Here is a 57,671-nt window from a genome sequence, read left to right as displayed (position 1 = left end):
GATAAGCGGCATACCGTCAATTTATTGTGTTCGGATTGCATTGTCTTTGCTGTTTAGCTGAAATAGTTTAAATCTGGTTATGATAAGAAGTTTGTTTTTCGATATCGACGGCACATTGGTGAGTTTCAAAACCCACTGTATTCCGGAATCCACAGTCTGCGCAATTGCGGAGGCTCACAAAAAGGGCATCGGAGTATATATATCAACTGGCAGGCCTAAAAAAATCATCACAAACCTTGACCCAATAGAGGAATATATTGACGGATATATAACAGCCAACGGTGCTTTATGCTTTATAGACGACAAAGCAACCGGCAAGCGCGTTGAAATATGTTGCAACCCCATTCCAAGCCATGATGTGCAAACGCTTATGGCCGATGCCACACACCACGGATATCCATGTGTCGTAGTCGGTGAAAAAGACGTTGCCGTTTATAATCACGGAAGTGTTTTTGACCGTGTTTTCGTAGAGGGGCTCAAGGTCGGCAATATAGATTTGACAACAAACGCATCAGATATAGTCGTGAATCAGAGAATTTTACAGTTCTCACCATTTATTGACACAGACCACGAACATGATTTAATGCAAAGGATGAGCGGCTGTGTGTCCGGACGGTGGCACCCGGAATTTACGGACATTACCTCTCAGAAAGCCGACAAGGGCAAAGGACTCATTGCAATGGCAAGACATATCGGGCTTGACATATCGGAAACAATGGCTTTTGGCGATGGCGGCAACGATACGGCAATACTACGCACTGCCGGTATAGGTGTGGCGATGGGAAATGCCTGCGACAAGGCGATACAGGCCGCAGATTACATCACAACTTCCGTAGACGACAATGGTATTATGAACGCATTAACGCATTTCGGTGTAATATAGCAATACACTTGCCTAATATGTCTTTAGAATCATACAACCAAAACGGATTTGTGTGGCACATTACGTTCCGGACAGTATGCTATCTTCGAAAAACAGTCAAGGCATAAAGGATAGAATATGACCCTGTCCTCTTTGTCATATATCAGTTGTGATATTTTATCCTGTACCTTTTTTATTTGTGATGGGTTAAACATACATTCAAGGACACTGAGATTAACTCTTGTACCAAATCCTTTCAGTACTTTTATCACTTTCGCACGCCGTCGGCTGTCGGATATGTCGTATGCAACGACACAGAATATTTTCTTTGTATGCATAACTACCACTTGGCTATGTATGGTTTATAGTTTGTTCCGGAAGAAATAAACCCGGCAATCTCTCCCACCTGCTGTTTCATAATATCACAAAGCCGGCATTCCCTGCCACGATACACCTCATACCTGTTAAGTCTCTCGACAATGTTCCGTACAAGCAACTCTTTTGTCTTATCAGAAAGTCTGCCATTCTGTATTGTCAGAGGTTCTTTCTTTTGCACAAGTGAAACCACCACCCTGTCCACAACCTGCGACCTGAACAATTCTATGATGTCATAAACAAAAGTGGGTTTTCCTGACTGTGGCAGATGTATCACACTGTCCATCGGATTCAATTTTCTTTGTAACACCGTCTGCCATATACGCGAATAGAGAATGGAATAACCGTAATTAAGCAGACTGTTCACAATATCGGTGGCCCCTCTCCTTTCCCTATATAAAAATCCGACATCATCATCCGACACAAGAGTTTTTATATAATCCCAGTAAAGCAGGGCACCGGCAGCCTCCCACCCTATGATGGCAACATGATAGTCTTTATCGTTGTATTCCTGATGCTTATATTGACTTACATTATTTATTATACTCTCAAGCTTTGGCAAAACAACGTCATACTTTGCACAAAGTTCTTCCGATGTTGTCTTATGATACTTATGGAAATACTTTATCAGGTTCTTTTGATTCTTCAATTTCCCGTATATGATTCTTTTTGCAAGTAACGCCCGGACACATTGCGGCATCATGGCTTGTTTCTGCCAAAGAGAATTGGAAAGAAAAGAATTGGAAAGAATGCTGGCATAATGTTGTCCTGTATTCGTGAAAAAGTCTATCGGTATTTTATTCTGCATGCAATAGCCTATGGCATTACTTGATATGCTAATCCCATTACCTAATACGGTTATATGACGGAGGTTATTGCCCGGAGGTATTTCTGTCTGTTTCTTTCCATATACTTTCAACGATATTCCGCCTGCATCCACACCTATAAATGTTCCATAGGTGTTTATTATGATCTCCGTAGCCTCATTCTCTTTCTTCCTGTATTCTTTCTTCTTCTGTCTGATAACCTTTTTATTCTTTCTTTCATTCTCCACATTTATATTTGCAGAGCGTTCTGCAAGATAATGGGCTGTTAGATCACCTCTGACGCTGCTTTTGTGAAGTATGTTTTGCTCCGAATAAAAATCTATATCTTTCAATGCATTCTGAAGCGCCGTCTTATTGGGAATATCTTTCCATTTAACGGTAATTATTTGTTTCAGATGTGATATAAGCACATCATCAAGCATGACAAGACAGGACTGCGGCAACAATGGAGCGTAATAGTTCTTTATACCCTGAAGATATTTCAGTCCTGCATCATTGAAGGCATTGCTCTCCCATTCCAATTCTCTGATTCTACAAATAAGCTTTTCTTCTTTTTCCTTTGAAATAAATACTTTCCTATTGTCAATGCATACACCTAAAAACTCAAAGCCGTCCTTTATCTCCGAAACGACAGGAGGATTCAAACTGAGCTTAAGTCTTTTTTCCAAAAACTCCGTGCCTCCCTTAAGCAACAGTTCTGCCTTCTCCTTGCTTTCACAGCATATAATAAAATCATCTGCATATCTTACATACATCGGTGTTTTCGACAGTATAAACTGATCAAAGGAATGAAGATAAAAATTTGAAAGCAACGGTGAAAGCACACTACCCTGTGCTATTCCTTGGGAATTCTCTTTCCATTGACATCCTTTATTTACATTTCCCATCTGTACACAAAGCTTCACCAGTCTGAGAATCTCTTCGTCTGGTATGACAGAACGCAGTCTCGTGAACAGGATATCATGATTTATCGTATCAAAATAATTGTCTATGTCAAGACGGAGAACAAAAGGATATTTTTTGTTTTGACAGCAATGCCTGACAAACTTTATTGCCTTTGTGTGACCCTTATCAGGTCTGTATCCATAACTGTTTTTTACAAACAAACGCTCAAATCTGGGTTCTATCACAATCCTTATGGCCTGCTGTACAATCTTGTCTCTTACACATAATAATCCAAGTTTTCGCCGTTCGCTGTCTTTCTTTGGAATGCTTATGCGCAGATAGGGTTCCGGTTTCCATTCGCAGGCTTTCAACTCTGTTTGCAATATCTTTATATGGTCGCCTATTTCATCGTCAATATCTTTAATGGAAATACCGTCAATACCACCGGACGCTCCTTTTTGTCTTACCGTTTTCCATGCTTGCAGCAATGTTCCGGTCTTACATAATCTGTCAAATAAACTCTCCATATACGTATTATTCATTAATTAAACATCGGCCTAAAACATTCATCAACAAAGATAATGTTTTTTATTTTAAAAGCAGTGATTATTTTGATTTTTATCAGCAAATCAGCAGGACTGAAAGTATTCAGTCTTTTCTATAAAAGAAACAGAAATATTGACACTGTGGTTTCGTGCATTCCAAACGCCATTCATTGATGGAATCGGATACCCTACATTTTAGTCAATATCAGACAGGAAAGAACGACCGGATACCAACTGTTAAAAGTGTATTTGGCCTACATACACTGTGTATGTAGCCTAAAAACAGAGTGTATGTAGCCTAAATACACTCTGTTTTTAGCCCAAATACACTTTTAACATTTCCTGTTTATCATTTACATCCATGGCGGTTAATGTAAGTGGACATAGGAATCCTTTATCAAATCATCTAAACATTATTTTATGAACAGTCTCAGTACCGCTAACGCAGTAGACATAGGAATCCTTCGCTGAAACACTAGACTACATCAAACCTTAACGTCTCAGTACCGCTAACGCAGTAGACATAGGAATCTTAAATACTAAATTATGAAAAAAGCTATTATTTTTAGTCTCAGTACCGCTAACGCAGTAGACATAGGAATCAACGAATTAAAATTACTAAGAATTATGAATAAATGTCTCAGTACCGCTAACGCAGTAGACATAGGAATCTTAATCATTGCTTTGACAATGATCGTTTTACGTCTCAGTACCGCTAACGCAGTAGACATAGGAATCTAACTAATTATTGTTATTTATTTGTGTGTGTTTGTCTCAGTACCGCTAACGCAGTAGACATAGGAATCACAAAATATGTTTAACTCTCAATTAGAAAAAAAGTCTCAGTACCGCTAACGCAGTAGACATAGGAATCTTAATCATGTATACTATCATTCTGATTCTTGCTGTCTCAGTACCGCTAACGCAGTAGACATAGGAATCTAAAACAATTTAACAAAAACAATTATGAGAAAAGGTCTCAGTACCGCTAACGCAGTAGACATAGGAATCATTTATATTATTTTTGTTGTTGCTCTCGTCGTTGGTCTCAGTACCGCTAACGCAGTAGACATAGGAATCATGCGGAGCATCAAGAACCAAATCAGGTTCGTGTCTCAGTACCGCTAACGCAGTAGACATAGGAATCATCAAAATAAAAAAATGCCTATATGACAGAAAAAGTCTCAGTACCGCTAACGCAGTAGACATAGGAATCACAAGGACTATCGGCAAAGTCGCCGACAAATTCCCGTCTCAGTACCGCTAACGCAGTAGACATAGGAATCTTAAAAAAAAAAATAGAAAATGAAAAAGAAAAATGTCTCAGTACCGCTAACGCAGTAGACATAGGAATCTTTTATTAAATCAAAAAAAAAAAATTTTATGTCTCAGTACCGCTAACGCAGTAGACATAGGAATCAAACACAAAATACAAACTTATTATGAAGAAGACGTCTCAGTACCGCTAACGCAGTAGACATAGGAATCTGTATTTATGAAAAAAGTGGAATTTAAGAAATTCGTCTCAGTACCGCTAACGCAGTAGACATAGGAATCTACATATATGAAGAAGTTTTTTGCAATTATAGCCGTCTCAGTACCGCTAACGCAGTAGACATAGGAATCAAAAAATACTATTATATTTAATTAAAAAAACGTCTCAGTACCGCTAACGCAGTAGACATAGGAATCAACAAAAAAAATAAAAAAAAATGAAAAAAAATTGTCTCAGTACCGCTAACGCAGTAGACATAGGAATCTGTAATCAAACAACTAGTTAAAATGAAAAAAAGTCTCAGTACCGCTAACGCAGTAGACATAGGAATCTTAAAATCAGCTCGCAGTTCGGTCACGAAATCATGGGTCTCAGTACCGCTAACGCAGTAGACATAGGAATCAACAAGAAAATCAATAAGTTACATATTAACATATTGTCATATTTTCTTTGTTGTATTCACCAGATTCCCTTTTAAAATCAATGCTTTGATTCCCCTTGTTTTAAAACTTTCGCAAAAGTAAATATAAAAACTTACATATCCAAACAATTTAAAGTTAAAAAACATTTACCCCACTCATAATCAACATATTAGACATATATAACACCACGCAAATGTTTTAATGTAAAGCCCTGAATTTCCGATTTGCGAATATGCGGTGTCTTTATCCATATATAATACCCTGAAAATCAAAGAAATAGCATTTCCGTTACTTAATATTTTCGCAAATGTATCGCCATAGAACAGTTCTCAAAAGGTTTGCGAACCTTTACACTAAGGCACGTGTCAGACAAGAAAATGTTATATATCTGATTATCTGTCTATTACATAAAATTATAATTTTCGCAAATGTTTTGTGGGATATAGTAATTTTCCATTGAAACATATTGGCAATAAAATATCTTATTAGAACTGTCATAATCAAAGAAAGTATTTTAAATAAGTCAAAGAACACATGGCTGTTAGGCATATAGATAATGTATATATGCCTAACAGTTTCATATTATGTATTTAATCATCACGAAAATGCCCGTACCCTACATTTGTCTTCGCTCCTGCACCGACATACAACAGTATGCTCTTGAACATTTCCATCACTTCACAACGAGTCAGCGACATGCCTTCGGACAACGAAACAACATCTGGAATGATAAACGAAAACTTGAATGTCACTCCAGGACAAACTTTTAATATTTTAATAGGTACAGGGTTTTTCAAAGGATTCTTATGAGGGGTAATGTAATCCGTACCGATAAAATATCCATTATTGTTGTTGACAGCTGATATAAAAGTATCGAGAAATACAACGCCATTGTCTGTCTCGAACAAATTACCGCACAATTTCCGTATATTACCGCACAATTTCCGTATATCGGAATCATAAACTTTAATTCCGTTTTCACTCAATATCTCCTTGACAAAAGAAATACGTGTACTGTCATTGTCAGAATCAGGAAATATACTTCTCAACACGCCCTTTACAGAAGAGCCGGGAATATAAGGCAGTCCTGTTGAATAATCAAACATCATTCCTGTCTTTATATCATCCTTGCTTTTTATTCCATGAGAAAGCCCTGTCCCTATTACCAATCCAGGATATGTAGTGACAAGTGTAAAACTGCAATAACCATCCTCATTTTTAAAAACATCCGACATCTTTTCGGCAAAGCCTTCATAATGCTTGAACTTTGCCTCACATATCATTCTTATTTTCCTTTCAATCAGGTCATCAGATTTACAATAGCCATAATCACGATACAGATCTTTATAATATATCCAGCCCAAATTAGGCTTATTGGAATAAATCCCCATAACACAGTCAACCATATCCTTTTCATTTTCTAATTTGTCAAATAAACCTCTTTTATCACGCCTGCCGTCATCTGGCGTGTACACGCGTATTGCCAGTTTCAATGCAACAAGTGCCTTGCCTATATATCGGTTCCAGTCCGTTTTCCTGTCATCTATGAGATAATGCGTAAGCATGAATTTCTTTTCCTTATCTTTTATTATTTCCAGTTCCTGTAGCAAACATACTATTGCATATATCAGATATGCACGGTTGTTTTCTGCAGACGTTCCTGAAGCCTCGTTGTCATTTTCATAGATAGACAATGCAGGAAACAGTCCTGTCTGTATTATAGAAGCTCCCAAAGAAGATATGTATCCTTTAAATGCTTTCGGATAATTTCCTTCGTCATCCACGATTCCAAACCCAGACGTTTTCAAGGCATTATGGGCAGCCTTTACCCATTCCATGTCTATTCTCATACTTCACATTCCGATATTAATGACAACTTACAATATCCATAACCGACGGTAGCGTTGGCTCCGACCTGTATCAGCTTACCATCCGTATCTTCCTTAAAATTCTTTATACATTTAGATTCTTCTGCCAATACAAAGAAGCGAAGACGACTGAAACGCGGCAGAACCTGCTCATACCATAGATTCCTGTTATTATCCGACAGATTGTTACGGGCAATCACCGGCAGATGGTCGTTGTCACACAGGCGTTTAAACTCATCATCACTGAACAAGACCACAGGCCCGTCTATAAGTTCTCTTAGAAAGGACATTGTTTCTTCGTCAATGTTGCCTGTGAACATGGCCGGCCTACTGCAATCCTCGATGACACTATTGCCGTATTCTTTATCCAAAACTACCGGACCACGGCAGACATGGTCTGTCAGCTTCTTTATATCACAATTGCCGTTAGAAAATTCAAAGAGTCCGCATTTTGATATGTAGTCGTTTATTAGCATCGGGCATGTTCCCATAAGATACGGCACATTGTTGCATCTAACCGGCATGGCTATAAGATTGGCATCAAAAAAGCGCAGTTTTCCGCTTTCATGATTTTGGGTATCAGTAGGCTCGCTACCGAACAGTTCGCGGACATAGCCCTTATCCTTGTCCTTGAAATATTCACGAAGGGCACCTTTTATGCCTGAGGCGTTTATAACGGGAAAATTCGTTGCCGCATCACGCTGTATAAGATTGTCCACAACTCCGAAATTAACCTCTCCATTGCCAACCTGCATATTGGTTACGGCATCCAATTGATAAATATATGCTTTCATATAAGTTTTTTGTTTCTTGATATGTTAAATAAAAATGTTCAGTCCAATGTCTGTCAATGAAGTTTTGGCATTGTTTCTTATTCTGTTGAGCGTATCAGGATCCGCATAGATGACACTTCCTCTCGACTGAAGATGAAGCAGTTTTTCCTTTTTCTTGGGTTCCCCCAATGAGTGCCTGTCCTTTGCCACATTTATCATATAGCGGAACGGTTTGCTTTCTCCCCATATAAAGCGGCATTTGTTTCTTAAATCGTTCTCAAGAACAGCATCTCCCAAAAGCAGCAGACGGTTGTCTTCATGCAGGGCCGAGAACTTTTCATTCCAGTCCACACTGTTCTTCACTGTCATCAGGAACATGGAGCGGTTGCCGCCGAAAGGCACAATGTGACGTTTTGAAATGATGTCCATTATCTCCTTGTCACTTAGGAAATTGTTGTCCTTCAGCTCAACAGTGAAGGCAAAGCTCATCCTGGGATTTAAAAGAACGGTGGTCTGTTTGAAAAAAGCATCCTTCTCGTTTTTTTTCCGCCCGTTCTTTGTTATACCTATCTGGTTAGAGAAGGTGAACAGATCTTCTGTAGATTTGATTCCGTTTGTACCATACCAATACTTGTATGTATCATACTTCTTGCTGTCATATCCGTTGATTACAGGCAGACTGTCATTTGAGGCAGAATCTGAAAACGAACACCGGTTTTTGCCGTTAAATTCCACTTTCATTCCGTTGTCAAGAATCTTTGGCGTATAGGACACTTTCCCGTCTGCTTCATTGCGCTCAACTCGTATCATTTTGTCAAGAGGCATTGGCGTATAGAAATCATTTCCGTCTGTAATAAACACCGGTGATACACTTTTTATTATCCCGTAATCAGCATCCGCACCGAAATCGAATCCCTTCGGACCAATAAGCCGCGTTACCAGCTTTACATCATCTTGACTATAAGAAAGCAGACCTTTCCATCGCAATATGCAATAGCGCATCAGCCCCAATACGGCAGAGGCCTGCGGCATGACATTCGACTTTACCAAATAATTCTGTGCTGTTCCCGCTTCTCCAAAGGTAACCTCACCTCCGAAGAAATAGCTGCCCAAGGGCTTTAATTCTATTAGATATTTCATAGCTATAGTCTAATTCTTACTGATTATCAATTCTACATAGCGCAACAGAGCATGAAGCAGTTCTATTGATTTTCCCTTGTTGCCGTCAGGATAAGTGCATGAGGATATTATCATAAACTCATGGAATTTCTTTATAATTTCCGTATGGTCTGTGTGTGAATCATCATCAAATGTAGCCTTTATGTAATTCTCTAATTGCTGCTTACTATTTTCATTTGCCAACACATCCGATATCATATCCTTATGCAGCAGCAGATAGTGGCTGAAAGAATGGAGGAACAAACCGTTGTCTCCCGTATACCCGAAGAAAGACATTATTTCCAATGCCTTGTTGAAAACGTCCATATTCTCCTTTGCAAAGACCGAACCGACAGACTGGCCGCTATGCTTGCGCATGTTCCAGCATATACGGTTGCGCCCGCTGTCCTTGGCCTTGCCCAAAAGTTCTTCTGAAAGCTCCATGGCCTCCCGCATCGGATGCTTATAATAAGCTATAGACACACCGTAGGAAAGCGTGGGAACATCTAGGCCGTTCTGTTTCAGCATGTCCTTTATCTGTTCCATCTCATTATTGAAAGCCTCGTCTGTATCCTTAATCAACTGGAATACGGATGAAACGGGAGCAATGAACAGGATATCGTCGCCACCGGCATAGATCAGGCGGCCTCCGGCATTTTCCACAGACTCTCTTATTTTAATATTGAACGACAACAGTCTGCTACTGAGTTCTGTTCCGAGCTTGCTTATGGCCTTGCCTACATTGTCTCCGTCTGCCGAAATATATGCCACATATTTATATCTTGGCATAAGCTCTGAAACCTTACTGCTGTCCAACAGTAGATCTTCTATTGTTATGAGCTGTTTCTCCACAGCTTCGTTTGCAGACATCTCTATAAGTGTGTCAAAAATCCGCTCACCTTTTGCATTCCCAATTCCAAACGCATCTTTTATAAGCAGGCAGCTCTTGTTTATATTTTCAAAGTATTCGGCAAGATAATTATGCTCCTCCGTCACAGGATATATATCCATGCATTCCATGCCGGCAAGATATCCCTGACATTTGTCAACGGCATTCTCGTCCGGTTTCATATCGTTTATCTCACATATATATATCTTTATGGTCTCTTTAAGATATTGACATATATCCGCCTTGCCGTACTTTCCGTTTAGAGTAGCCGCAATGTCAATAGCCAGGGTATGGAACACCTCATCACGTTTCCTGAGCAGACCTTCATAGTCATCCTTCTCCGCAATGAAAACATACTGGTCAGGAAAACGCCCCACCCCGTCCTTTATGTCAAACATCTTATCTGAAAGAAGAGGCTTGAGAAACTTTCTTCCTGCCTTATAGACATCCGTTACAAGACTCTTTCCTATATAAGACATGAAATAGCTTGCAGCCCAAAATGATTTCATGCTTTTCGTGTAAGACATTATCCTGCCTATAGGGCCTAAGGTAATACCTATATATTGTTTTTTATTTTCCGACATACTTTACAAGTTTTCTAAAGTTTATATTTCCAGATTCCTTATCCTTACCGAATATTTCTAAAACAATATCTTTTATAAGATTCTCATTTCTCCTTTCTCTATCGAACACTCCTATTTTTTTTGTTTCATCTTTACAGTTCTCTATTATGAAATCAAAATATCTCTCCAATAAGAAGTCCGGATAAACATGCATATCCTCCATTGTCTTTTTCTTATTATTACATTCTGCTGTAATTCTGAACATTACAGTTTCTTTTTTTTCGTATGTTTTTATCCCGTCTATCTTTGAAAGATATAGATATATCATATATTTACCGTCCACATATACAGGGCGATACAATATTGGCGACTTAAAACGCCCTACACCACCTTTGACACAATCAATAGAGACAGATGTCCGATAGCTTCCCCATGACTGTATCCCGGAAAGGCCAAGCGCATCCCTAAACAAATACTTTGATTCCCTATAACTTTTCTCTTTTTCAAACTGCTTCTCACGCTCCTCCCTCATGCTTTCTCTTTGTTTGTATCTGCTTAATTTTTTATTATCTTCTTTCATGGAAAGATGTTTGTAAAGAGGATTGAACATCTGGAAGTTATAGCGTATAACAGGCTTGTCCCATGTTTGTCCAAGGCTTTTTGCATAGAAAAACATAAATGACTTGTAATAATTGTTGTTTTCATTTATGCCGCTCCGTATCATTTTATGAAAGTAATGAATATACCTGAACATTTCCGGATATTCGTCTTTGGCCATATTCTTTGTCTCAAAGCAATAGCATGCGCCTGACTCATCGAAAGTCTTTGACTTTGGATAGAATGCCCCGAATCCCTTGTCCTGACGCGTGCCGAATGTTGTCTGTGCAAAAAAAACGTTTAGATATCCCGATATTTCATCCAGCAAAGCTGTATCCAATGAAAACACCCGCATCTTTATTCCATTTGGATAAAATACCAGTTTTTTGGGATGCTCTGCCCTCACATTGCCGAAGAACAACGGATACAGATTCTTTTTCTTGGAATTTCTATACTTATCATTACGCTCTTCCTGACACGGCATCTTCTTTTTCTCCCCTATTGCCTCAAAACTCATTTTATAGTTGAACGGAGGCTCTACACCATCTTTCTTTCCGTTCTTTTCACGCATTTCGGCAATAAACCTGTCGAGTTTAGGCTTTACTTCCGTGGCACGCAAGCAACATCCCTGCTCGTCCGGCCGGAAATGCCACATTGGAGTCTGCTGCTCCAGTTCTATTGTTATACAGTTTTTCATATATAGTTTTTATTTATATTCAACACCAAAAGTACCCAAACCGAAATTTATGTCATTTCCGACTCCGAGTTCAGAGGCGAAACTGACAAGCGGAACAAAGCGTGAATCCACATTTCCATATACCATCGTACCGCAATAGCCGCACATCACATACACGTTACGGGCATCCATACGCGGAGTGCTGTGACGTTTCTCATAGCGGATATCGGCACTTAGAAGCATCGCATCGGATGCCGTACGTATGAAAGTCTCTATACGCTCCTTTATTTCCTTTGGATTCATGTCCTTCACATTGTCTGTATAAAGAATGTTCAGGGTGACAAGACGATACATTATCGAACGCACGAACTGATAGAAGGAAGGAAAACAATTCAGCTTACCCTGATATCCTTCATGATTTCTTTGTGACGGACGGTTTATAAGATTAACCGGAGTTTTAAACTCCAAAGCCAGTATCACATCATTCCTGTTGTCCGTTTCCAAATTAAACAGGGGCAATGTGCGTCCTCCCATACACTCTGTTATGCCTGTCAAGCAAGAAGGAACTGGCGGTGTTCCCCATCCCTCTGAAAACATAATCTTAAGAGCCTCTGCAAAAAGAGGGGCTTTTTCCGCACACTTTCCGATAAGTATCATGCCAAATGAATAGGTCTTATTTTTCTTTACCGTGAAACCACCCTTAAAAGGCAATGTGCTGCAATCAAACAGGAATCCTTTTGGAAAACCGCCTGCAAGATGCTTATACAGACTATGACTCCCGGGTAGAGGAAGAGTGTCGAGCCACTGGCGCAATGAAATCCCTGGTTCCACAAAGACATTCTCGGCAGAATATAAAAACCTGTTACGCAGCACCGCCCCGCTCCATGATGACACACTGATATCATCTGCCGGCTTAAAACAAACCTCAAATCTATGATAATACAATCCTTTTACCAACTCAAAAATTCCTTCCATCTGATTATCATGCTTTCCGGTTAATGTTAATATTAAGTTTGCGCAGCCTTTTATATTCAGACTTCACCTTGTCAAAGTCACTTACAGGCATTTTATTCGCCCTTGCCCATTGCACAAGCATCGAGTCATGAAAAAGCTGCAGCTCATCGTCTGCGATATCTGTATTCTCTGCAGACGGATTTTCTTTCTTTTCCTGTTTCTTCTCAAGTTCCTCTATACACTGCCGCATTTCGGAAACTGTTCTCTGCATGCTCTTTAAATCCCGTTGGAAGTTTTCGGCCTGCTTTTTATTTTCCTCTTCAATAGTTTCCATCTTTCTCTTGAAATGCAGATATCTATGATTTATATATGGCATAAATATAAGCAACGAAAACAATACGGCTATCACGATACACCTCATGGTAAAGGTTTCAAAGGTGTCATAGTCAATACATGCAAGAACCACAATGCCTATGATTATGGCTAAATAACATTCTACAATTTTCCAGTTCATAATCTTTTCTTTTTATTATAAATTACCAATAACGAAGCTATCACTCCGACAAAAATCAACAGGCATTGCCACTTAAATGACTCTTGCTCACCCGTCACAGCCTCTATACTGTTCATACCCCAAAAACCTGTAATGACAGAAACGGGAAGAAAGAACGTCGCAATATCATTAAGCCGTGTGGCTTTCTGGTCGCGGCTCCTGTCTTCTTTCAGTGACACATACTGATGCAGCTCCTCTATCTCATTGTCCAAGTCGTGTATACATTCATCCATATTCAGGAAAGAATGCAGCTTATGATACAGTTCTATACCCTGATCCTGTGCCGTGACATCACGGAAATATACGATATTTATGAAACGGATATATTCCTTGTAAAGTGAGCTGATACGTTCTGAAATAACGCCGACCTCCTGGTTTGACAAATTGCTTACCCTTGTAACCTCGTCAGAGAAACACAGCAGGGACGCACGCTGTACGAGCACCAGTTCCGCCATCCTGGCATATATTGTCTGGAAACATTCTAAAAGATGGTCGGGAGCACTGCTGTTCGTCAAAAGCATGAATGAATATCTTGTAACACCATATAAGGATGAATACTTCTGCCATCTCGTATATGTATGGGAATCAAGCAATTCTTTTTTCATCCTGTCATTCTGACAAGTCTCAAAGCTCCCGTCTATAAATAAATATTTATACCAAAACGATGAAAAACCATCTGCCGGATTCATATATGCCTCATCATTTTCCGTAAACATATCGGCAAGCTTGTCATTCTTATACCACGAGGCCACAAACATACGGTCGTCTATAACAGGTTCGAACACAATATTGTCCGCAAGCTCCATTATAAGTTCATTTACAAACGAAGCAGGTTTCCATGAGTCATCAACGGAATATGAACTGAAATCATCTTTATACTCCTTGACAGGCCAAAGTCCTTCTATTCCGATAGATTCACTCAGCTCATACCTGTTTTTTATATCGTCAAAAAACGGAGGCATAATGCGTCTGCCATACTGGTTTATCCGCAATATGTCATCCGGTTCTTTTTGGCTGCTGTCATCATTTCTAAGATAAAAAGACAGAAAACCCACACCCGTTGCATACAGGTTTATATTCATTGCATCAACAGCAAGCGAATAGGGCTTTGCCCGTCCTTTCACCTTTATAACATATCTCACTTTGTCGGACTGCCTCGGTTCGTCACGCTCAAAATGATATATCATGGCAGAGGAACTTCCGTCTGCTTCATCATAAAGTATATTATGTACAAACTTGTAATAATAGTTTTTTTCATTATACAAACTCTTAAGCTCGTCATAATTGACTGGTTCCTGTTGCCGTATCCAGAAAGAATCATTACGGATATTTATCTTTGCAAGGTCTGTCTGCTCTGAAAACAGCAGTTCTTTACCATTATATAATTTCCACTTAAACGGAAAATAGAAGATATGATAGCTATATGTCATATAAACAATATTTTAATTTCATCAACAATTCGTTTTATATCGTCAGCCGTAAAAACACCTTTCACCATTCCCAAATATCCGTTCTCACCTCCACCGTAATACATCTTTCGCTCGTTTATATAATCATGAAACATGTTTTTCAGTTTTGCGGTGCCCTCTCCATAGAAAACCAACTCATCCTTTGTATAAATCAAAAGATTTTTATATGGATATAAACGGTCGCATATCGGTGAGAAAGCCGATGACAGGGCATTCACGACAGTCAGGCTTCCATATTGTGACTTTCCTTCAATTGCCTTAACGGCCAACATCTCATCATTCTCGGTAACACCCTGTGCCTTACGGTCGGCATACCGTATATGCTTAATCTCAGCCTGTGTAGCTCCTTCATCAATCATTCCCTGAATATAATGAGCATCATTTGCCGAAACCAGTTTATGATATCTTTCCATTGGTATATTTAGAATTCCCATTACCTGCTCAATGGAAGACGGTCTGTGTGCATAGTCATTATGATGATCTATGCGCACATAGTTGCACGGACACCCGATATCCTCCTGCAATTCCACACCATATATTATATATCCCGACCGGCCTCCAAACTCATCCAATTCAGTCTTATACCGGCTCAGATATGCTTCATTCCAACTTAGACAGCGGTCTCGGAAACTTATATCATTCTCTTTCAGAATACGGCTGATTGTTTCCATTTCCAGATCATTTCCGCCTAACAGAAACATCTTCTTGTCATTCATAGGCGCAAGAATTAAAAAACGGATTTACAGAATTTCAACGGCAAAGTCTGTTTACCAGTTCTTTGTCTTCCTCAGCAAGTTTTCCGATTTCTATATGAGTGGCGGCCTCTTCCCTAAGGAGCCTTGCCGTTGAAGTGGTGTCTCCGGAAGAAACATCCCAGGTCAGCAATACCGTATGTATCTTCAATGCTTTCAGTTTACGTAATAACATCTCGTGGTCGGCATCTCCGGTTATCAGCACCACATAGTCAAACTTACGGACGATAGACAGTTCATAAGCTTCCAATGCAAACCATACGTCTATGCCCTTTTCCACCACAGTGATGTTTCCGTCTTTCTGCAACTCTCTCAAATGCTTGTAATGGAATATCACATCATTTTCTATAAGAGAGTCTTCAAACTTTCTCTCACTGAAAAGAATATGCTTGCTGTTTGCCTCCCTGACACGGTAGCGGCCACGGAAATAATGACTTTCAGTAATCTGGCAGTCACGTATCCGAGTGTTGCTCATTGTTCCGACTTGCTCACGTATGAAAACCATCAACTCCGATATATCTATGCTCTTGGACAAATATTCTTCTAAAGACTGGTTTATTTTTGCAAAATAACCGCCATCGATAAAAAGTCCTATAGACTTATATTCACTGTTCATAATTGTAATATACTGTTTTAGGTAACCATATTCTGTTTTTCACTCTCAAACGGATAATATAATACATTCCCTGTATTCCAATACATTAATTATCCTTGGCAAATATACGGAAAAATATTGAACATACAACACAAATTGATAAAAAATTATCCCCCGATTCTCATCGGGGGATAATAACAACACAAACACAAAATAAAACACAGTCGCATGTATAAAGACGACCGGTTCTCGTTTTTATATTCAATTTAAAACTACCTGCACAATAATAAACGCTTTCATTAAGCAGAATGAGCAATATGAAATATCGTATCCTCAACGATGTAGGGACATCGCTTTGCGATGTGTACAATGTCAGATTTGAAAATCATATATTCCACGTATCGAAGGTCCCTGCCTACATGTCGGATGAAAAGCCCCTCCGACTCCCCGAAGGGGAGAGAATGGATAAGCCTAATGAGCAACATCAAGCTTACTTGAATATTGTCACGGCAAGAAAAAAGGCAGGTTGAAATTCAACTTATTGTATGCCTTCTTCACGTAATTTCTTCTGCCAGTTCCATGCTGAGGCCAATGTGTCTTCCAAAGATGTCTCGGCATGCCATCCGAGCACATCATTCGCTTTCTTCGGATCGGCCCATACTTTCTCAATGTCACCGGCACGGCGTGGAGCATAAGACCAATTTACCTTCACACCTGTAGCCTTCTCAAAAGCATCGACAAGTTCCTTAGTACTAACACCCTTTCCTGTACCCACATTGAACACTTCCAATTTATCGCTGTCCGTATCAAGCACACGTGCCATTGCCTTTACATGCGCCTTGGCAAGATCGACAACATATATATAGTCGCGTATGCATGTGCCGTCAGGAGTATTGTAGTCGTTTCCGAATATCCTAAGCTGCTCACGTATGCCCATTGCGGTTTGAGTAACGTATGGGATTAGATTCATCGGCACACCGTTGGGCATCTCACCTATTATAGATGTAGGATGTGAGCCTATCGGATTAAAATAGCGTAACAGAATTGCCTTTATTGCAGCTCCGCTGTTTATATAATCACGGATTATTTCCTCATTTACCTGTTTTGTATTTCCGTAGGGACTTTCTGCCGGCTTAATCGGAGCCTTCTCTGTGACAGGAAGATTTTCTGGGTCCGGCTGTCCGTATACAGTACAGCTTGAAGAGAAAATAATGCCTTTCACGCCATATTGAGGCATCAGCTCCAACAAGTTTATAAGGCTTACAAAGTTATTGCGGTAATAGAGAAGAGGCTTCTCCACGCTTTCACCTACAGCCTTGCTTGCCGCAAAATGAATTATACCCTCAATATCAGGATATTTTGCAAAAACACCGTTCAAAGCCTCTTTATCGCAACAATCCACATTTTCAAAATCAGGACGTATGCCGGTTATTTTCTCTATTCCGTCAACAACACTTGCCTGAGAATTTGACAAGTTGTCTACGATAACGACTCTGTATCCGGCATTCTGTAGCTCTACGGTGGTATGGGAACCAATAAATCCGGTTCCTCCTGTCACTAATATTGTTTGTTTCATTAACTTATAATTTTAAAATGTCTATATGAATAATTGACCATGCAAAGATAATAAATTAAAGATATAAAACAAATAAAAAGGTAAAAAAACTGTTTCCAGTTCTTTTACCTTTTCATTTTATATATTTATTACCATATCGGTTATAGTCCGAATACAGGCTTCAGACCTCCGTCAACACCGGAGAATCCCATAAACGCAAGACTGAGCAAGCCCGCGGTGACAAGTACTATCGCCATTCCCTGCATTCCCTTAGGGATGTTTACAAGCTCAAGCTGTTCGCGTATACCGGCAAATACAGTAAGGGCAAGTCCGAAACCTATGGCCGTAGAGAAAGCGTATACCACGCTTTGAACAAGCGAGAAGTCCTTCTGTATTACAAGAATCGCGACACCAAGCACGGCACAGTTTGTGGTAATCAACGGAAGGAAAATGCCCAATGCCTGGTAAAGCGCCGGAGATATCTTCTTCAATATAATCTCAACAGCCTGAACAAGTGCGGCAATGACAAGAATAAAGGCTATTGTCTGAAGATACTGAAGCCCAAAGGCTTCAAGCACATATTTCTGCACCGCATAAGTTACGATTGTCGCAAGCGTAAGAACAAATGCCACGGCACCGCTCATGCCTAAAGCCGTATCAACTTTTTTGGATACTCCAAGGAAAGGACAGATACCGAGAAACTGTGACAGGACTATATTATTTACAAATATAGCTGTTATAAATATCAATATATACTCCATATTATTATGCCTTCTTAAAATTGTTTACCAATGCAATGAGGAATCCCAGTGTGATAAAAGCTCCCGGAGGAAGAACGAACAACAGGATGTTGTATGTTTCAGGCAGAAGAATGATTCCAAAAAGCGAACCTCCTCCAAGCAACTCCCTTGCCATACCGAGAACGGTGAGGCCGAGAGTAAAACCAAGCCCCATACCTATTCCGTCAAACAGACTCTCCAACGGCCCTTTCTTGCAGGCAAAAGCCTCGGCACGTCCGAGAATAAGGCAGTTGACAACAATGAGTGGAATAAAAAGTCCGAGAGACTCGTTTATGGCAGGCAAATATGCCTTAAGACACATTTGCAATATTGTAACAAAAGAAGCTATTACAACCACAAATACCGGTATTCGCACCATATCCGGTGTGATGTTCTTTATAAAAGATATGACAACATTTGAACATATAAGAACAAACATTGTGGCCAATCCCATAGACAGACCGTTCATTGAAGACGTGGTTGTGGCCAATGTCGGACACATGCCAAGGAGCAGCACAAAAGTAGGATTCTCCTTGATGATGCCGTTAGTTAATATCTTTACGTAATTCATAAAAACTCTGATTTTATTTTAAACGATGTTTTCAATAAACGCTTCACCTCAGCATAATCAAAACATATTTTGCTTCTGCATCCGGCTTGCGGCTTATTTCATTTCTTACTCTGTCTTGTGGCTCCGCTCTGACCGTCAACATCCTGTTTCGCATAAGCGCCGTATGCCTGATTCACAGCCTTAAGAAAAGCACGGGTGGTGATGGTAGAAGCTGTAATGGCATCAACATCTCCGCCATCCTTATTTACGGTGAGAGGTTTTGCGGCATCCATCTTACGGCCTACGATGCAGCCTTTGCCGCCCTTCTGAAACCATTTATCAGCCTTTGCGCCAAGTCCCGGCGTCTCTGCTGTCTGAAGAATGGTATAACCGAGAATTGTTCCTTCTGCGTCAAATCCCACAAGCACTTTCAAATCGCCACCAAAACCTCCGGTTGTGCTTTCTACAGCAGCTCCAAGGAATCTGCCACTGGCATCGTTAACCTTATGGATTACAAAAGTCTGTTCCTTTCCGTCAACAATGCTCTTCATTTCGTCATTGGCAGTAACTGTGAGCTTATCCGTTCCCATCACATTCTTGATGCCATTCGCAAGAGCCTGTTCGTCCTGTTCCCTTATCGGGCCTTCTGTCACATGATTAACCCATGCCAGCAGTCCTCCGGTGATGATTGCAACCGCAACCAACACCATTACCATATTAGACAGTGATGATTCTAACTTTTTCATTTCTTTACTACCTCCCCGAAACGTTTTGGTTTAATATAAGTATTGATAAGCGGAGTAAACGCATTCATAATCAATATTGCGAATGACATTCCTTCCGGATACGCGCCCCAGTTACGGATTACGATTGTAAGTACGCCTATTGCGACACCATATACGATCTGTCCTTTCGCACACATTGGAGACGTTACATAATCTGTTGCCATAAATATTGCTCCAAGCATCAGACCACCGCTCAATACTACAGCAAACGGATCTGCATAAACCGGGTTCGCAAAGTGCATGGCGGCACTTATCACAAATACAGTGGCTATAATACTTACAGGGATATGCCATGTGATTATTTTCTTCCAAAGCATGAATGCCAGACCGACAAGTAGAGCCAGCGCACATACCTCACCTATTGTTCCGGCACCTCCCATGGCATTGTTTCCAAGAAGAAGTTGCAAGGAATCCGGTAGCCTGTCGAGAAGAGAGGCGTCACCCGTCTTGATGGCTTCCTTCATGACGCTGAGCGGAGTGGCGCCTGTTTCTGCATCAAGATAGCTTGTCAACTGTCCCGACTTAGGCCATGATGTCATCTGTGCAGGAAAACTCACCAACAGGAAGCAACGGCCTACAAGGGCAGGATTAAAGATATTGCACCCGAGACCTCCGAAAGTCATCTTACCCACTCCAATGGCAATCAATGCTCCGATAAGTATTATCCATACCGGAAGATTCGACGGAAGATTAAATCCTAAAAGCAAACCGGTAAGTATGGCAGAGCCGTCACAAACCGTAGTGACAGGATTCTTCAGCATATACTTGTTTATTGCCCATTCAAAGAACACACAGGCCAACACACTTGTCGCACATACAACTACAGATCCAAGGCCGAAATAGAAGAATGACACAAGCAACGCCGGAAGCATCGCCGCAATCACTCCGTACATGTTTCTCTCCACTGTGTCTGTTCCGTGCGCATGAGGCGACAATGAAACTATTAATTTTCCCATTTTCTTTCTACTTTTTTGCATTGCGGGCTCTGATGATGCCCATTACTGTTGATTTTCCATAGCGAACATTATCGAGGATAGGACGGTGAGAAGGACATGTAAACTGGCATGAACCGCATTCTATACATGAAACAATCTCTTCCTGTTCCGCCCTTTCAAACATTTTCTTTGCCGACAGTGTGGCAAGAAGGAACGGCTCAAGTCCCATAGGACATACGCTCACGCACTTTGCACAACGTATACATGGCTGTGCCGGCTTGCGCTTCGCCTCATCACCGCTGATAACGGTAACACTGTTCGTGCCCTTGCATACCGGCACTTCCGTATTCATAAGTGCCTTACCCATCATCGGACCACCGGCAAGCAACTTGTTGTCTCCCTCCGGCATACCACCGCACAAATCTATAAGTTCCTTCATCGGAGTACCCATACGCACAAGGAAGTTGCCGGGTTTGGCCAGTTTCTTGCCTGTAACAGTGGTATAACGCTCAAACAGCGGCTTATGCTTCATGACTGCCTCATAAACGGCATAGGCCGTTCCTACATTCTGGACAATAGCACCGACATTCACAGGAATGGCCGGCGGAGCCGGAACCTGACGGCCTGTGACAGCGTCAACAAGCTGTTTCTCGCCACCCTGCGGATAACGTTGTTTCAACGGGACAATCTCGATACGGCTGTCACCGGCAGTCTTCCGTTCGAACAACTCTATAGCCTCAGGCTTGTTGGTCTCAATACCGATATATCCTTTTTCAACTTTGGCAGCCTTCATCAGCAGGTCAAGCCCTACAAGAATCTCATCGGAATGCTCCATCATGAGACGGAAGTCGGCGGTGATATACGGCTCACACTCCACAGCATTGATAATCACGCATTCGGCCTTTGCCGTAGGAGGAGGACACAACTTTATGAAAGTAGGGAAACCGGCTCCACCCATACCTGTTACACCGGCAATCTTTATTCTCTCCACAATCTCCTCAGGAGTAAGTTCCGGATGTGCGGCAAGGGTCTCCAACTTGTCTGAACGATCAATGGTTTCTTCCCATTCGTCACCTTCAACATTGATAATTATTACAGGTTTGCGATAGCCTGTAGCGTCGATTACGCTGTCTATCTTAAAAACAGTACCGGATACGGATGAATAGACAGGAGCCGACACAAAACCTCCGGCTTCTGCAATCATTGTACCGACCTTCACCTTATCCCCTTTCTTCACAATAGCCTTTGCCGGAGCACCTATATGCTGTGACAGAGGAAATATGGCCTGTTTTGGCAATGGAGCAGCCACGGTGGCAATATCATGCGAAAGTTTATTCTCTTCCGGATGTATGCCTCCAATACTAAATGTTCTTATATTCATCGATTAAGCCTCCTTATTTTCTGATTCCACATTTGCCGTCACCGCAGCCTGTCCCGCACTTATCAGCCTTGGGCTTCGGAGCCGGGAAATTAACGGCCTCGATAGCATGAGTAGGACAGACATTGACACACTTGCGGCATAAACGACACAGATTAAAGTCTATGTACGACAAGTTGCCTTCAACCTTAATTGCACCGAACGGACATTCTTTCTCGCATTTTCCGCAACCGATACATGAAACCTTGCACGCTTTCATTGCAGCAGGTCCCTTGTCTCTGTTCATGCAACTTACATAAACGCGGCGTCCTTTAGGACCTTTCTTGCGTAATTCAATGATATTGCGCGGACAAGCTTTCACACAAGCGCCACAAGAAGTACACTTTTCTTCATCAACCTCCGCGATACCTGTCTCAGGATTGATATAAATGGCACCGAACTGACACGCCGACACGCAATCGCCACAACCAAGACAACCATACCCGCAAGCTGTCTCACCGGCCCCGCAAGCATTCATAGCCGTACATGTGCGAAGACCTGAATACTCTGAAACCTTCGGACGGTTCTCACACGTCCCGTTACATCTTACAACAGCCACCATCGGTTCGCTGTTGGCGACAGCCATTCCGAGCAGGTCGGCAACTTCACCCATAACGGCAGAACCGCCTACGGGGCAAAACAATCCGTCGATACTGCCTGCATCGGCGCCCTTGACAAGAGCATCCGCCAAGCCTCCACAACCCGGAAAGCCACAACCGCCACAGTTGGCACCGGGAAGCAAAGCGGCAACTTCGCCCAACCTGGGGTCTTCCTGAACGGCAAATTTCTTGGAAAGCACATAAAGTACTATAGCCGCAACAAGTCCTATTGCGCCAAGCACTATTACTGCAATAACAATGAAACTCATAATTTTTTTATAATTTGTTTTAGTTAATAATTGTCTGAATGTTCAACCGTAAAAACAAGTTCACGCTTAAGTCTGTCACGTAAAAAATACAACAATATGTAATAAAGTATAAGTCCGATGGGAGACACCAACACGCCCAAATCCCAATCATTATATAGCCTCGCAACAACAAAGCCGGTCAATGCCATTATAATCAACGGCAAGACAAAGGCCAGAAAAACAGAATGCCGGAATATATTTACAGAGGCTCCTACAACAACTTTTTCGCCAACCTTAAATGAGCCTGCGTCACGATTATGAGCGTCTATGATTTTTATTTTCTTTTCTGAGGCATTGCAATGGCCTGACAATTTGCATGACGCACAGGCTGAGGTCTGTACTATACGCACACTGACACAATCTCCGTCAACAGCTGCAACGACACCTGAATGTGATATTCTGTATTCCTTGTTCTTCATTACAATAAGTCAAATTTGCAATCTCGACTTTACAATGCAAAGGTAATACTATCTTTCCAAAACACAAATAAAATTCCTTTTTTTTTAATAAAAACCCCGTAATCGTTTGCAAGTATACGAATCTTTTTATACTTTTGTAAATGATAAGACACATGCCATTTCTAATATAAAAATACACAGTTTATGAAAGCAACGGAACAGACATTGCAACAGATTACAAGGACTATCGGCAAAGTCGCCGACAAATTTCCGTCTGAGGCAGAACCGACAATTCTTACGGACATCCATCTTAGAGCCAATCAGGAGACAGGAGAGCTTGTGGCTTTCGATGATGATGACAAAGAAATCACACGTTCTGTTATAGAGCAATGGATAGACAACAAAGATGACAATTTCTATGTCTCTATTGTAAAGTCTGTAAGGAAATGTATAGAAGCGCAGAAAGCTCTGGTTGATGGAATGGCTATAATCAAGCCGTTCAGCTTTATTCTCGAAAATGAAGACAAAGAGAATGTTGCGGAACTGTATCTCGTTGATGATGATACGATAATCATTGATCCAGAACTTATGGAAGGACTGGATGACGATTTGAATAAATTTCTCGAAGATCTGCTGAAGAAATAATATTGTCTCTTCATGCATGACGGCAGGCACTTAAGTGCCTGCCGTCATGCATGAAGAGTGATTACAATTTCATAATCCTTGCCTCCCACTCTTTCAATAAGCCTCTCGACACACCTTTCTTTACAAGCAGCCTGAACACTTCCATGGCTTCGGCTTTCTTTTTGAGCGCAATCAGAACATCAAGTTTTGAAAGCAACAGGTCGGCATCATCCGGTGAAAGCGCTATTGCCTTGTCGAAATCATAAAGTGCGGCATCATAATTCTTTAGTTCACGCTCAAGAACAGCGCGGCTCACATATACAATACCGCTGTCCGGATAAATCTCAGAAAGACGGTTAAAAAGGTCCATGGCATCAGTCATGCGGTTAAGACGGATATTCACATGGGCAAGGCCGAGCATTGATTCAAAATTATCCGGTACCTTGCCGAGAATATCCTTATAATCACCTGCGGCAAGGCTGTAACGTCCCAATTTTGTCTGGGCATAGGCACGATAATAAAGTGCAGTAAGGTTTTCCGGTTCCTTCCTGAGCACCATATTATATTCCTCCAATGCAAACTCCCATTGCTGCAACTGCATATTTACAGCAGCCTTCTTAAGATGAAGTTCGGACGAATATACGTTTTCTGCAATTTTTTTATTGAGAACTCCAAGCGAATCGCGCCATTGTTGCGGAGATTGAGCCTTTGCGTATGAAAAGCCGAAAGCAAAAGCCACCAATACGCATTTCAGTTTATTCGACATATAATCAATACATTAAACATGCAAACGTCACGGAATCAAGACTTTCTTATATAGTCTACAATCCATTCTCCTACTTCTCTTGTTCCATATTCCATACCGTTTTCAACCTGTATTTCCGGTGTGCGTACATTCGCGTCAAGAGACGCATCGACAGCCTTGCGTATCAATGTTCCTTCTTCTTTAAGACCGAAATACTCGAACATCATCGCCACAGAAAGTATTTGAGCCAGCGGATTTGCAATATTCTGTCCTTTTGCCTGAGGCCATGAGCCGTGTACCGGTTCGAAAACCGGAGTGCTCTCACCGGTGGAGGCAGACGGAAGAAGTCCCATAGAGCCAGAAATGCAGCTGCCTTCATCTGTCAGAATGTCACCGAATGTATTTTCCGTCACCATCACATCAAAGAATTTCGGCTCGGCAATCATCCGCATAGAAGCGTTGTCCACAAACATATAGTCAACCGTGACATCAGGATACAGAGGCTCCATTTCTTTTGCAATCTGACGCCACAATCTGCTTGACGCCAATACATTGGCCTTATCCACGACTGTGAGATGCCGGTTGCGTCGACGCGCATATTCAAAACCGATCTTCAATATACGCTCAATTTCAGGACGCGTATAATAATTTGTATCATACGCCTTGTCATTATCCTGATATTTTTCTCCGAAATACATCCCGCCCGTTAGCTCACGTATGCACACAAAGTCAGCACCGTCAACAAGTTCCGGCCTCAACGGAGATTTGTGCAAAAGACACTTGAATGTCTGTATCGGACGGATATTTGCAAATAGTCCGAGTTTTTTTCTCATCGCGAGAAGTCCCTGTTCCGGACGGACCTTGGCTGTAGGGTCGTTGTCAAATTTAGGATCACCGACAGCTGCAAAAAGCACGGCATCGGCTTCCTTACATATATTATAAGTGTCATCGGGGAAAGGATTGCCGGTCTTCTCTATGGCACTTGAACCGCAAAGCGCTTCCCTGCATTCCACTTTATGACCATATTTATCTGCAACGGCATTCATTACAGCCAGTCCCTGTGACATTATTTCCGGTCCTATTCCGTCGCCCGGTAAAACGGCTACTCTTAAATCCATATAGCTTATTTATTATTCGTATTTAAAATTCAGTTTATCTCTTCTTCTATTAAATTCAGCATTTTGAATGTTGCCTTTATGGCAGCTTCCGTCTGGTCGGCATCAAGGCCGCGTGTCCTGAACAGTTTTTCGCCATTGCGCCATGTGATTACAGTCTGCACAAGAGCATCGGTACGCCCTCCGGGAGGAATTGTCACGGCATAGTTTGCAAGTAAAGGGAAGGTTCGTCCCAGGCAATCCCGGTATATTTTCCGCAAAGCTTTTACAAAGGCGTCATACTGTCCGTCACCTGTTGAATCCTTTTCATATTGCACTCCGTTTATCTCCACCTTCACACTTGCCAGTGGCTTCAGTCCATAGGCGGACGAAACCAGATAGCTTACAAGCCTTACCTTTTCTTCCGGAGCCGAATGTTTCAAGACATCGCTCACGATGAAAGGCAAATCCTCTTGTGTGACAATCTCCTTACGGTCGCCAAGCTCCGTTATTCTCTTTGTCACTTTCCTTGCCTGCTCAGGAGTAAGCTCGAGGCCTAATTCCTTAAGGTTACGGTCTATATTTGCCCTGCCGCTGTTTTTACCAAGAGCGTATTCCCTTCTTCTGCCGAAACGCTCAGGTACAAGCTCATTGCAATAAAGGTTGTCCTTGTTGTCACCGTCCGCGTGGACACCGGCAACCTGAGTGAAGACATTCTCTCCTACAATAGGCTGATTAGGAGCCACGGCTATTCCGGAATAGCCCTCCACCATTCTGCTTATATCATTAAGCCGGTCTTCCGTAATACTCGTATTGGCATGGAACTGGTCTTTCAGTATTACCTGAACACTTGACAACGGAGCGTTTCCGCACCGCTCTCCCAACCCGTTCACCGTTACGTGAAGCCCTTTTGCACCGCTCAGCACCGCGGCAAGAGAATTACTCACGGCCAAATCGTAATCATTATGCGCATGAAAATCGAAATGGACATCAGGATAATGCTTCACCATCTTTCTGAAAAACTCTATCACCTGCAACGGATTAAGAATGCCAAGAGTATCGGGCAGCATAAAACGGCGCACTCCCGAATCACGAAGAGCATCCATCAGCATATATACATACTCGGGAGAGTCTTTCATGCCATTGCTCCAGTCTTCAAGATATATATTTACAGTTATTCCGTTTTTTCTTGCATAGTCAATGGAATGACGTATATCCTCAATATGCTCTTCAGGGGTCTTGTACAATTGCTGGCGGCAATGTTTCAACGAGCCCTTGACAAGAAGATTTAGCACACAGCACCCGCAACTCCTTATCCAGTCAACAGACAGATTGCCGTCGACAAAGCCGAGCACCTCCACCTTTTCTACCATACCTATCTGCCTCGCATACCGGCATATCATGGTCACGGCATCTTTTTCTCCTTCCGAAACACGTGCCGAAGCCACTTCTATCCTGTCGACATTTACATCTTTTAAAAGCATACGGGCTATCATAAGCTTCTCGTGCGGAAGAAAGGAGACTCCGTTCGTCTGCTCACCGTCACGCAATGTGCAGTCCATAATCTCTATAAAAGGCTGTATTCTGCCTTTTGTCTCATTTACCTGTTCCGCTGTTCCCATTCTTCGATTTTATCTTTATTCTGTATAAGATAGTCGATATCATCGAGACCGTTCATCAGACAATGTTTCTTATATCCGTTTATCTCAAAACTTTCAGTATTTCCCGTTTCCTTATTGGTCACGGTCTGATGCGGAAGATTCACCTCCACTTCTGTTTTAGGATTCGCGGCTATACAATCAAAAAGCTCTGCCAGAAATGTTTCTGAAACGACAACCGGCAAAACAAAGTTATTCAATTCATTATTTTTATGGATATCCGCGAAAAAACTGCTTATCACAACCCTGAATCCATATCCGGCAATGGCCCATGCCGCATGTTCACGGCTGGAACCGCTGCCGAAATTCTTCCCGGCCACAAGAATACAGCCTCCGTATTCAGGATTATTGAGTACAAAATCTTTTCTCGGCGAACCGTCCTCATTGTATCTCCAATCACGGAAAAGGTTTTCTCCAAAGCCTTCCTTATCTGTAGATTTAAGAAAACGTGCGGGTATTATTTGGTCTGTGTCCACATTTTCCAACGGCAACGGAACACATGTACTTGTTATTACATCGAATTTCTGTCTCATGATTCTTTCACATTATTGTTCGCGGATCTGTTATCTTACCTGTCACGGCAGCAGCGGCAGCCACAAGCGGAGACGCAAGGATAGTGCGCGCTCCGGGGCCTTGCCTGCCCTCAAAATTACGGTTGCTTGTCGACACCGAATATTTCCCGGCCGGAATCTTGTCATCGTTCATTGCAAGGCAGGCGGAACATCCCGGCTGGCGTATCTCAAACCCGGCAGCGGCAAGAACCTTGTCGAGCCCCTCTTCACGAATCTGCCGGTCCACAGCCCAGGAGCCAGGCACAAGCCATGCCACAATGCTATCGGCCTTTTTCTTTCCTTCAACCAATGACGCGAACAGCCTGAAATCCTCTATACGGCCATTTGTGCATGCCCCGAGAAACACATAGTCGACAGGATGCCCTTCAAGTGTCTCTCCTGGAGAGAACCCCATATATTCAAGCGATTTAAGGAAAGAAGCTCTTCCCGATTCCGGTATGTCTGCAAGCTCAGGAATCGTTTCGTCAATCCCCATTCCCATACCGGGATTCGTACCATAAGTAATTGTTGGTTTGATGTTTACGGCATTAAAGTTCAATTCTTTATCGAATACGGCATCATCACTGCTTTTCAATGTTTTCCAATAAGAGACGGCCTCTTCCCACTCCTTACCTTTCGGGGCGAACTCACGCCCTTTGATATATTCAAATGTTATATCGTCAGGAGCGATAAAGCCACCGCGCGCTCCCATTTCTATAGAAAGATTACACAAAGTGAGCCTGCTCTCCATACTCATATTGCGCACCGTTTCACCGGCATACTCAATAAAAAAGCCGGTAGCACCGGAAGTCGTCATTCTGGACATCAGGTATAATGCCACGTCTTTTGCCGTAACACCCTTGCCCAATCTTCCGTTTATATTTATGCGCATCGACTTCGGTTTCTGCTGAAGAATACACTGCGATGCCATAACCATCTCCACTTCGCTTGTACCGATTCCGAAAGCCACAGCCCCCATTGCACCGTGCGTGGAAGTATGTGAGTCACCGCATACAATAGTCATGCCGGGAAGAGAGAGACCTTTTTCAGGCCCCACGACATGGATTATTCCATTGCTCTTGTCCATCATTCCATAATGAGCAAGACCGAATTCTCCGGCATTTCGTGCCAATGTATCTATCTGCTTCCTTGAAACCGGATCTGCCACAGGTTTATCCTGATCGTGCGTAGGGGTGTTGTGATCCGGCATACAATATATATGTGAAGGCCGAAAGCATTTCAATCCCCTTTTGCGCATACCGTCAAAAGCTTGAGGCGATGTCACCTCATGGCAATAAAGCCTGTCTATATACAACTGCGTGGGACCGTCTTCAATGATCCGGACAACATGCTTGTCCCATATTTTGTCAAATAAAGTATTCATTCCTGTTTTTGTCTTTGTTTTTTATATGATTCTGTCATTAACGGAATTTGTTTATACAGTCGATGTATGCCTCTACAGATGCTGTGACAATATCGGTATTCGCACCAAATCCATAATAAACACTTCCATTATATTCAACCTGCATGTGAACCTTTCCTACATCATCGGAGCCTTTGCTTATTGCCTGAATCGTGAATTCTTTCAGAGACATCTGCTTCTGGATGATTTTCTTCAATGCCTTTATAGCCGCATCTACAGGTCCGTTGCCCGTAGAGGCTTCTTCAAATTTCTGACCTGATATGTCAATACCTATACTCGCGACACTCTTAACTCCCATACCCGTAGTAACCTGAAGGAAATCAAGTTTCACGGCACGGCCTTCAGCGGTATCGGCACCGGCAAGCATCAGAATGTCATCATCGGTAACTTTCTTTTTCTGGTCGGCAAGCCTAAGGAATTTTTGGTATATCTTGTCTACCTTGTCCTCATCGTCTATCTTAACGCCCAAAACACCGAGCCTGTATTTCAATGCCGCACGTCCGGAACGGGCTGTCAACACGATGGAGCTGTCGTCAAGTCCCACATCTTTGGGATTCATTATCTCATACGTCCCGGCATTTTTCAGCACTCCGTCCTGATGTATGCCGCTTGAGTGGGCAAAGGCATTTCTTCCGACAATAGCCTTATTTGGCTGTACCGGCATATTCATAAGACTTGCCACCATCCTGCTGGTAGGGAATATCATCTGAGTATTGATATTCGTATCAATATCAAGTCCTTTATGGCAATGTAATATCATTGCTATTTCCTCCAAAGAGGTGTTGCCGGCACGCTCTCCGATACCGTTGACCGTCACTTCCACCTGACGCGCACCGCTCATCACACCGCTGAAAGTATTCGCAGTTGCCATTCCGAGGTCATTATGGCAATGGGTTGAAATTACCGCGTTATGTATTCCGTTTACATTCTCCATCAGAAACTTTATCTTCTCACCGTATTCCGACGGCAGGCAATATCCTGTGGTATCCGGAATATTCACCACTGTGGCCCCGGCCTTTATTACCGCCTCAACTACGCGCGCAAGATACTCATTGTCGGTCCTTCCTGCATCTTCGGCATAAAACTCGACATCCTCAACATATCTTTTGGCATACCTGACTGCCGCCACGGCACGCTCGATAATCTCTTCACGTGTACTGCCGAACTTATACTTTATATGCGAGTCACTGGTTCCTATACCGGTATGTATTCTCTTATGCCGTGCATATTTCAATGATTCCGCAGCCACGTCTATGTCTTTTTCTACAGCACGCGTCAAGGCACAGATGACCGGCCATGTCACAGCCTTTGAGATTTCAATCACCGAGTTGAAATCTCCGGGACTGGAAACGGGAAAGCCCGCCTCAATAACATCCACTCCAAGCTGTTCGAGTTGCTTTGCTACCTGAATCTTCTCAACTGTGTTCAACTGACATCCGGGCACCTGCTCGCCATCGCGGAGTGTCGTATCAAAAATAAACAATCTTTCACTCATATACCTATACTCTTTTTATTCTTTACATCTATTGACACCATATAAAATAAAAACCTTCCACACCATGAAGTGAGAAAGGCTTGCATTTCATTTATAAAACTGAAATCATGTACATACCTTGTCACTTCCGGATGCCCCACACAGTCGGATAATAATATTAATAATATGTAGCATATTTGATTTCATATCTTCATGTCTTACAATAAACATGATGCAAAGTTAAATAAAACACACGATATAAACAAATAAACTATAATTATTTTATCAAAAAAAATAATAAATCAGAAGATTTTATTGATTCCACGAGCATCTATGCCTATCTGAACCGATAGCCTACCATCAAAATACGTCTTTGTCTGGCATGAACACCATTTCGCGATATACTTGTTTTCATACCCATCAGACAAATATTATAGGATTACTCTTGCATGGACGTCATCATGCAATATGAATAAGTTAACCATACGTGCATTGTTAATTTATCAAAAAGGCCGCACCGCCCTTAAAAATTTGAAATCTATTTACATTCCCAGTAAATATAAAATTCTCTTCCGATGAATGGCCTATTCATGCTCAATGAATGGCATGTTCATCGGCCATGAATAGCCTATTCACCAAGCGAGAACAGACCATTCATTTTTGGCACACTTTTTTCTACAACTAATCCATTGTATACCAGATAGTTACACTTCTTGTAAAAATCCACAAAGCATAAGAAAACCTGTCTTGTAAATTTTATTACATATCAGAACCTTTAGCGCGAGGTGCTTTAACAAACATTCGCTATAATGACTAAAAATACCAAAGAGGAATTTGTGAATCAGCCGATAAAGCATTCCTGAGGAACGTCACCACTCGTGGAATGGAATCAGGACCTTAACGGCATACTGATCTAAACGTGCCAAAGACACGTATCCATAACATTTAGAATGAACTTTTGGGCTTTATCCATGCATTATCCATATTCACAATTACCATGAAACAATGTAATACTTTCTAATGCAAGACAAATATAAATAATATTACTTACTCTTGCGGAAAGTGAGGGATTCAAACCCCCGATACCTAAAAAAGGTATACCGGATTTCGAGTCCAGCGCATTCGGTCACTCTGCCAACTTTCCTTAACAAACAATTAATATAAATATATGATATCAATCATCATTTATGCCATGCAAAGGTAATATATATTTTTGAAATAAAGTAAGAAATTGAATGTTATTTTATAACAAATACCAAATATCAGGAATTCTATGCTATTCAAATGACAGTTTATCCAACCGTTCTTTCAAGACCGCAGCCTCAGACCGGCGTATCGACAAACTTATCTCACAGTTCACACCGAAGTTTTGTGATACGATCCTTGGCGACATATCCTTCACGATCCGCATCACCTGATTCATCATCGGATAAGTGAAAGTGTAATTAACAACCTCTTCAACAAACTTATTCTCAACCTCTGCATCCGCTATCGCTTCTGCCGCAGCTGCACGATATGCAACGATAAGCCCGCTCGAACCCAACTTGACACCTCCGAAATATCTTATCACGACAACAAGAATATCTGTCAGTCCGTTACTTACAATCTGTCCGTGAATGGGTTTTCCGGCAGTGCCACTGGGCTCACCGTCATCATTCGCACGGAAATCCTTGCCTTCCGGACCAAGAACATAGGCATAACACACATGGCGTGCATCATAGTATTTCCTACGATATGCGGCAACAATATCTTTTATCGCCTCAACATCGGTAACATGAATGGCAAAGGCGAGGAACTTACTACGCTTTTCAGTATAGTAAGCCTCGCCTATCTTGTTTTTTGAGATTGTCTTATATTCGTCTGTCACTACCTTATAGTTAATAAAATCCGAAACAGATGATTTGTTTTATATATGAACTCATCCATTGGGGATAAACACCGGCAATCGATATTTATTGTCAGTCTAATTTATGAATAATGAGACCTGAACGCAACTTCGGCTCAAACCATGTAGCCTTGGGAGGCATTATATTGCCGCTGTCCGCTATATCCATAATCTGCTTCATAGATACCGGATAAAGAGCCAATGCCGCACGCATCTCTCCGGAATCCACACGACGCTTCAACTCTCCCAAACCTCTGAGACCGCCTACAAAATCTATACGGTCGGATGAACGTAAGTCTTTTATGGCAAGTATCTCATCAAGAATCAGACGGCTTGAAATATCAACATCGAGCACACCTATAGGATCTGTATCATCGAATGTTCCCGGTTTAGCCATTAGACTGAACCATTTGCCGTCAAGATACAGTGAAAACTCATGAAGCTGTGAAGGACGGTATTCATCCTTACCCTTGTCTTCAACAATAAAGTTTTTCTTTAATGCCTCAACAAACTCTGCAGAAGAAAGTCCGTTGAGATCCCTGACAACACGATTATAATCAAGTATGGTCAATTGTGATGCTGGGAAACATACAGCCATAAAATAGTTGTATTCCTCTGTTCCGTCATGATTTGGATCGAGCTTTGCCTTCTCTGCGCCTACAAGTGCAGCCGCTGCTGAACGATGATGTCCGTCAGCTATATAAAGGCTTTGCATCTTTGCGAACTCTTCTGTAACAGTCTTTATGTCCGACTCATCAGACACGACCCAAAGCCGATGTCCGAAGCCGTCAACAGGAGCGACAAAATCATATTCAGGCTCCGATGCCGCATAACGGCCTATGAGTTCATCCAAAACAGGATTATCTGGATAGGCAAAGAATACCGGCTCTATATTGGCATTGTTCACACGTACATGCTTCATACGGTCTTCCTCCTTATCGCGTCGTGTCAACTCATGCTTCTTTATAACACCGGACATATAATCAGCCACGTACGCTCCTACCACAAGACCGTATTGTGTCTTTCCGTTCATGGTCTGTGCATAGATATAGTACTGTTCCTTATCATCCTGAACAAGCCATCCGTTATCTTGGAACTTGCGGAAGTTTTCAGCCGCCTTCTCATACACACGGGGATCATATTCGCTTGTACCCGGCTCAAAGTCTATCTCCGGCTTTATTATATGATAAAGACTCATTTCATTATCTCCGGCCTCCATACGCGCCTCTTCCGAATTAAGGACATCATAAGGACGGGACTCCACCTTCTCGACAAGGTGTCTGGGAGGACGAATCCCCTTGAAAGGTTTTATTATAGCCATAAATAAATCACTTGATTGAAATATTATTTATTAACCTGGAACTTAGTGCATCCGTCTTTAAAATAGGCGTTAATCTGCCGTGCGGCTGCAATACCGGCATTGGTATTAGCCTCTGCGGTCTGCGCTCCCATCTTCTTAGGAGTTGAGAAATAACGTCCCTCAAACTTTGCAAATTCCGCATCCGCATCAGGCTTGATGTCTGTAATAAACTTTATGTCACTACGTTCTTCCATCAACTTTATAAGTTCGGCTTCATTTATAACCTCCTTACGTGCCGTATTTATAAGAATACCGCCCTTACGCATCAGGCCGACCATCGCATAGTTTATACTTTCCTTTGTCTCGGGTGTCGCAGGAATATGAAGTGACACAATATCACATGTCCTGAACAAATCATCCTGACTTCCAACGGCCTTGACTCCCGCACTCTCGATAACTTCCTTCGGACAATAGGCGTCATAAGCATACACTTCCATGCCAAAGCCGGCAGCAATACGAGCAACATTACGTCCGACATTACCAAAAGCGAGAATACCTAATTTCTTGCCATACAGCTCTGTTCCGGATTTTCCGTTATAGAAACCGCGGACCGCATAAACAAGCATACCAAAAACAAGTTCGGCCACGGCATTGGCATTCTGTCCGGGAGTATTCTCTACTATAATGCCTTTCTCCTTAGCATAAGCTGTATCTATAGAGTCGTATCCGGCACCGGCACGAACAATAATTTTCATATCCGTTGCAGCGTCAAGCACCTCTTTTGTAACTTTATCTGAACGTACAATCATTGCATCAGCATTGCCTACCGCCTCAATAAGCTGAGCATTATCAGTATATTTCTCAAGCAATATAAGCTCATTGCCTGCACCTTCAATCTCTTTTCTTATACCTTCCACCGCCGCAGCTGCGAAAGGTTTTTCTGTCGCTACTAAAACTCTCATTGCCATAAAATATTTTATTAAAAAATAAGGAGTTAGCGGAATGGATTTTCCGATAACTCCCATTATTGATTGCTATAATCAGTGTTGAGCCTCAAACTCCTGCATGCACTTGATAAGCGCATTTACACCTTCCATCGTCTGTGCATTATAGCAGCTTGCACGGAATCCACCGACACTGCGATGCCCCTTTATGCCGACCATTCCTTTTGATGTCGCATACTCGAAGAAAGGTTTCTCAAGCTCTGCATATTCGTCATTCATAACAAAACATATATTCATAACAGAACGGTCTTCCTCTGCCACAGTTCCGTGGAACAGTTTGTTTCGGTCTATCTCTGCATACAATGCGTCTGCACGCTCGTTAGCACGTTTTTCCATTTCCTCAAGACCTCCGTTGCCCTTTATCCAACGCAGAGTCTCCAATGCCGAATAAATAGGAACAACCGGAGGGGTGTTGAACATAGAACCCTTTTCCACATGCGTACGATAGTCAAGCATGGTAGGAATCTGACGCGGTGCCTTTCCCATCTTCTCATCCTTTATAATGACCAATGTCACACCTGCCATGGCAAGATTCTTCTGTGCACCGGCATAAATACAGTCATACTTTGACACATCCACCGGACGGCTGAAAATATCAGAAGACATATCGGCAATCATAGGAACATTGACATCAAGCTCCTTACGGATTTCTGTTCCATATATTGTATTATTTGTTGTAATATGCAAGTAATCCACATCTGAAGGACATGTCCAGCCCTTTGGAATAAAACTATAGTTAGCATCAGCAGAAGAAGCGACTTCCACGACCTCACCAAACAGTTTTGCCTCTTTCATTGCCTTCTTTGCCCATGTACCTGTGTTCAGATAAGCAGCTTTATTTATAAGGAAATTATAAGGAATCATACAAAATTCCAATGACGCGCCACCTCCAAGGAATATAACAGAATACCCTTCCGGAATATGTAGCAGTTCCTTGATAAGAGCAACAGCCTCATCAAGAACCGGCTGGAAATCTTTTGCACGATGGCTGATCTCCATAAGGGAGAGACCGGAACCATTGAAGTCTAAACACTGCTTGGCGGTATTCTCTATCACTTCACGTGGAAGCATCGACGGACCCGCATTAAAGTTATACTTCTTCATTTGACTGTTTATTTAGTTGTTTAAACAAAAATTATTCAATTTATTCTGTCTGCGAAATTACGACTTTTATTTTAGCCAGCAAAATATTTCATGTATAAAAGAACGAAAACGCAACAATAAGATTATCTTACCGGTTCTACTATTGTCCTTATGCCTTTTATTTTTTCTCCTCTTGTATGTTTCAATACCATCGGAAGTTTTTGACGGCAAACGGCAGCATAAGAATACCGGTCCTTCACATCAATGCGTCCTATATCATCTGGTTCAAGTCCACCTTTCTTGCACAAGTATCCGACTATATCACCTTTGCTTATTTTATCTTTCTTTCCCTTACCTATATATAATGTAGACATTCGAGGCAACGACGGAGGCGGAAGTTCAGCAGGCAGATTAAGATCCTGTAGCTCAATATGAATAAACTCAGGAACCGTCTCACCGGGTCCAAGCAGGAAAAAAGCTTTTCCTGAAGCCTGCCAACGCGCAGTACGCCCGACTCTATGTATATATGCCTCCTCGGTATCCGGCAAATGATAATGTATTATATTGTCGATGTCCGGAATATCAAGCCCACGTGACGCAAGGTCCGTTGAGACAAATACATTCGATGAGCCGTTGCTGAATTTATATAAAGCATCCTCACGCATTTTCTGATCCAGGCCTCCATGAAAACCACTTACAGAAAAACCTTGTTTTCTAAGATATTCCGCCGTACGTTCGACACTCTCACGGTAATTCAAGAAAACTATAGAACTCTTGTCGCCAAGCATACGCAACAGTGAAGACAACGTTTCAAGTTTATCTTTTACAGGACTTTTCAGGCCAAACACCTCCACACGGTCTGAAACCTGTTCCTCGTCATCCGTATAGTCTATTCTGACCACACGTCCCATATTCACGAAATCGGGAATCCGCTCTGCATCTGTCGCAGAAAGAAGTATTCTCCGACATGTACCGGGAAGACTGTTCATAAGTTTCTCCATCTCATTATGAAATCCCATTTCAAGGCATTTGTCAAACTCGTCCAATATGACAAACCTTATTCCATCTGTGGATATATTACCCTTGTCAATATGGTCATTCAGACGCCCTGGAGTACCGAATACGACATGTGGCATTACTTGCTTCAGTGTTTTATGCTCTTCCATTGCCGGACGTCCGCCGTAGCAACAAACAGAACGTATACCGGATTTCATGGAATTAAGAACCTCTGACGACTGCAATGCCAATTCCCTTCCAGGCACAATCACGACTGCCTGGACTGTTCTTGACGATGGATTAAGTATTTCAACTAAAGGCAACAAGTAAGCAAACGTCTTTCCTGTCCCTGTCGGTGATAGTATTACAACATCCTTATCTGTTCTGATGATGCCGGATGACGCATCGGTCTGCATTTGGTTGAGCTGTCCTATACCAAGCCTTTTCAATATATCTGCTATTTTCATTTCATTATTATTTTATTAGTTCAAAAGGCCCGCTTGGGAGTTTTCTTCTCAGAACTTCCAGTTCCATGTCTTTGCCAATCACCACTCCATGACTGCAAAGCACCGTCTCAACCGTTTTTCTGGCCAATTCCGGATGATTATTCTCCTCCGAAAGATGACAAAGCCACACATGTCTCAGTTTTTCTGTCATGTTCTTTGCCAATACATTACCACAATTAACATTGCTCAAATGTCCTTTGCTGCTTAGTATGCGCTTTTTCAAATGACTGGGATAAGGCCCTACATTAAGCATTTCCTCGTCATGGTTGGCTTCAATGACAAGATACTCGGAATCTGATATATAACGGCACATTTCATCTGTAATGCTTCCGGCATCGGTTATCACACAGAAAACGACTCCACGGCACTCTATTCTGTAGCCTACATTATCATTGCTGTCATGAGGAACACCAAAAGGTGTGACATTAAATTCACCAATGGAAAATGTTGTGCTTTTTTTTATTTCCCTTACCATCTGTTCCGGTATTTTTTTTGCAACACAATAATTACGTCGGATACCTTCATGAACTTCCGCTGTAGCATAGACAGGTATGTTGAATTCATTACTTATACTTCCAACAGACTTTATATGATCTGCATGATCGTGTGTTATCAATATATGCCGCACAGAAGACAGACTTACTCCATATTCCCTGCAATATTTCTTAAGACTGCGCGGCCCTATTCCCATGTCGATAAATATTCCTTCATTTTCGGTTAGCAGACAATAGCAGTTGCCACTGCTCCCGCTTCCAAAAGATATAAATTTCAGCATTACTTTTATCCTTAAATATATGCAAAGACGAATCTTAAACTTTGCAAAGTTAAGAAAAAATACCGTTATTACCAAATCTATTTGTATCAAAGGACTATCTTATGTCATTAAAGAAACATTTGAAATATTGATTAGAAACAATACCGGTATTGAAAAAATATTTCCTTAATATGCAAAAGTAATACACTAAAAAAACATTCTTTCCTATATTAATTTGACAAACAAGCCTCATCCTTATAAATATAATTGTCAAGATGAGGCTTGTTTAATTACACTATTAATATTCTACTATTACATCATATTCATAAGGTTTATCATATACATTATTTCCCCATTATCCAAAATTTTTATAAAGACCCAATTTATAAGAGGGTGTAATTATTAGAACTCATTAATACTTTAATATATATTTACATCAAGTACTGTGTACCCTATGGCATATTACCGCCAAGTGACCTGTTACGTAACAGGTCACTTGGCGGTAAAAAGTCTGGTTTTCTTTCTTGTCACCACTATTTTTATTCGTAAAGCAAGTATACTAATATCAGTACAGTTACATCAATGTTTAGCTATTCCGAGGAAAATGGTCGAAGCTCCTGTATCATCCCCTCATACGTTGCGGATCCACCAGCATTCACACAAAAATAATGTGCATAAAAACAATAACTAATAAATTTGTAGTATATTTGTATCCACATATACATATCAGTTATCACATGACACAGAAAACGAAAGAAAGCAATAGGAAAGCAATAATAATCGGTGCTTCATCAGGCATAGGCAGAGAGGTGACAAAATTACTCATAGCTGACGGATGGACTGTCGGTATTGCAGCAAGAAGAAAAGAGAATCTTGAGTCGTTAAGAGATATGGAGACAACAGATGACAATGGAATGAAATCCGGTAAGATACACATTTCATCTATCGATGTAAATTCCGAAGAATCTGTCTCCAAACTACACGACCTTATACGATCTATTGGAGGCGTTGACCTTTTTTTCTATTCCGCAGGAATAGGTAAGCAAAATATCATGCTCGACAAAGATACGGAATTATCAACGGTAAACACAAACTGCATGGGATTCTGCAGTATGATTGGGTGCGCATACCGTTATATGGCAAGCCATGGAGGAGGACATATTGCATCAATAACATCCATCGCAGGAACAAAAGGTCTCGGTGCTGCTCCGGCATATTCTGCCACTAAAGCATTTCAGACAACATATCTTGAAGCACTGTCACAACAGGCAAATTTAAGAAAGCTAAATATACGTTTTACCGACATACGTCCTGGATTTGTTGCCACACCTCTACTTGGAGACAGTAATCATTATCCATTACTCATGCCTGTTGAGAAAGTTGCCAGGATTATAGTAAAAGCAGTATACGACAAGAAGGAGATAAAGATTGTTGACTGGAAATGGCATATAATAACATTCTTTTGGAAACTTATTCCAAGTGCGATATGGAAAAAGATGAATATATGCAAATAAATGCCATACAGATAAAAATAAGTCTCTTGAAAGTTAAAGTTCTTTCAAGAGACTTATTTTTATCTGTATATTAAGAGCCAGTATTATTACTTCCATCAGAACGTGTATCCTAATGTAAGAAGAACCTGATGACGCTTATTGTTTACTTTCACTGCATCTGCAGCATTGTTATTATGTGCGCTGTAATCATAATAATTGTCACAAGCATCATAGAAAGGACGGAATGTTCCGTTTGTCTGACTATATTGGTATGCAAGATCAATATTCAGTTTGTCCATACGGTACCCGAATCCTGCTGTGACACGATATGTGTCTTCCCAATTGGTATAGTCTGTTGTGCTCTGATAGGTGACACCATAAGAGCCGATTGTCCCGTCTTTTACCCCGTTTTTATTATACATTGGAGACACATAATTGAATCCGAGACGCATTGCAAGATTTTTGTCGGGCTTGTATTCCGCACCAAGCTTCAAAGTTGAAACACCTTGCAAAGTTTTCTTTGCATGACGGTTCATATCCCGGTCAGACTCGCTATTATAATCGTCATAATAATAATCATAGTCTGTGTTTACACGTGTATCAAGACTTCCGTAATCAGCATACTCATACGAAGCACCAAGTGCAAGATAATTTCCGACTGTATGTCCAAGGCTTACACCGAACTTCCATGGAGTAAACAATTTAAAATCATAAGAGTTTGACATATCCAATCCACCGTTACCGGCATATATATCGGGATTAGCATCCGCATCATCTATCAACAATGTTGTATAATTGCTTGTAGTAAGATCGTACCATGTGGGAGTTGCTACTGAGAGTCCCACTCTAAACGGAGAATCCTCAACAGGACGGAATATAACACCCGCTTTCACGTCAAATCCCGTTCCACTAATTTCACGCTCATCCTGGAGAAGAACTCCACCTATACCAATACTGTTAAGGAAATTTCCTGAAGCCGGATCTATAAACAGCTCCGAATATTCAGAATAGCTTCTATAATTCACATCCTTAATACCCACAGTAAGTCCAAGATACACACGGTCATTCAAGTTACCGCTGATATTGAAATCAAATTCTGATATATATCCTGTATTAGAACGGTCCATCATATATTTTGACGCATCGAAGAATCCGTATGGATTTTCAGGATCAACTTTATTATTATATAATATTGTATTATAATACAGGTAGTCTATTTGACTGTATTGGTAATTGTCACAAAGAATCTCGTTATTCTTAATATAAAGGTCAAGACCTGCCGCTCCTTTATTATATGAAACGGCATTCTGGGACGCACCGTTCGAGTTACCTGCAGCACTCAATATCTGATTGAAGTTACGGCTTTTACTATAATTGAATGCAAAATTCAGGAAAGAGCTTCTTCCTGTACGTGTTGAATATACAAAACCGGCCTGGTCAAAGCTCATATTGGTCTTGTTTCCGTCACCAAAAGAATTATATCCCTCTTGCGACACAACCCCAAATGACACATTTGCAGAAGAACGCCGGAAAAGGCCGATTCCCGCCGGATTTGTGCCAATTGTTGAAATATCCGCTCCAAGGGCTTCCATCGCTCCTCCCATACCTACATAACGTGCTGTTCCGTTCAAATCAGGAGTAACAAGATTTGCATTCTCGTATGTTTCTTGTGCTGCAAGCGGTAAGGAAACCGCAACAAACGCAGCTAAGATATATCTGCTATTCATAATTAAATATTTAATTGCTACTTATACTTTATTACATATACGAAACACATTTACTTATCATATCAACGCCTTCCACCGAAACCGCCACCGGAACGTGCTCCTCCACCGCCTCCTGAGCGGTTAAAGCTTCCACCGCCACTGCTGAAACTTCTGTTGCTGCTATTAGTATTAAAGTTTCCATTCGAACGGTTGCTATTAAAATTATTATTCTGATACCTCTGTGTCTCCGTATTTCGGTTGACATTATTTCTATTGGAGTTTCTGTTTACACCAAATTTATTGGAGGCATTAAAACTTCTGTTGCGTATATTTGTATTACGGACTCTATCGGTACTTGAAATTCCGCTACTGACACCTTTACCCGAAGAATATCCAGCAAGGGGCTGACGACCGGTAACACCGTGATGATTCAGCGTTCCGGAATGTATATTCCTTACATATCCTCCCCCCGGATACCAACCGCCATAATGATAATGCGGATAATACCATCCATAATGATATCCCCATCCGTAATACCATGGATCATACCAGGAGCTAAAGTACCATGGATTGTACCATGGGTCATACCAGGAATCATACCATCCTCCATAGTACCACCACCGACTTGAACGACCGGCATAAAATCCAGCCCAATAAGGATCCGTCCATGAATAATCATCAAAACGACTCATTTTACGGGTATAAGTATAGTCATTTTCCGGATTATAAACAGTATCGGGATAAACACCGGCCTGTCCGTCGAAATATATTGTATCACCGGAAGCGGAGTCCAACGGTTCTACTTTGCTGAAAAAACGGCGGTTGTACTCGTCCACACTACGGTTGCTTCCGGAATAATATGTACTTCCAGACATACCATAATCGTTTGAAACAATAACTCCTTTTTCCTTTTTAGGCACAAAATACATATCATCGTCCTGAGCAAAGGAAACAACAGGCATTATTCCTGCAAATACGAATGCTAAAAGTATATTTCTCATAAACTGCCTTTTTTATTTACTATTATTTACAGTGCGAAATTACAAAAATATTTTATGCAAATATAGGGAAAAACCCTAAATGATGGTAGGTTTTTCCCTATATTTTGTAATTTTGCAGCATAAAATTAACATCAGATGAAATATTACAAGGTATGTTTTAATATATCAGCTCCCGATTGGCTGATGGCAGACTCATGCGATTTACTTGTAGCAATGGCCGGTGACGCAGGATTTGAGGCTTTCGATGACAATGACACCTATCCGCAAAACATTCTTGTAGGGTATGTGCAGACCAACATGCTTAACAAAGAGCTCCTTGATGATACAATAAAAAACTTTCCGTTTAATGACGTCACAATATCTTACAACATAGAAAATGCCGAGGATAAGAACTGGAATGAAGAATGGGAGAAAAACGGTTTTATGCCTGTCATCATATCTGAAAAATGCGTAATACACGACGGCAAGCATCATCCGGACAAGGATTATTCTATCGCAGTAGAGATTATTCCCAAACAGGCCTTTGGCACAGGTCTTCACGAAACTACACGTATGATTATATCCGAATTGCTTGAAATCGACCTTAAAGGAAAATATATTCTTGATTGCGGATGCGGAACGGGAATACTTGGAATTACTGCCTTAAAATGCGGAGCAAAGTATGTTTTGGGATATGACATAGACGAGTGGAGCATTAAGAACACCAGATATAACTCGTCTGCAAACTTTGTTGATAGTTGTTATGATACAGTATTAGGAGATGCCTCTATACTCCGCAATATAAAGCAGAAGTTCAATATCATCATGGCAAACATAAACCGTAACATTTTACTTAGTGATATGGCAAGCTTCATAGAAAGACTGGATAAAGGAGGCATTATATTGCTGAGCGGATTCTATACAGAAGATATCCCTATATTAGAATCCGAAGCTCAAAGACATGATATGAAAGTTGAATGCATAAAAGAGGAAAACGGATGGGCAATGCTAAAAATAGTATAGTATATGCGGTCGGGTATTATTGATACGGTAATATCCGGCCATAAACACTAATCTCCTCCGATTGTAAGCCTTCTTAAATCATAATAACTTCCATTATAGATATTGAAATCCACAAACCCTTGTATTCCCGGCAGTCTTCCGCAATCGGTATGTTGCCAGAATTTCCATTTTCCTTCATATTTCACTTTATCTACATAGTAGTGGGCAATCCAATAAGGATACTCATCAAAAACTTCATCGCTAAGATATGTTGTCTTAAACTTATAGTAGGTATATATGATAGGTTTCACCTTATATTCCTTTTCCACCAATCTTAACCATGTCAGCACACTTTCTTTAAATTCTTCAGGACTTTGCTCCTTTGACTTATGCTCAACGTCAAGCACCGGTGGCAAATCACCTTCTTCAAGTCTTACATTCCTGATGAAATGCTCTGCCTGTGCTCTTCCAGAAGAGCGTGTGCTCCAAAAATGATATGCTCCACGTATGAACCCGTATTCGCGGGCATTATAAAAATTATCATTAAAACGCTTGTCTACTCTCGTCCTTCCTTCTGTTGCCTTTATCATGACAAAACGCACAGGGCATTTTTCTATCATTCCATTATTTTTAAGACTTTCCCAATCTATCTTTCCTTGATAATGGCTTATGTCTATACCGTGTATCTCATAACCTTTAGGATAAGAAGCGTCACCATACAGCGCACGCCAACGAAAGCCGAACGGACTCACAAAAAAATAATAGAAGGCCCATACATATACAGCAACAACAAGACCGCCTCCTGACCACCATGCCCATCCGGGAAGTTTACCAAGAATACCGGTAAACAATCCATGTTTACGCTTTCTTACAGGATTTTTTCTGCTACGCCTTAAGTTCGACTTTCTTTTATTGTTGTTTTTAGTTGTTGCCGGCATGTTCTACAAATTAATTAAAGGAGTTAATTTGCTTAACTCCTTTAATATGTTAATTAACGATGTTGTTATCTTATTTTCCTTGTTCCAATGCCAATGTCTTTGTAGGCTGGTCGCATACATCGGACGGTCCCCAGTACTGTATCGGTCCCGGATAAATATAGCATGTCTCCTTTGCCCAATGATCACGATTGGCAACAAGTTCCTTATACGGTTTTCCATCCAGTTCAACAAGCGCCTTCTTTATTACAGGCTTCATCTCACCGTTACGACGCTCCATGTTCATCATCATCGTAATCGGCACACCTCCAGCAATCCATTCCTCGGCACTGGCTGTGGTATTCTTCACTATGGCCATATATCCTGTTTTGCCGTTTGCAATAAGTTGTGCGGCACTTGTACCAAGTGCGTAACAATAGTCTGAATCAAAATTTGACGGAGCCGCACAACGTCCCTCATATCCAAAGAAATGATGCTGGGCAGCAAAACTGCCTACATACCGGCCTTCATTTTTCCATTCTGCCAGACGTGCCTCACACATATCCGAAAGCAGTTTTTCTGTCTCAATAAGTGAAACCTGCACATTTCCATGCGGGTCACGGTCTAAAGAAAGCTGACGGGCAACACCTGCAGGGAGAGTTTTAAATGTTGCGGCATTATCCGGAGTAAGATGACTGATAATATATTCGCGCTGCGCTTTCTTGTCAAGGTCTTTATAGTCTGCACCATGAAGGGCAAGCAGGTCGTTGAGTTCGTCAATAAGACGTCCTATGGCAGGAATAAATTCGATAAGGCCTTCCGGAACGATTACCGTACCGAAATTATATCCGTTTGACGCGCGATAAGCTATAGTCTCGCAAAGCTGGTCTACAATTTGGTTAAGAGTCATATCGTTCTTCTCAACCTCCTCGGATATAAGACATACATTAGGCTGACACTGAAGTGCGCATTCCAATGCGATATGACTCGCACTGCGTCCCATTACCTTTATAAAATGCCAGTATTTACGTGCAGAATTACAGTCACGTTCGATATTGCCGATAAGCTCCGCGTATGTCTTGCATGCTGTGTCAAAACCGAAAGATGTCTCTATCTGCTCATTCTTCAAATCACCGTCAATTGTTTTCGGACATCCTATTACCTGAACGCCATAATTCTTTGCCGCATAATACTCCGCCAGAACACACGCATTTGTATTTGAATCGTCACCACCTATAATGACTATGGCCTTTATATCAAGTTCACGTATAATCTCAAGTCCTTTCTCAAACTGCTCTACTTTCTCAAGCTTTGTACGGCCTGAGCCAATCATATCAAAACCACCGGTATTGCGATACTCATCAACTATATCCTTTGTAAGTTCCATATAATTATGGTCAACAAGTCCGCCGGGCCCCAGAATAAAACCGAAAAGACGGTTCTCCGGATTTAATTTCTTTATCTGATCAAATAGTCCTGTGATAACATTATGTCCGCCGGGTGCCTGTCCTCCGCTAAGAATAATACCGACATTCATTCTGGTATTGTTCGTCTCATCACTTGGAACAAACTCAACTACGGGCATGCCGTATGTGTTGGGAAATAACTTTTTAATCTCATCCTGATTGTCAACACTCTGTGTCGGTGCACCTTCCTTTACCTTTACTGCGCCTTGAAGAGCCTTCGGCAATTTTGGCTGATAAGAGGCTCTTGCAATCTGTAAAGCACTTTTTTCCATAAATAATTTTTGTTATTAAAATAGTTGAATTATCTTTTTATCATATTTTATGATGCAAAAATAATATTTTTTACCCAAATAATAAAACCTTAGATAAACAAAATGCCGATATTTAATGTTTTTTTGTGGGTAAAGTCTTTGTCCTTTAAGATATTAATCGTATCTTTGAGCATGAAAAACGTTTACTGTGTTTTCATCTGCCGCAAATCAAAACAATAAAGGATAATTTTAATTTTATTAAAAAAGGAGGGATTATTATGGCAAGCAAAAGAATTTTAAAAAGCAACATTCATGAGATTTGCTCAAAACTGTTTACCGAGTGTATTGCCGCGTCTTTTAACATTCCAAAGGAAAGCAATGACAATATAGGCTCCCTTGTATTCTCCATATCAGAAATGGAGAAAAACTTTGTAAAAAGGATAAACCATATCCAACCGGGCATGAAGCCGCAGGCATATTTCAAAGACCTCATTGAGAAATTCAATTCTCAAGCAATAGAAATAATAGATCAGATATATAATTTACACTAAATATTTGTATTATGTGGAAAGCATTTTGTAGTTGGATGTTATATCGGGTATGGGGATGGAGAACAGAGATAACGGAACTCCATCCCGACAAATTTATCATTTGTCTTGCTCCCCATACAAGTAACATTGACTTTATCATCGGACAGCTTTATTCCGGAGCATCAGGAATAAAAAGCAATTTTCTTATGAAAAGGGAATGGTTCAGAGGACCGCTCGGTATTTTTTTCAGACATATCGGGGGGATACCTGTATGGCGTTCAAAACATACCAGCATGACCGACAATCTTGCCGAAACAGCAAAAAAGCTTAAATCCTTTCATCTGTGTATCACACCGGAAGGTACCCGTTCTCCCAACCCCGAATGGAAAAAGGGATTCTATTTTATTGCAATGAAAGCCGATATGCCAATCTTACTATATTCCCTTGACTTTGAGAAAAAACTCATAAAATGCACAAAGACAATTTATCCTAATGGTGACATTGATACACAGATGAAAGAAATAAAAACTTATTTCAAAGATTGCAAGGGACGCAATCCGAAAAATTTTGTATTGGGTGAAATTTAATAAAATGAAGCACAACAACGCTTTATCGAAAATATTACTTTTTATATTGTCTGTATCCCATCATTATTTCATTAATGATGCGTACGGGGCAATGTATGACCATGGATTTGCATCGTGTAATGACAAAGCCGTATTATCCGGAATACATGCAGCACAATCCTCCTTGTATCATTCATCTTCTTCATATAAAAGCAAAGAAGAAGCGAAGTTAAAAAGAAACCTGGAAGTCTTTTTTGCCAAATACAAACTTAATGACAAGGCAATGACAGGCATGGCCAGAATGACAGGTTATAAACTTGACGACAGAGCCAAAACCATTACAATAATGGTTAATGATGTCTTTGCCGCACAGGATTTCACTCCAAAAGAAGTGGAAAAAATATATAAGAAGATACGCGGCAAACTTCCCAAGCCATACAAGAAATATAAAATTAATGTGTCGGCAAACGGAATGACCATAGACGAGCTTCTGCCCTATTCCACATATAAAGACGGGAAAAAGCCGATACTTTGGGGAGACATAAACTATGAAGGTAAACCATGGGTCAAAAACATCTCATCACCCATAAGGATAACACACGGACTTCAGAACAGACATATTGCCGTATGGGCAAGCCATGGAAGATATTTTGATATAAACAAAGATGTATGGAAATGGCAACGTCCGAAATTGTTTGGAACATGTGAGGATTTGTTTACTCCTACTATAGTTGTACCCTATCTTATTCCCATGCTTGAGAATGCCGGCGCAATAGTGTTTACCCCAAGAGAACGCGATTGGCAGAGAAATGAAATTGTCATTGACAACGATGACTATAAGCCTGGCACAAAATATATTGAGGTCAGTTTGGGCAACGAATGGAAAACAGCAAACAGCAAAGGTTTCTCAAACCGTTTTACGTATTCACTCACCGATGGACAGAATCCATTCACATCCGGAACAGCAAGAATAGTAAAAACAACGGGAAGGAAAAAGAAAGCAAGCATTGTTTCATACCAACCCAAATTTCCAAAAGATGGGAAATATGCCGTATACGTAAGTTATCAGACTGTCAAAGGCAGTGTGGACGACGCATGCTATACAGTATGGCACAAAGGAGAGAAAACTGAATTTCATGTAAATCAAAAGATTGGCGGAGGCACTTGGGTTTATCTTGGACATTTTAACTTTGACAAGGGCAGCAGCGAATTTAATCGTGTGACAATATCTAATGTAAGTTCACAAAAAGGATATGTAACAACAGATGCCGTGCGATTCGGGGGCGGTATGGGTAATGTTGAGCGTAACGGCAAGAAAAGCAATCTGCCGCGATGCTACGAAGGTGCGAGGTATTACGCACAATGGGCCGGCATGCCCTACTCCATTTACAGCACAAGAAAAGGCATGGATGACTATAGCGATGATATCAACGTACGGTCACTTATGACCAATTATCTTGCCGGGAGTTCCATATATGTCCCGTCGAAGAAAGGTCTTGGAGTACCGCTTGAGCTTGCTCTTGCCGTACATAGCGATGCCGGATACTCAAAGGATGGAGACGCTATTATCGGCTCCTTAGCCATATATACCACAAACTTCAATGACGGCCGTCTTAATTCTGGCATATCAAGATTTGCGTCAAGAGACTTTGCAAAGGCATTGTTGACCAATATTGATAAAGACCTCAGACTTAAATATGGCAATTGGAACAAAAGATACCTGTGGGACAGGAATTATTCCGAAACAAGGCTTCCGGAGGTTCCAAGTGCCATAATAGAAACGATGTCACATCAGAATTTTCCTGATATGGCAATGGGACAAGATCCGGATTTCAAGTTTTCTCTTGCACGTTCACTTTACAAAACCATTGTCCGTTATGTTTGCGACCAGCACGGGCTCCCCAGCATAATATCTCCTCTGACACCGTCAGGATTCAAAGTAGAAATAAACAATACGGATGAGGCGTTGTTAAGCTGGAAAGCTGTAGACGACCCCCACGAACCCACATCGCATCCTGACGGCTATATCATATATACGGCAACAGGGCACAGTGATTTTGACAACGGAACATATATCCATTCCTCCACGAACTACAAACTAAAGCTCGCCCCTGATGTTTTATATTCATTTAAAATCACGGCGGTGAACCGTGGGGGCGAGAGTTTTCCTTCTGATATATTATGCGCACAATACAGTCCGAAAGCGAAAGCCGGAATAATGATAGTCAACGGCTTTCACCGCCAGTCATCTCCTTCCATAAGGAACAATTCCTATGAGCAGGGATTCGACATTGACGATGACATGGGAATCACTAACGGCCCTACAATAGGATGGGTGGGCACCCAGACATGTTTCAACCGTTCACGTATGGGTATAGAGGATGAGAGCGGTCTTGGATGGAGCAACGACAACCTTACAGGGATTATTATAGCAGGAAACAACAAAGACAATGTAAGAACACATGCTCAGGCCATACATGATGCCGGCACCTACAATATATCAAGTTGTCAGAGCGAAGAAGCAGAAAACGGAAACATAGACCTTAACAAATACAAGGTTATAGATTTTCTGTCCGGCCTTGAGCGTGATGACGGTCACAGTCTTGTAAGATACAAGACATTTTCTCCGTCAATGCAAAGACAGCTAAGCCGCTATGCCACAAACGGAGGAGCCATATTTGTAAGCGGAGCATATATAGGAAGCGACATGACCACTGGGGAGGACCGCTCTTTTCTGGCTGCAACATTCAAATGCACATCATCGGAATATGTGAGACATGCCGGTGATTCCGTGAACGGACTTGGCACGACTTTATCTTTCTTCTCTTCTGTTAACGAAGACCATTATGCCGCCACCCGCTCCGATGTGCTTACACCAATATATCCCGCATTTACGGCAATGAGGTACAACAATGGCAAAGACGCTGCTGTTGCATATAAGAGCACAAAATTCAACGCATTCGCCATGGGATTTCCATTTGAATGCATAAAGATGGAGAACAAACGAAGCGACATAATGCGTGGAATATTAAGATTTCTTACAGAATAAGTTTCATATTTTATAAATAAAAAAAACAGGTTATTATGCAAAGGATTCAGACAAACGCTTCAGGAACAAGAAGCATAGAAGTAAGCGAAAATCATCTACAGACAATAGATAAGTTTAATTTATTCAAAGACTTGGTAGACAGCAACGGATATATTGACGAACCTGTACTCGATAAGCTTAAGTTCAATATCCGCTCCATACTCGAGTCTTCTGCCGACAAGAACCAAGAATTGCTTGACCTTTGCCTCGATGTTATATATCACCAGAACATGAAAGCCTACGGGTTGCAGAACCTTGTGTCGCTTTTCGTGGAATGGAAAGAAAAACATAACAACGAACAGGCAAACACGGATACAGAAGAATGATTTTCCGCTTAAATGACCGGTTGGAGACATTCAATGTTATCATCCGAAACTCTGCCTCTAAAATCTTTAGAACCATATAAAGACAATGGATTTTAAACTTTCAGATTTTCTTCCTACCACAAAAAAAGAAGTCGGACTCAGAGGATGGGATACCCTTGATGTCATCCTTTTCTCTGCTGACGCTTATGTTGATCATCCTTCATTCGGAGCTGCCGTAATAGGCCGCACACTCGAAGCGGCAGGATATAAAGTGGCGATAGTTCCACAACCAGACTGGCATGGAGACTTTCGTGATTTCAAGAAGCTGGGAAAACCGAATCTTTTTTTCGGAATCGCACCGGGCTGTATGGACTCTATGGTAAACAAGTATACCGCCAACCGACGGTTGCGCAGCGAAGACGCCTACAGTCCGGATGGCCGTCATGATATGCGGCCGGAATATCCCACCATCGTATACAGCAGGATTCTGAAAAATCTCTTTCCCGATGTGCCGGTTGTTCTCGGAGGTATCGAGGCTTCGCTACGACGTCTCACACATTACGACTATTGGCAGGACACTCTGCGGAAATGCATTCTTTGCGACAGCCATGCCGAACTTATTATATATGGTATGGGAGAAAAACCAATAGTGGAATTATGCAGACAGCTGGAAGGAGGTGTGCCCATAAGGGATATAAGAGACATACCACAGACAGTATACCTCACCCAAAAGAATGATTTGCCACACGGTATATGTGAGAACGACATTATGCTGTACAGTCACGAGGAATGCATGAAAGATAAAAAGAAACAGGCCTCAAACTTCCGCCATATAGAGGAAGAATCAAACAAAATGCATGCAAACAGGCTGATACAGGAGGTGGACGGAAAATACGCCGTGGTGAATCCTCCCTACCCTCCTATGACAACAGCCGAGCTTGACGCTTCGTTTGATTTACCGTACACCCGCCTGCCGCATCCGAAATACAAGGACAAGCGCATCCCGGCGTACGAGATGATAAAGTATTCCGTAAATATACATCGCGGATGTTTCGGAGGATGTGCCTTCTGCACGATTTCCGCACATCAGGGAAAATTCATTGCAAGCCGCTCAAAGGAAAGCATATTAAAAGAGGTGAGGAAAATAATCCGTATGGAAGGATTCAAAGGCTATCTTTCCGACCTTGGGGGACCGTCGGCGAACATGTACCGTATGGAGGGGAAAAACAGGAAGATATGCGAAAAATGCAAACGTCCCAGCTGTATAAATCCGAATGTTTGCCTAAATCTTAATACAGACCACCGTCCGTTGCTTGATGTATATCATGCCGTTGACGCTTTAGACGGAATAAAGAAAAGTTTCATTGGAAGCGGTGTACGCTATGATCTTTTGCTGCATAGAAACGATGACGACAACATCAACCGTGCAGCTGAAGAATACACACGCGAACTTATATGCCGCCATGTGAGCGGACGGCTAAAAGTGGCACCGGAGCATACAAGCGACAATGTGCTTAAACTTATGCGCAAACCTTCTTTCTGTCAATTCATAGAATTCAAACGCATATTCGACAGAATAAACAAAGAAGAGAACTTACGGCAACAGATAATTCCATATTTCATAAGCAGTCATCCCGGATGTCATGAGGAAGACATGGCCGACCTTGCCGTAAAGACAAAGCGTCTCGACTTTCAACTTGAACAGGTACAGGACTTCACTCCCACCCCAATGACCGTAAGCACGGAAACATGGTATACAGGCTATGACCCTTATACACTCCAACCGGTATACAGTGCAAAATCACAAAATGAAAAACTTGCCCAAAGGCAGTTCTTTTTCTGGTATAAACCTGAAGCACAAAACAATATCCGCCAGTCGTTAAAACGGATTGGAAAAACGGAACTGATAAACGAGTTGTGTCCGCAAGCACCGTTTTTTAAGAAAAAAACATATACTGGAAACAGAAATGAAAGCGACGGTTATTCACAAAATGACCACCACAGACATTCAAAAGCAAAACAGGGATATTCCACAGACTACCCAAAAAACTATGACAATGGAAATAATAGAGCAGGCTCTTGTATCAAAAAGTCCAAAAGTAAAACCGGAAGACGGAATAATAATAACAGATAATTTCATTGCCGTGATAGACGGCAGCACAAGCAAGACAGACAAGCGTTTTTCCAGATGGAAATCAAACGGCAGGTATTGCATGCAGATTATCGGCAAATATATATCCAAGATGCCTAAAGATATACGCTTTGAACAATTTGTCAACGGTGTAACCATGGCTGTGAGAAAGAAATACAAAGACTCACAGATTGAATATTTGCTTGCCCATCCAGAAGACAGGCTTACGGCAAGTTGCATCGTCTTCAGCCGGGTACAACGGCAAATATGGATGATTGGCGACTGTCAGTGCCTTGTGGGAGACAGCTATTACAACAACCCCAAACCGTATGAGGAAGAAATAGCAAACAAAAGAGCCGGAATAATTGCCGACATGCTTGCCAACGGCCACTCCACTGTATCACAACTTAGAGCGCATGACACTGCGCGAGATGCTGTCATACCGGATCTTATAGCCACCATGAAGAATCAGAATATAACATATTCCGTGGTTGACGGGTTTAAGATTCCAATAGATAAAACGCACGTGATAACTCTTGATTTCAAGCCTTGGACCATTGTTCTTGCAAGTGACGGATATCCCTTTCTAAAACCGACTTTGAAAGAATCGGAAAGTTTCCTCGACAGCCAGTTACGGGAGGATCCACTGAATATACATGCTTTCAAGGCAACAAAAGCATTCATTGAAGGAAATAACTCGTTTGATGACAGGGCTTACATCAGGTTTAAAATATAAACCGCAAAGAACTATACCCGATGCCTACAATCCAACATTGTTCAAACGCATAATACGCAAAAAAGACAATGCCGCTTCCGGAATATTCTTCCATGATAAAGCGACATCGTCTTTTTCTTTTATATATTCAGGAATAGTCCCTATATATATTAATAACTCAAATTGATATTATTAAGTGTGTTATTGAACAAAACCAGATACTTATCATATTGCTCTTTGTTGAGAATATAACTCATGCAACGCAGATTCTTCTCTATAGCGTCATTTGCCAATATCTTTCCTTCCGAGGAACCTACAAGCTCTGCGGCAGCCATCTCCTGAGCGAATGTGCGCTGAACATAATATACACTTTCCATCTGGCTGAATGTAAGTCCAAGAACCTCGCCCAATTTACGGATATTTATATTAATGTCATAAACTCCCGCATTCTCTGCAAGCCCAGTCTCCGCTACCGTATTTACCGCAACCAAATCGCTCTTGCTTGCAGCGAATGCCAAAGACATTGTAAGCATTGCCATCACTGAAATAATAATTCTTTTCATAATTGTTACCCTTTCTTTAATTTCTAATTAATACAAAATGTTATCCTTATATCCTGTTTTCATTGCAAAATTACGATAAAATACGCTGATTATCAAACAAAATTAACCCTCATTTATTAATAGCCTCCATTTTATGACCTAAGTCAAAGAATAAGCCTTTGTTTGTTTTTTTAGCATATACAGATTAAACCTTCCGCCATTTTCTATATTCATAAATAACAGGCATACCTTCTAAATATTATCAATTATTCGATTATTACAGCGTTTTTTTTTAACTTTGCAGTCTTCAAGATTCAAGAAAAAACAAAACTCTAAAATATAAAAGGAATAAAGACAATGGAGAAATCACAAAACAAGTACATTGCCGTCGCATACAAACTTTATACAGTAGACAGCGAGGGTAAGCATTTCGTTGAGGAAGCAACAGAAGAACAGCCGTTTCAACTTATAAGCGGTTTCGGAATTTCACTCGACGCATTCGAAAACAGGGTTATCGCACTTGGAGAAGGAGAGACATTCGAGTTTCAGCTCACAAAAGACGAAGCCTTTGGCGACTATGTGGACGACCGCATCAGAGAATTCGGTCATGATATGTTCTGTATAAACGGACATTTTGACCATGAACACATATATAAGGATGCTATTGTGCCGATACAGAACAATGACGGAAATCTCTTCCACGCCAGAGTGTTGGAAATAACAGACAGCACTGTAAAGCTTGACTTCAACGCTCCGCTTGCAGGAAAGACCCTCTTATTTGCAGGAAAGATTCTTGAGAACAGGGATGCAACAATCGACGAGATAAAGGGACTTATAAACAGGCTAAGCGGAGAAGGATGCAGTTGCGGATGCGGTGACTGTGGTGGCGGATGTGGAAGCCATGATGACGATTGCGGACATCACCACAATGGAGGATGCTGCGGCGGACACCATCATCATTAATTCAACACATAACAATAGCAATAAGGATGCGAAACACATTTGGAAACATATTCACACTAACCTCATTCGGTGAAAGTCATGGAGAAGCCGTGGGAGGAGTTATCGACGGAATGCCCGCTGGAATAGAAATCGACATGGATTTCATCCAAACCGAGCTGAATCGGCGACGCCCGGGGCAAAATGCGATAACTACAGGACGCAAAGAACCGGATAAAGTGGAATTGCTAAGCGGAATATTTGATGGAAAGACAACAGGCTGCCCCATAGGTTTCTTAGTAAAGAACACCAACCAGCATTCCGAAGACTATGAGAATATGCGCAACGTGTTCCGTCCTTCACACGCAGACTATACATATTATAATAAGTATGGAGCGCGTGATTATCGCGGAGGGGGCCGCTCATCGGCACGCATAACAATAGCAAGATGCGTAGCTGGCGCATTTGCAAAACTCGCCCTCAGGAAATTGGGAATAACCATATCTGCATATACATCGCAAATAGGCGACATCTATGTTCGTGATGATTATAGAACTCTTGACCTCAGTCTCGTTGAGACAAACGCAGTAAGATGCCCTGACCTGAAGGCAGCCAAGGAAATGGAAGAGCTTGTCTCAAAGCTTAAGAGCAAAGGCGACACCGTCGGAGGTATAATCTCATGTGTGATAAGAAATTGCCCTTCCGGACTTGGAGAACCTGAATTTGATAAGTTCCACGCGGCTCTCGGTGCAGCCATGTTGGGAATTAACGCTGTAAAAGGATTCGAATATGGCGAAGGATTCAGCATGGCAAACCGGTATGGTTCGGAAGTGAATGACATTTTCATGAGCAAGAATGGAAAGACTGTCACTCAAACCAATCACAGCGGAGGCATACAGGGAGGTATAAGCAATGGCAGCGACATTTTTTTCCGGGTGGCATTCAAGCCTGTAGCAACACTGCTCATGGAACAGCATACTGTAGACATTTCCGGAAATCCAACCACGCTCACGGCTAAAGGACGCCATGACCCATGTGTATTACCACGTGCCGTACCTATCGTAGAGGCAATGGCGGCAATGACTGTGCTTGACTTTTATTTGTTAAATAAATGCGCTAAATTGTGAAACAAAGCCATAAAGTTCTTAAATATGCTAAAGTAAGATACAAACTTAAAAAAAATATTTGTTTTAGTATTGCTATTTAATAAAAATACAGTATCTTTGCAATAGCTATAAAGGATTTGTGAAAATCTTGAAATAGTATTAGTTAAGTCTAGTTTAGTTTTTGTGTTGGTTGAGAGCGGTTCCGTTGAATCGCTCTCTTTTTATTATTACAGATATTGTTACTATTTGTCGCATTCATCCAACATGTAGGAACAGGGGGCTCACCCGACAAACCATGGGGGAAGCAAATAAGGAACTGCCTTCGGCACGTGGAATATGTGATTCCCAAACCTGACATTGTACACACCGCAAAGCGATGTCCCCAATTTACAGAAAACCGAGCCTTATCTATGGCCATGTCATATATCGGCCAGATTTATCCCCGCGTATTTTCCGATGAATCATGATGCATTGTAGTATTATCAGTGTAAATATTCCATTTCGGTCGCCATAGAAACGGCACACAATATATGAAATCCGTCCCGTGAAGTCGTCTGTTAATTTACGCAAAAATCCCTAAATGCTTTGGAATTTTGAAATCTATTTACATTTTCAACAACTGTAAAATTCTCTTTCGATGAATGGCCTATTCATGCTCAATGAATGGCATGTTCATCGACCGTGAATAGCCTATTCACGCTTGATGAATAGGCCATTCATTTTTGGTATACTTCTTATTTAATACTAACACATTGATTATCAATACATTAAGCATCAATAAAAGATTCTAAAAAAACAAGCAACGACACCGTATGATTTTTTATTACACTTACAACCGTTTTAGATGTGTTTTTTAACAAATATTATTTAATCATCATCCACAGACACACACACATTTAATGAAACGAGAATCACGGAATTTTGTCAATCACTCCAGGAACTCGATTATCTCCTTTGCCGAAATCTCTTTTGCTATCACTCTCTTTTCCTTTCCTATAAGATACATCACAGGCATGGAAGGAAAATCGTAAAGCCTCGTCGACGGTATACAGGAGGCATCATTTGCCACAATCCACCAACCGGGTCTTTTCATTTTCATCTTAACATAATTAATGTTTGTTTACAGTTTGTCTAATTTGGGCTCACCCGATAAACCATGGGGAGTTTCTTTTATTTATCCGAAAAGTGCTACCTTTGCATCATGAACACTCAAGGACTATTGGCATTGGCACAATTAATTCTGCCATCTGAAATAC

At 41.4% G+C, this 57,671-nt stretch carries 50 protein-coding genes, 1 tRNA gene and 1 CRISPR repeat array; of the genes, 12 read left to right on the top strand and 39 right to left on the bottom strand.

Annotation, left to right across the window (positions count from 1 at the left end):
- Nucleotides 1–79 precede the first annotated feature (79 nt).
- Nucleotides 80–883, top strand: a complete 804-nt coding sequence (locus HPS56_RS10350; RefSeq protein ID WP_172276220.1) for a Cof-type HAD-IIB family hydrolase — start codon at nucleotides 80–82, stop codon at nucleotides 881–883.
- Between the two features lie 29 nt (nucleotides 884–912).
- On the opposite strand, the gene cas2 is transcribed toward HPS56_RS10350, so the two are convergent.
- The 20 genes from cas2 to HPS56_RS10250 all read right to left on the bottom strand — a co-directional run bounded on the left by cas2 (nucleotide 913) and on the right by HPS56_RS10250 (nucleotide 23,605).
- Entirely contained in the window at nucleotides 913–1,200 is a 288-nt protein-coding gene (gene cas2, locus HPS56_RS10345; protein ID WP_172276218.1) for a CRISPR-associated endonuclease Cas2, read from the bottom strand.
- 2 nt (nucleotides 1,201–1,202) lie between these two features.
- Nucleotides 1,203–3,476, bottom strand: coding sequence for a CRISPR-associated endonuclease Cas1 (cas1, locus tag HPS56_RS10340; RefSeq protein ID WP_172276216.1), 2,274 nt, complete (start codon nucleotides 3,474–3,476; stop codon nucleotides 1,203–1,205).
- Between the two features lie 445 nt (nucleotides 3,477–3,921).
- Nucleotides 3,922–5,392: direct repeats of the CRISPR family, unit length 35 nt; unit sequence GTCTCAGTACCGCTAACGCAGTAGACATAGGAATC.
- 609 nt (nucleotides 5,393–6,001) lie between these two features.
- Complete coding sequence (gene cmr6 / locus HPS56_RS10335) at nucleotides 6,002–7,261, bottom strand: type III-B CRISPR module RAMP protein Cmr6 (protein ID WP_172276214.1); 1,260 nt, start codon at nucleotides 7,259–7,261, stop codon at nucleotides 6,002–6,004.
- Complete coding sequence (gene cmr4 / locus HPS56_RS10330; RefSeq protein ID WP_172276212.1) at nucleotides 7,258–8,073, bottom strand: type III-B CRISPR module RAMP protein Cmr4; 816 nt, start codon at nucleotides 8,071–8,073, stop codon at nucleotides 7,258–7,260. The genes cmr6 and cmr4 overlap by 4 nt, the downstream gene beginning before the upstream one ends.
- A gap of 24 nt (nucleotides 8,074–8,097) precedes the next feature.
- Entirely contained in the window at nucleotides 8,098–9,192 is a 1,095-nt protein-coding gene (locus HPS56_RS10325; RefSeq protein ID WP_172276210.1) for a type III-B CRISPR module-associated Cmr3 family protein, read from the bottom strand.
- Nucleotides 9,193–9,201: 9 nt separating this feature from the next.
- Entirely contained in the window at nucleotides 9,202–10,608 is a 1,407-nt protein-coding gene (gene cas10 / locus HPS56_RS10320) for a type III-B CRISPR-associated protein Cas10/Cmr2 (RefSeq protein ID WP_253952443.1), read from the bottom strand.
- 61 nt (nucleotides 10,609–10,669) lie between these two features.
- A complete protein-coding gene (locus HPS56_RS10315; protein ID WP_172276206.1) occupies nucleotides 10,670–11,956 on the bottom strand; it encodes a hypothetical protein in 1,287 nt (428 codons plus the stop codon).
- A 9-nt stretch (nucleotides 11,957–11,965) separates the two neighbouring features.
- On the bottom strand, nucleotides 11,966–12,910 hold the full coding sequence (cas6, locus tag HPS56_RS10310; protein ID WP_172276204.1) for a CRISPR system precrRNA processing endoribonuclease RAMP protein Cas6: 945 nt from the start codon (nucleotides 12,908–12,910) through the stop codon (nucleotides 11,966–11,968).
- Between the two features lie 7 nt (nucleotides 12,911–12,917).
- Nucleotides 12,918–13,403, bottom strand: coding sequence for a hypothetical protein (locus HPS56_RS10305; protein WP_172276202.1), 486 nt, complete (start codon nucleotides 13,401–13,403; stop codon nucleotides 12,918–12,920).
- A complete protein-coding gene (locus HPS56_RS10300) occupies nucleotides 13,400–14,872 on the bottom strand; it encodes a CorA family divalent cation transporter (RefSeq protein WP_172276200.1) in 1,473 nt (490 codons plus the stop codon). The genes HPS56_RS10305 and HPS56_RS10300 overlap by 4 nt, the downstream gene beginning before the upstream one ends.
- Complete coding sequence (locus tag HPS56_RS10295; RefSeq protein WP_172276198.1) at nucleotides 14,869–15,627, bottom strand: hypothetical protein; 759 nt, start codon at nucleotides 15,625–15,627, stop codon at nucleotides 14,869–14,871. The genes HPS56_RS10300 and HPS56_RS10295 overlap by 4 nt, the downstream gene beginning before the upstream one ends.
- A gap of 34 nt (nucleotides 15,628–15,661) precedes the next feature.
- A complete protein-coding gene (locus HPS56_RS10290; RefSeq protein WP_172276196.1) occupies nucleotides 15,662–16,279 on the bottom strand; it encodes an NYN domain-containing protein in 618 nt (205 codons plus the stop codon).
- A gap of 517 nt (nucleotides 16,280–16,796) precedes the next feature.
- Nucleotides 16,797–17,834, bottom strand: coding sequence for a UDP-glucose 4-epimerase GalE (galE, locus tag HPS56_RS10285; protein WP_172276194.1), 1,038 nt, complete (start codon nucleotides 17,832–17,834; stop codon nucleotides 16,797–16,799).
- A gap of 140 nt (nucleotides 17,835–17,974) precedes the next feature.
- Nucleotides 17,975–18,574 carry an electron transport complex subunit RsxA gene (rsxA, locus tag HPS56_RS10280; RefSeq protein WP_172276192.1) on the bottom strand — a complete coding sequence of 200 codons (600 nt, stop codon included), beginning with the start codon at nucleotides 18,572–18,574 and terminating at the stop codon, nucleotides 17,975–17,977.
- Nucleotides 18,575–18,578: 4 nt separating this feature from the next.
- Nucleotides 18,579–19,163, bottom strand: coding sequence for an electron transport complex subunit RsxE (rsxE, locus tag HPS56_RS10275; protein WP_172276190.1), 585 nt, complete (start codon nucleotides 19,161–19,163; stop codon nucleotides 18,579–18,581).
- 98 nt (nucleotides 19,164–19,261) lie between these two features.
- Nucleotides 19,262–19,888: an RnfABCDGE type electron transport complex subunit G gene (locus HPS56_RS10270; RefSeq protein ID WP_172276188.1), complete on the bottom strand. Its 627-nt coding sequence runs from the start codon at nucleotides 19,886–19,888 to the stop codon at nucleotides 19,262–19,264.
- On the bottom strand, nucleotides 19,885–20,883 hold the full coding sequence (locus HPS56_RS10265) for an RnfABCDGE type electron transport complex subunit D (RefSeq protein ID WP_172276186.1): 999 nt from the start codon (nucleotides 20,881–20,883) through the stop codon (nucleotides 19,885–19,887). Before HPS56_RS10265 ends, HPS56_RS10270 begins: the two co-directional genes overlap by 4 nt.
- A 7-nt stretch (nucleotides 20,884–20,890) precedes the next feature.
- Entirely contained in the window at nucleotides 20,891–22,243 is a 1,353-nt protein-coding gene (gene rsxC, locus HPS56_RS10260) for an electron transport complex subunit RsxC (protein ID WP_172276184.1), read from the bottom strand.
- A 13-nt stretch (nucleotides 22,244–22,256) separates the two neighbouring features.
- A complete protein-coding gene (locus HPS56_RS10255; protein ID WP_172276182.1) occupies nucleotides 22,257–23,147 on the bottom strand; it encodes a Fe-S cluster domain-containing protein in 891 nt (296 codons plus the stop codon).
- Between the two features lie 23 nt (nucleotides 23,148–23,170).
- Nucleotides 23,171–23,605, bottom strand: a complete 435-nt coding sequence (locus HPS56_RS10250; protein WP_172276180.1) for a SoxR reducing system RseC family protein — start codon at nucleotides 23,603–23,605, stop codon at nucleotides 23,171–23,173.
- Between the two features lie 183 nt (nucleotides 23,606–23,788).
- Between HPS56_RS10250 and HPS56_RS10245 the strand changes: the two genes are divergently transcribed.
- Nucleotides 23,789–24,229: a hypothetical protein gene (locus tag HPS56_RS10245; RefSeq protein WP_172276178.1), complete on the top strand. Its 441-nt coding sequence runs from the start codon at nucleotides 23,789–23,791 to the stop codon at nucleotides 24,227–24,229.
- Between the two features lie 61 nt (nucleotides 24,230–24,290).
- On the opposite strand, the gene HPS56_RS10240 is transcribed toward HPS56_RS10245, so the two are convergent.
- The 13 genes from HPS56_RS10240 to HPS56_RS10180 all read right to left on the bottom strand — a co-directional run bounded on the left by HPS56_RS10240 (nucleotide 24,291) and on the right by HPS56_RS10180 (nucleotide 38,702).
- Nucleotides 24,291–24,974, bottom strand: a complete 684-nt coding sequence (locus HPS56_RS10240; RefSeq protein WP_172276176.1) for a tetratricopeptide repeat protein — start codon at nucleotides 24,972–24,974, stop codon at nucleotides 24,291–24,293.
- 35 nt (nucleotides 24,975–25,009) lie between these two features.
- Nucleotides 25,010–26,071: a 3-isopropylmalate dehydrogenase gene (gene leuB / locus HPS56_RS10235; RefSeq protein WP_172276174.1), complete on the bottom strand. Its 1,062-nt coding sequence runs from the start codon at nucleotides 26,069–26,071 to the stop codon at nucleotides 25,010–25,012.
- Between the two features lie 29 nt (nucleotides 26,072–26,100).
- Nucleotides 26,101–27,669, bottom strand: a complete 1,569-nt coding sequence (locus tag HPS56_RS10230; RefSeq protein WP_172276172.1) for a hydroxymethylglutaryl-CoA lyase-like TIM-barrel protein — start codon at nucleotides 27,667–27,669, stop codon at nucleotides 26,101–26,103.
- Nucleotides 27,648–28,238, bottom strand: a complete 591-nt coding sequence (leuD, locus tag HPS56_RS10225; protein WP_172276170.1) for a 3-isopropylmalate dehydratase small subunit — start codon at nucleotides 28,236–28,238, stop codon at nucleotides 27,648–27,650. Before leuD ends, HPS56_RS10230 begins: the two co-directional genes overlap by 22 nt.
- Nucleotides 28,239–28,245: 7 nt before the next feature.
- On the bottom strand, nucleotides 28,246–29,640 hold the full coding sequence (gene leuC, locus HPS56_RS10220) for a 3-isopropylmalate dehydratase large subunit (RefSeq protein WP_172276168.1): 1,395 nt from the start codon (nucleotides 29,638–29,640) through the stop codon (nucleotides 28,246–28,248).
- Nucleotides 29,641–29,677: 37 nt separating this feature from the next.
- Entirely contained in the window at nucleotides 29,678–31,174 is a 1,497-nt protein-coding gene (locus HPS56_RS10215) for a 2-isopropylmalate synthase (protein WP_172276166.1), read from the bottom strand.
- A gap of 1,035 nt (nucleotides 31,175–32,209) precedes the next feature.
- A tRNA-Ser gene (locus HPS56_RS10210) sits at nucleotides 32,210–32,297 on the bottom strand.
- Between the two features lie 132 nt (nucleotides 32,298–32,429).
- Nucleotides 32,430–33,020 carry an IMPACT family protein gene (locus tag HPS56_RS10205; RefSeq protein ID WP_172276164.1) on the bottom strand — a complete coding sequence of 197 codons (591 nt, stop codon included), beginning with the start codon at nucleotides 33,018–33,020 and terminating at the stop codon, nucleotides 32,430–32,432.
- A 91-nt stretch (nucleotides 33,021–33,111) separates the two neighbouring features.
- Nucleotides 33,112–34,359 carry a DUF1015 domain-containing protein gene (locus HPS56_RS10200; protein ID WP_172276163.1) on the bottom strand — a complete coding sequence of 416 codons (1,248 nt, stop codon included), beginning with the start codon at nucleotides 34,357–34,359 and terminating at the stop codon, nucleotides 33,112–33,114.
- Nucleotides 34,360–34,382: 23 nt separating this feature from the next.
- The gene (locus tag HPS56_RS10195) at nucleotides 34,383–35,300 is read right to left on the bottom strand and encodes an NAD(P)-dependent oxidoreductase (RefSeq protein WP_172276161.1); all 918 of its coding nucleotides are present in this window, start codon (nucleotides 35,298–35,300) and stop codon (nucleotides 34,383–34,385) included.
- Between the two features lie 78 nt (nucleotides 35,301–35,378).
- On the bottom strand, nucleotides 35,379–36,446 hold the full coding sequence (gene serC / locus HPS56_RS10190; protein WP_172276159.1) for a 3-phosphoserine/phosphohydroxythreonine transaminase: 1,068 nt from the start codon (nucleotides 36,444–36,446) through the stop codon (nucleotides 35,379–35,381).
- 122 nt (nucleotides 36,447–36,568) lie between these two features.
- Entirely contained in the window at nucleotides 36,569–37,888 is a 1,320-nt protein-coding gene (locus tag HPS56_RS10185; RefSeq protein WP_172276157.1) for a DEAD/DEAH box helicase, read from the bottom strand.
- 7 nt (nucleotides 37,889–37,895) lie between these two features.
- On the bottom strand, nucleotides 37,896–38,702 hold the full coding sequence (locus tag HPS56_RS10180) for an MBL fold metallo-hydrolase (protein ID WP_172276155.1): 807 nt from the start codon (nucleotides 38,700–38,702) through the stop codon (nucleotides 37,896–37,898).
- Nucleotides 38,703–39,418: 716 nt separating this feature from the next.
- Between HPS56_RS10180 and HPS56_RS10175 the strand changes: the two genes are divergently transcribed.
- Nucleotides 39,419–40,195 carry an SDR family NAD(P)-dependent oxidoreductase gene (locus HPS56_RS10175; protein ID WP_172276153.1) on the top strand — a complete coding sequence of 259 codons (777 nt, stop codon included), beginning with the start codon at nucleotides 39,419–39,421 and terminating at the stop codon, nucleotides 40,193–40,195.
- Nucleotides 40,196–40,290: 95 nt separating this feature from the next.
- Here the strand turns inward: HPS56_RS10175 and HPS56_RS10170 are convergent, their stop codons facing one another.
- Together HPS56_RS10170 and HPS56_RS10165 are read right to left on the bottom strand one after the other, a co-directional pair.
- Nucleotides 40,291–41,901, bottom strand: coding sequence for an OmpP1/FadL family transporter (locus tag HPS56_RS10170; protein ID WP_172276151.1), 1,611 nt, complete (start codon nucleotides 41,899–41,901; stop codon nucleotides 40,291–40,293).
- A gap of 62 nt (nucleotides 41,902–41,963) precedes the next feature.
- Nucleotides 41,964–42,881: a hypothetical protein gene (locus HPS56_RS10165; protein ID WP_172276149.1), complete on the bottom strand. Its 918-nt coding sequence runs from the start codon at nucleotides 42,879–42,881 to the stop codon at nucleotides 41,964–41,966.
- Nucleotides 42,882–43,016: 135 nt separating this feature from the next.
- Here HPS56_RS10165 and prmA point away from each other — a divergent pair, with 135 nt between their 5' ends.
- On the top strand, nucleotides 43,017–43,883 hold the full coding sequence (gene prmA / locus HPS56_RS10160; RefSeq protein WP_172276147.1) for a 50S ribosomal protein L11 methyltransferase: 867 nt from the start codon (nucleotides 43,017–43,019) through the stop codon (nucleotides 43,881–43,883).
- 47 nt (nucleotides 43,884–43,930) lie between these two features.
- On the opposite strand, the gene HPS56_RS10155 is transcribed toward prmA, so the two are convergent.
- Both HPS56_RS10155 and HPS56_RS10150 read right to left on the bottom strand, forming a co-directional pair.
- On the bottom strand, nucleotides 43,931–44,800 hold the full coding sequence (locus HPS56_RS10155) for a glycoside hydrolase family 25 protein (protein ID WP_172276145.1): 870 nt from the start codon (nucleotides 44,798–44,800) through the stop codon (nucleotides 43,931–43,933).
- A 70-nt stretch (nucleotides 44,801–44,870) separates the two neighbouring features.
- Nucleotides 44,871–46,514: a diphosphate--fructose-6-phosphate 1-phosphotransferase gene (locus HPS56_RS10150; RefSeq protein WP_172276143.1), complete on the bottom strand. Its 1,644-nt coding sequence runs from the start codon at nucleotides 46,512–46,514 to the stop codon at nucleotides 44,871–44,873.
- A gap of 257 nt (nucleotides 46,515–46,771) precedes the next feature.
- Here HPS56_RS10150 and HPS56_RS10145 point away from each other — a divergent pair, with 257 nt between their 5' ends.
- The 6 genes from HPS56_RS10145 (at nucleotide 46,772) to HPS56_RS10120 (ending at nucleotide 53,849) form a co-directional block, all read left to right on the top strand.
- On the top strand, nucleotides 46,772–47,044 hold the full coding sequence (locus HPS56_RS10145; RefSeq protein WP_172276141.1) for a hypothetical protein: 273 nt from the start codon (nucleotides 46,772–46,774) through the stop codon (nucleotides 47,042–47,044).
- 11 nt (nucleotides 47,045–47,055) lie between these two features.
- On the top strand, nucleotides 47,056–47,610 hold the full coding sequence (locus HPS56_RS10140; protein ID WP_172276139.1) for a 1-acyl-sn-glycerol-3-phosphate acyltransferase: 555 nt from the start codon (nucleotides 47,056–47,058) through the stop codon (nucleotides 47,608–47,610).
- A gap of 280 nt (nucleotides 47,611–47,890) precedes the next feature.
- Nucleotides 47,891–50,638, top strand: a complete 2,748-nt coding sequence (locus HPS56_RS10135) for a golvesin C-terminal-like domain-containing protein (RefSeq protein ID WP_172276137.1) — start codon at nucleotides 47,891–47,893, stop codon at nucleotides 50,636–50,638.
- 35 nt (nucleotides 50,639–50,673) lie between these two features.
- On the top strand, nucleotides 50,674–51,003 hold the full coding sequence (locus tag HPS56_RS10130) for a DUF8442 family protein (protein WP_172276135.1): 330 nt from the start codon (nucleotides 50,674–50,676) through the stop codon (nucleotides 51,001–51,003).
- 85 nt (nucleotides 51,004–51,088) lie between these two features.
- Entirely contained in the window at nucleotides 51,089–53,116 is a 2,028-nt protein-coding gene (locus HPS56_RS10125; protein WP_172276133.1) for a YgiQ family radical SAM protein, read from the top strand.
- On the top strand, nucleotides 53,034–53,849 hold the full coding sequence (locus HPS56_RS10120; protein ID WP_253952442.1) for a hypothetical protein: 816 nt from the start codon (nucleotides 53,034–53,036) through the stop codon (nucleotides 53,847–53,849). The genes HPS56_RS10125 and HPS56_RS10120 overlap by 83 nt, the downstream gene beginning before the upstream one ends.
- 149 nt (nucleotides 53,850–53,998) lie before the next feature.
- On the opposite strand, the gene HPS56_RS10115 is transcribed toward HPS56_RS10120, so the two are convergent.
- Nucleotides 53,999–54,391 (bottom strand): hypothetical protein, encoded by a 393-nt coding sequence (locus tag HPS56_RS10115; RefSeq protein WP_172276131.1) that lies wholly within the window; start codon nucleotides 54,389–54,391, stop codon nucleotides 53,999–54,001.
- A 336-nt stretch (nucleotides 54,392–54,727) separates the two neighbouring features.
- Here HPS56_RS10115 and HPS56_RS10110 point away from each other — a divergent pair, with 336 nt between their 5' ends.
- Together HPS56_RS10110 and aroC are read left to right on the top strand one after the other, a co-directional pair.
- Nucleotides 54,728–55,333 (top strand): FKBP-type peptidyl-prolyl cis-trans isomerase, encoded by a 606-nt coding sequence (locus tag HPS56_RS10110; protein ID WP_172276129.1) that lies wholly within the window; start codon nucleotides 54,728–54,730, stop codon nucleotides 55,331–55,333.
- Between the two features lie 26 nt (nucleotides 55,334–55,359).
- Entirely contained in the window at nucleotides 55,360–56,436 is a 1,077-nt protein-coding gene (gene aroC / locus HPS56_RS10105; protein WP_172276127.1) for a chorismate synthase, read from the top strand.
- A 907-nt stretch (nucleotides 56,437–57,343) separates the two neighbouring features.
- Here aroC and HPS56_RS10100 read toward each other — a convergent pair.
- Nucleotides 57,344–57,508, bottom strand: coding sequence for a hypothetical protein (locus tag HPS56_RS10100; protein ID WP_172276125.1), 165 nt, complete (start codon nucleotides 57,506–57,508; stop codon nucleotides 57,344–57,346).
- Nucleotides 57,509–57,671: the final 163 nt, after the last annotated feature.

It is taken from the genome of Xylanibacter muris (genome assembly GCF_013166605.1).
Classification (GTDB): domain Bacteria; phylum Bacteroidota; class Bacteroidia; order Bacteroidales; family Bacteroidaceae; genus Prevotella; species Prevotella muris.
The sequence above is the reverse complement of the archived record's forward strand: the minus strand, read 5'-3'. Positions and strand labels throughout refer to the sequence as shown.

Bases quoted from the DNA above. Each gene is read 5' to 3' on its own strand.
- HPS56_RS10115 (WP_172276131.1), bottom strand. From the start codon at position 54,391: ATGAAAAGAATTATTATTTCAGTGATGGCAATGCTTACAATGTCTTTG.
- HPS56_RS10255 (WP_172276182.1), bottom strand. From the start codon at position 23,147: ATGAGTTTCATTGTTATTGCAGTAATAGTGCTTGGCGCAATAGGACTT.
- HPS56_RS10265 (WP_172276186.1), bottom strand. From the start codon at position 20,883: ATGGGAAAATTAATAGTTTCATTGTCGCCTCATGCGCACGGAACAGAC.
- HPS56_RS10200 (WP_172276163.1), bottom strand. From the start codon at position 34,359: ATGGCTATAATAAAACCTTTCAAGGGGATTCGTCCTCCCAGACACCTT.
- HPS56_RS10175 (WP_172276153.1), top strand. From the start codon at position 39,419: ATGACACAGAAAACGAAAGAAAGCAATAGGAAAGCAATAATAATCGGT.
- HPS56_RS10150 (WP_172276143.1), bottom strand. From the start codon at position 46,514: ATGGAAAAAAGTGCTTTACAGATTGCAAGAGCCTCTTATCAGCCAAAA.
- rsxA (WP_172276192.1), bottom strand. From the start codon at position 18,574: ATGGAGTATATATTGATATTTATAACAGCTATATTTGTAAATAATATA.
- HPS56_RS10140 (WP_172276139.1), top strand. From the start codon at position 47,056: ATGTGGAAAGCATTTTGTAGTTGGATGTTATATCGGGTATGGGGATGG.
- HPS56_RS10215 (WP_172276166.1), bottom strand. From the start codon at position 31,174: ATGAGTGAAAGATTGTTTATTTTTGATACGACACTCCGCGATGGCGAG.
- HPS56_RS10125 (WP_172276133.1), top strand. From the start codon at position 51,089: ATGGATTTTAAACTTTCAGATTTTCTTCCTACCACAAAAAAAGAAGTC.
- HPS56_RS10295 (WP_172276198.1), bottom strand. From the start codon at position 15,627: ATGAATGACAAGAAGATGTTTCTGTTAGGCGGAAATGATCTGGAAATG.
- aroC (WP_172276127.1), top strand. From the start codon at position 55,360: ATGCGAAACACATTTGGAAACATATTCACACTAACCTCATTCGGTGAA.
- HPS56_RS10120 (WP_253952442.1), top strand. From the start codon at position 53,034: ATGACAATGGAAATAATAGAGCAGGCTCTTGTATCAAAAAGTCCAAAA.
- rsxC (WP_172276184.1), bottom strand. From the start codon at position 22,243: ATGAATATAAGAACATTTAGTATTGGAGGCATACATCCGGAAGAGAAT.
- HPS56_RS10110 (WP_172276129.1), top strand. From the start codon at position 54,728: ATGGAGAAATCACAAAACAAGTACATTGCCGTCGCATACAAACTTTAT.
- cas6 (WP_172276204.1), bottom strand. From the start codon at position 12,910: ATGGAAGGAATTTTTGAGTTGGTAAAAGGATTGTATTATCATAGATTT.
- HPS56_RS10250 (WP_172276180.1), bottom strand. From the start codon at position 23,605: ATGAAGAACAAGGAATACAGAATATCACATTCAGGTGTCGTTGCAGCT.
- cas1 (WP_172276216.1), bottom strand. From the start codon at position 3,476: ATGGAGAGTTTATTTGACAGATTATGTAAGACCGGAACATTGCTGCAA.
- HPS56_RS10325 (WP_172276210.1), bottom strand. From the start codon at position 9,192: ATGAAATATCTAATAGAATTAAAGCCCTTGGGCAGCTATTTCTTCGGA.
- HPS56_RS10350 (WP_172276220.1), top strand. From the start codon at position 80: ATGATAAGAAGTTTGTTTTTCGATATCGACGGCACATTGGTGAGTTTC.
- rsxE (WP_172276190.1), bottom strand. From the start codon at position 19,163: ATGAATTACGTAAAGATATTAACTAACGGCATCATCAAGGAGAATCCT.
- serC (WP_172276159.1), bottom strand. From the start codon at position 36,446: ATGAAGAAGTATAACTTTAATGCGGGTCCGTCGATGCTTCCACGTGAA.
- leuC (WP_172276168.1), bottom strand. From the start codon at position 29,640: ATGAATACTTTATTTGACAAAATATGGGACAAGCATGTTGTCCGGATC.
- cas2 (WP_172276218.1), bottom strand. From the start codon at position 1,200: ATGCATACAAAGAAAATATTCTGTGTCGTTGCATACGACATATCCGAC.
- leuD (WP_172276170.1), bottom strand. From the start codon at position 28,238: ATGAGACAGAAATTCGATGTAATAACAAGTACATGTGTTCCGTTGCCG.
- HPS56_RS10290 (WP_172276196.1), bottom strand. From the start codon at position 16,279: ATGAACAGTGAATATAAGTCTATAGGACTTTTTATCGATGGCGGTTAT.
- HPS56_RS10315 (WP_172276206.1), bottom strand. From the start codon at position 11,956: ATGAAAAACTGTATAACAATAGAACTGGAGCAGCAGACTCCAATGTGG.
- prmA (WP_172276147.1), top strand. From the start codon at position 43,017: ATGAAATATTACAAGGTATGTTTTAATATATCAGCTCCCGATTGGCTG.
- HPS56_RS10245 (WP_172276178.1), top strand. From the start codon at position 23,789: ATGAAAGCAACGGAACAGACATTGCAACAGATTACAAGGACTATCGGC.
- HPS56_RS10165 (WP_172276149.1), bottom strand. From the start codon at position 42,881: ATGAGAAATATACTTTTAGCATTCGTATTTGCAGGAATAATGCCTGTT.
- HPS56_RS10170 (WP_172276151.1), bottom strand. From the start codon at position 41,901: ATGAATAGCAGATATATCTTAGCTGCGTTTGTTGCGGTTTCCTTACCG.
- HPS56_RS10230 (WP_172276172.1), bottom strand. From the start codon at position 27,669: ATGGGAACAGCGGAACAGGTAAATGAGACAAAAGGCAGAATACAGCCT.
- HPS56_RS10135 (WP_172276137.1), top strand. From the start codon at position 47,891: ATGACAGGTTATAAACTTGACGACAGAGCCAAAACCATTACAATAATG.
- HPS56_RS10145 (WP_172276141.1), top strand. From the start codon at position 46,772: ATGGCAAGCAAAAGAATTTTAAAAAGCAACATTCATGAGATTTGCTCA.
- HPS56_RS10300 (WP_172276200.1), bottom strand. From the start codon at position 14,872: ATGACATATAGCTATCATATCTTCTATTTTCCGTTTAAGTGGAAATTA.
- cmr6 (WP_172276214.1), bottom strand. From the start codon at position 7,261: ATGAGAATAGACATGGAATGGGTAAAGGCTGCCCATAATGCCTTGAAA.
- cas10 (WP_253952443.1), bottom strand. From the start codon at position 10,608: ATGAAATCATTTTGGGCTGCAAGCTATTTCATGTCTTATATAGGAAAG.
- HPS56_RS10305 (WP_172276202.1), bottom strand. From the start codon at position 13,403: ATGAACTGGAAAATTGTAGAATGTTATTTAGCCATAATCATAGGCATT.
- HPS56_RS10240 (WP_172276176.1), bottom strand. From the start codon at position 24,974: ATGTCGAATAAACTGAAATGCGTATTGGTGGCTTTTGCTTTCGGCTTT.
- HPS56_RS10195 (WP_172276161.1), bottom strand. From the start codon at position 35,300: ATGAGAGTTTTAGTAGCGACAGAAAAACCTTTCGCAGCTGCGGCGGTG.
- leuB (WP_172276174.1), bottom strand. From the start codon at position 26,071: ATGGATTTAAGAGTAGCCGTTTTACCGGGCGACGGAATAGGACCGGAA.
- HPS56_RS10270 (WP_172276188.1), bottom strand. From the start codon at position 19,888: ATGAAAAAGTTAGAATCATCACTGTCTAATATGGTAATGGTGTTGGTT.
- cmr4 (WP_172276212.1), bottom strand. From the start codon at position 8,073: ATGAAAGCATATATTTATCAATTGGATGCCGTAACCAATATGCAGGTT.
- HPS56_RS10185 (WP_172276157.1), bottom strand. From the start codon at position 37,888: ATGAAAATAGCAGATATATTGAAAAGGCTTGGTATAGGACAGCTCAAC.
- HPS56_RS10180 (WP_172276155.1), bottom strand. From the start codon at position 38,702: ATGCTGAAATTTATATCTTTTGGAAGCGGGAGCAGTGGCAACTGCTAT.
- HPS56_RS10130 (WP_172276135.1), top strand. From the start codon at position 50,674: ATGCAAAGGATTCAGACAAACGCTTCAGGAACAAGAAGCATAGAAGTA.
- HPS56_RS10155 (WP_172276145.1), bottom strand. From the start codon at position 44,800: ATGCCGGCAACAACTAAAAACAACAATAAAAGAAAGTCGAACTTAAGG.
- HPS56_RS10100 (WP_172276125.1), bottom strand. From the start codon at position 57,508: ATGAAAAGACCCGGTTGGTGGATTGTGGCAAATGATGCCTCCTGTATA.
- galE (WP_172276194.1), bottom strand. From the start codon at position 17,834: ATGAAACAAACAATATTAGTGACAGGAGGAACCGGATTTATTGGTTCC.